The organism is Variovorax davisae, assembly GCF_030316845.1.
Taxonomy (GTDB): Bacteria; Pseudomonadota; Gammaproteobacteria; order Burkholderiales; family Burkholderiaceae_C; genus Variovorax; species Variovorax davisae.
Genome location: NZ_JASZYS010000003.1, coordinates 279,177 through 336,283, shown reverse-complemented (window position 1 = coordinate 336,283; position 57,107 = coordinate 279,177). Strand labels below are relative to the sequence as shown.

The 57,107-nt window shown below is 62.3% G+C and carries 49 protein-coding genes and 2 pseudogenes (1 of these 51 only partly in view); 26 read left to right on the top strand and 25 right to left on the bottom strand.

Annotation, left to right across the window (positions count from 1 at the left end):
• Positions 1-1,069, bottom strand: partial view of a cation:proton antiporter domain-containing protein gene (locus QTI33_RS09050; RefSeq protein WP_286505450.1) — the 5' portion only. The gene continues 245 nt to the left of window position 1, outside the view; only the first 1,069 of its 1,314 coding nucleotides appear in the window; its start codon is at positions 1,067-1,069; its stop codon lies beyond the left edge, outside the window.
• A 139-nt stretch (positions 1,070-1,208) separates the two neighbouring features.
• On the bottom strand, positions 1,209-1,388 hold the full coding sequence (locus QTI33_RS09045) for a DUF3606 domain-containing protein (protein ID WP_286505449.1): 180 nt from the start codon (positions 1,386-1,388) through the stop codon (positions 1,209-1,211).
• 145 nt (positions 1,389-1,533) lie between these two features.
• Between QTI33_RS09045 and QTI33_RS09040 the strand changes: the two genes are divergently transcribed.
• From QTI33_RS09040 to QTI33_RS09025, 5 genes are all read left to right on the top strand, one after another.
• Positions 1,534-2,148 (top strand): ATP-dependent DNA ligase, encoded by a 615-nt coding sequence (locus tag QTI33_RS09040; protein WP_286505448.1) that lies wholly within the window; start codon positions 1,534-1,536, stop codon positions 2,146-2,148.
• An 820-nt stretch (positions 2,149-2,968) separates the two neighbouring features.
• The gene (locus QTI33_RS09035) at positions 2,969-3,190 is read left to right on the top strand and encodes a hypothetical protein (RefSeq protein ID WP_286505447.1); all 222 of its coding nucleotides are present in this window, start codon (positions 2,969-2,971) and stop codon (positions 3,188-3,190) included.
• Positions 3,191-3,524: 334 nt separating this feature from the next.
• The gene (locus QTI33_RS35125; protein WP_353506317.1) at positions 3,525-3,728 is read left to right on the top strand and encodes a DUF3606 domain-containing protein; all 204 of its coding nucleotides are present in this window, start codon (positions 3,525-3,527) and stop codon (positions 3,726-3,728) included.
• Positions 3,729-3,751: 23 nt separating this feature from the next.
• Positions 3,752-4,204, top strand: a complete 453-nt coding sequence (locus QTI33_RS09030) for a response regulator (protein WP_286505445.1) — start codon at positions 3,752-3,754, stop codon at positions 4,202-4,204.
• Positions 4,205-4,234: 30 nt separating this feature from the next.
• Entirely contained in the window at positions 4,235-5,209 is a 975-nt protein-coding gene (locus QTI33_RS09025; RefSeq protein WP_286505444.1) for a hypothetical protein, read from the top strand.
• Between the two features lie 178 nt (positions 5,210-5,387).
• Here the strand turns inward: QTI33_RS09025 and QTI33_RS09020 are convergent, their stop codons facing one another.
• A complete protein-coding gene (locus QTI33_RS09020) occupies positions 5,388-5,693 on the bottom strand; it encodes a hypothetical protein (protein WP_286505443.1) in 306 nt (101 codons plus the stop codon).
• A 180-nt stretch (positions 5,694-5,873) separates the two neighbouring features.
• Positions 5,874-6,215, bottom strand: a complete 342-nt coding sequence (locus QTI33_RS09015) for a PRC-barrel domain-containing protein (protein ID WP_286505442.1) — start codon at positions 6,213-6,215, stop codon at positions 5,874-5,876.
• Positions 6,216-6,564: 349 nt separating this feature from the next.
• On the opposite strand from QTI33_RS09015, the gene QTI33_RS09010 reads away from it, so the two are divergent.
• From QTI33_RS09010 to QTI33_RS35120, 4 genes are all read left to right on the top strand, one after another.
• Entirely contained in the window at positions 6,565-9,006 is a 2,442-nt protein-coding gene (locus tag QTI33_RS09010) for a catalase (RefSeq protein WP_286505441.1), read from the top strand.
• Between the two features lie 140 nt (positions 9,007-9,146).
• Positions 9,147-9,536, top strand: a complete 390-nt coding sequence (locus QTI33_RS09005) for a hypothetical protein (protein WP_286505439.1) — start codon at positions 9,147-9,149, stop codon at positions 9,534-9,536.
• Positions 9,517-9,960, top strand: coding sequence for a hypothetical protein (locus QTI33_RS09000; RefSeq protein ID WP_286505438.1), 444 nt, complete (start codon positions 9,517-9,519; stop codon positions 9,958-9,960). The genes QTI33_RS09005 and QTI33_RS09000 overlap by 20 nt, the downstream gene beginning before the upstream one ends.
• Positions 9,961-10,005: 45 nt before the next feature.
• Positions 10,006-10,323: a DUF2934 domain-containing protein gene (locus QTI33_RS35120; protein ID WP_353506329.1), complete on the top strand. Its 318-nt coding sequence runs from the start codon at positions 10,006-10,008 to the stop codon at positions 10,321-10,323.
• Between the two features lie 37 nt (positions 10,324-10,360).
• Here QTI33_RS35120 and QTI33_RS08995 read toward each other — a convergent pair whose 3' ends face one another.
• The 3 genes from QTI33_RS08995 to QTI33_RS08985 form a co-directional block, all read right to left on the bottom strand.
• Positions 10,361-10,954, bottom strand: coding sequence for an alpha-ketoglutarate-dependent dioxygenase AlkB (locus tag QTI33_RS08995; RefSeq protein ID WP_286505437.1), 594 nt, complete (start codon positions 10,952-10,954; stop codon positions 10,361-10,363).
• Positions 10,955-11,045: 91 nt separating this feature from the next.
• Positions 11,046-12,542 (bottom strand): superoxide dismutase family protein, encoded by a 1,497-nt coding sequence (locus QTI33_RS08990; protein WP_286505436.1) that lies wholly within the window; start codon positions 12,540-12,542, stop codon positions 11,046-11,048.
• 15 nt (positions 12,543-12,557) lie between these two features.
• Entirely contained in the window at positions 12,558-13,805 is a 1,248-nt protein-coding gene (locus tag QTI33_RS08985; RefSeq protein WP_286505435.1) for a PQQ-dependent sugar dehydrogenase, read from the bottom strand.
• A gap of 262 nt (positions 13,806-14,067) precedes the next feature.
• Between QTI33_RS08985 and QTI33_RS08980 the strand changes: the two are divergent.
• Both QTI33_RS08980 and QTI33_RS08975 read left to right on the top strand, forming a co-directional pair.
• Positions 14,068-15,857 (top strand): annotated as a pseudogene (locus QTI33_RS08980) (thiamine pyrophosphate-requiring protein).
• A 219-nt stretch (positions 15,858-16,076) separates the two neighbouring features.
• Complete coding sequence (locus QTI33_RS08975) at positions 16,077-16,514, top strand: DUF3597 domain-containing protein (protein ID WP_286505434.1); 438 nt, start codon at positions 16,077-16,079, stop codon at positions 16,512-16,514.
• Positions 16,515-16,596: 82 nt separating this feature from the next.
• Here QTI33_RS08975 and QTI33_RS08970 read toward each other — a convergent pair whose 3' ends face one another.
• The 3 genes from QTI33_RS08970 to QTI33_RS08960 form a co-directional block, all read right to left on the bottom strand.
• Positions 16,597-18,435 carry a RecQ family ATP-dependent DNA helicase gene (locus QTI33_RS08970; protein ID WP_286505433.1) on the bottom strand — a complete coding sequence of 613 codons (1,839 nt, stop codon included), beginning with the start codon at positions 18,433-18,435 and terminating at the stop codon, positions 16,597-16,599.
• A complete protein-coding gene (locus QTI33_RS08965; protein WP_286505432.1) occupies positions 18,404-18,796 on the bottom strand; it encodes a hypothetical protein in 393 nt (130 codons plus the stop codon). Before QTI33_RS08965 ends, QTI33_RS08970 begins: the two co-directional genes overlap by 32 nt.
• A 209-nt stretch (positions 18,797-19,005) precedes the next feature.
• Positions 19,006-19,692, bottom strand: coding sequence for an exodeoxyribonuclease III (locus QTI33_RS08960; RefSeq protein WP_353506316.1), 687 nt, complete (start codon positions 19,690-19,692; stop codon positions 19,006-19,008).
• 665 nt (positions 19,693-20,357) lie between these two features.
• Between QTI33_RS08960 and QTI33_RS08955 the strand changes: the two genes are divergently transcribed.
• Positions 20,358-20,621 carry a hypothetical protein gene (locus QTI33_RS08955; RefSeq protein WP_286505431.1) on the top strand — a complete coding sequence of 88 codons (264 nt, stop codon included), beginning with the start codon at positions 20,358-20,360 and terminating at the stop codon, positions 20,619-20,621.
• A gap of 33 nt (positions 20,622-20,654) precedes the next feature.
• Entirely contained in the window at positions 20,655-21,320 is a 666-nt protein-coding gene (locus QTI33_RS08950) for an HAD family hydrolase (protein ID WP_286505430.1), read from the top strand.
• Between the two features lie 869 nt (positions 21,321-22,189).
• On the opposite strand, the gene QTI33_RS08945 is transcribed toward QTI33_RS08950, so the two are convergent.
• From QTI33_RS08945 to QTI33_RS08925, 5 genes and pseudogenes are all read right to left on the bottom strand, one after another.
• Positions 22,190-22,939, bottom strand: a complete 750-nt coding sequence (locus QTI33_RS08945; protein ID WP_286505429.1) for an alpha/beta hydrolase family protein — start codon at positions 22,937-22,939, stop codon at positions 22,190-22,192.
• Positions 22,940-23,116: 177 nt separating this feature from the next.
• A complete protein-coding gene (locus QTI33_RS08940; protein ID WP_286505427.1) occupies positions 23,117-23,359 on the bottom strand; it encodes a DUF3606 domain-containing protein in 243 nt (80 codons plus the stop codon).
• A gap of 1,944 nt (positions 23,360-25,303) precedes the next feature.
• A complete protein-coding gene (locus tag QTI33_RS08935; RefSeq protein WP_286505426.1) occupies positions 25,304-26,098 on the bottom strand; it encodes an autotransporter family protein in 795 nt (264 codons plus the stop codon).
• Between the two features lie 310 nt (positions 26,099-26,408).
• Positions 26,409-27,194 (bottom strand): annotated as a pseudogene (locus QTI33_RS08930) (autotransporter outer membrane beta-barrel domain-containing protein); the annotation flags it as partial.
• Positions 27,195-28,579: 1,385 nt separating this feature from the next.
• On the bottom strand, positions 28,580-29,161 hold the full coding sequence (locus tag QTI33_RS08925; RefSeq protein ID WP_286505425.1) for a hypothetical protein: 582 nt from the start codon (positions 29,159-29,161) through the stop codon (positions 28,580-28,582).
• Between the two features lie 277 nt (positions 29,162-29,438).
• Between QTI33_RS08925 and QTI33_RS08920 the strand changes: the two genes are divergently transcribed.
• From QTI33_RS08920 to QTI33_RS08910, 3 genes are read left to right on the top strand one after another with little or no spacing between them, the layout of a single operon-like run.
• On the top strand, positions 29,439-30,395 hold the full coding sequence (locus tag QTI33_RS08920; RefSeq protein ID WP_286505424.1) for a DUF1254 domain-containing protein: 957 nt from the start codon (positions 29,439-29,441) through the stop codon (positions 30,393-30,395).
• Positions 30,396-30,425: 30 nt separating this feature from the next.
• Complete coding sequence (locus QTI33_RS08915) at positions 30,426-30,827, top strand: DUF1214 domain-containing protein (RefSeq protein ID WP_286505423.1); 402 nt, start codon at positions 30,426-30,428, stop codon at positions 30,825-30,827.
• 4 nt (positions 30,828-30,831) lie between these two features.
• A complete protein-coding gene (locus tag QTI33_RS08910; protein WP_286505422.1) occupies positions 30,832-33,171 on the top strand; it encodes an arylsulfatase in 2,340 nt (779 codons plus the stop codon).
• Positions 33,172-33,647: 476 nt separating this feature from the next.
• Here QTI33_RS08910 and QTI33_RS08905 read toward each other — a convergent pair whose 3' ends face one another.
• The 4 genes from QTI33_RS08905 to QTI33_RS35110 form a co-directional block, all read right to left on the bottom strand.
• Positions 33,648-34,373, bottom strand: coding sequence for a hypothetical protein (locus QTI33_RS08905; RefSeq protein WP_286505421.1), 726 nt, complete (start codon positions 34,371-34,373; stop codon positions 33,648-33,650).
• 698 nt (positions 34,374-35,071) lie between these two features.
• Positions 35,072-36,031 carry an IS5 family transposase gene (locus tag QTI33_RS08900; RefSeq protein WP_286505420.1) on the bottom strand — a complete coding sequence of 320 codons (960 nt, stop codon included), beginning with the start codon at positions 36,029-36,031 and terminating at the stop codon, positions 35,072-35,074.
• 58 nt (positions 36,032-36,089) lie between these two features.
• On the bottom strand, positions 36,090-36,422 hold the full coding sequence (ligD, locus tag QTI33_RS35115) for a non-homologous end-joining DNA ligase LigD (protein WP_353506315.1): 333 nt from the start codon (positions 36,420-36,422) through the stop codon (positions 36,090-36,092).
• Between the two features lie 49 nt (positions 36,423-36,471).
• Complete coding sequence (locus tag QTI33_RS35110; protein WP_353506328.1) at positions 36,472-36,549, bottom strand: hypothetical protein; 78 nt, start codon at positions 36,547-36,549, stop codon at positions 36,472-36,474.
• A gap of 407 nt (positions 36,550-36,956) precedes the next feature.
• Between QTI33_RS35110 and QTI33_RS08895 the strand changes: the two genes are divergently transcribed.
• From QTI33_RS08895 to QTI33_RS08870, 6 genes are all read left to right on the top strand, one after another.
• On the top strand, positions 36,957-37,697 hold the full coding sequence (locus QTI33_RS08895) for a mechanosensitive ion channel family protein (RefSeq protein ID WP_286505419.1): 741 nt from the start codon (positions 36,957-36,959) through the stop codon (positions 37,695-37,697).
• 237 nt (positions 37,698-37,934) lie between these two features.
• Entirely contained in the window at positions 37,935-38,831 is an 897-nt protein-coding gene (locus QTI33_RS08890; protein WP_286505418.1) for an ion transporter, read from the top strand.
• 2,515 nt (positions 38,832-41,346) lie between these two features.
• On the top strand, positions 41,347-44,577 hold the full coding sequence (locus tag QTI33_RS08885; RefSeq protein ID WP_286505417.1) for an autotransporter family protein: 3,231 nt from the start codon (positions 41,347-41,349) through the stop codon (positions 44,575-44,577).
• Positions 44,578-44,864: 287 nt separating this feature from the next.
• Positions 44,865-45,674 carry a hypothetical protein gene (locus QTI33_RS08880; protein WP_286505416.1) on the top strand — a complete coding sequence of 270 codons (810 nt, stop codon included), beginning with the start codon at positions 44,865-44,867 and terminating at the stop codon, positions 45,672-45,674.
• A 258-nt stretch (positions 45,675-45,932) separates the two neighbouring features.
• Positions 45,933-46,178 (top strand): hypothetical protein, encoded by a 246-nt coding sequence (locus tag QTI33_RS08875; protein WP_286505415.1) that lies wholly within the window; start codon positions 45,933-45,935, stop codon positions 46,176-46,178.
• An 801-nt stretch (positions 46,179-46,979) separates the two neighbouring features.
• Positions 46,980-47,579 (top strand): hypothetical protein, encoded by a 600-nt coding sequence (locus tag QTI33_RS08870; RefSeq protein WP_286505414.1) that lies wholly within the window; start codon positions 46,980-46,982, stop codon positions 47,577-47,579.
• A gap of 687 nt (positions 47,580-48,266) precedes the next feature.
• Here the strand turns inward: QTI33_RS08870 and QTI33_RS08865 are convergent.
• The 3 genes from QTI33_RS08865 to QTI33_RS08860 all read right to left on the bottom strand — a co-directional run bounded on the left by QTI33_RS08865 (position 48,267) and on the right by QTI33_RS08860 (position 50,197).
• Positions 48,267-48,533, bottom strand: coding sequence for a response regulator (locus QTI33_RS08865; RefSeq protein WP_353506314.1), 267 nt, complete (start codon positions 48,531-48,533; stop codon positions 48,267-48,269).
• 127 nt (positions 48,534-48,660) lie between these two features.
• On the bottom strand, positions 48,661-48,858 hold the full coding sequence (locus QTI33_RS35105; protein ID WP_353506313.1) for a DUF3606 domain-containing protein: 198 nt from the start codon (positions 48,856-48,858) through the stop codon (positions 48,661-48,663).
• An 844-nt stretch (positions 48,859-49,702) separates the two neighbouring features.
• Positions 49,703-50,197: a hypothetical protein gene (locus QTI33_RS08860; protein WP_286505413.1), complete on the bottom strand. Its 495-nt coding sequence runs from the start codon at positions 50,195-50,197 to the stop codon at positions 49,703-49,705.
• Between the two features lie 260 nt (positions 50,198-50,457).
• Between QTI33_RS08860 and QTI33_RS08855 the strand changes: the two genes are divergently transcribed.
• Positions 50,458-50,727 carry a GlsB/YeaQ/YmgE family stress response membrane protein gene (locus QTI33_RS08855; protein WP_286505412.1) on the top strand — a complete coding sequence of 90 codons (270 nt, stop codon included), beginning with the start codon at positions 50,458-50,460 and terminating at the stop codon, positions 50,725-50,727.
• Positions 50,728-51,513: 786 nt separating this feature from the next.
• Here the strand turns inward: QTI33_RS08855 and QTI33_RS08850 are convergent.
• The gene (locus tag QTI33_RS08850; RefSeq protein WP_286505411.1) at positions 51,514-52,887 is read right to left on the bottom strand and encodes an MFS transporter; all 1,374 of its coding nucleotides are present in this window, start codon (positions 52,885-52,887) and stop codon (positions 51,514-51,516) included.
• A gap of 128 nt (positions 52,888-53,015) precedes the next feature.
• Positions 53,016-53,234 carry a hypothetical protein gene (locus QTI33_RS08845; RefSeq protein WP_286505410.1) on the bottom strand — a complete coding sequence of 73 codons (219 nt, stop codon included), beginning with the start codon at positions 53,232-53,234 and terminating at the stop codon, positions 53,016-53,018.
• A 504-nt stretch (positions 53,235-53,738) separates the two neighbouring features.
• Here QTI33_RS08845 and QTI33_RS08840 point away from each other — a divergent pair.
• Positions 53,739-54,053 carry a hypothetical protein gene (locus QTI33_RS08840; protein WP_286505409.1) on the top strand — a complete coding sequence of 105 codons (315 nt, stop codon included), beginning with the start codon at positions 53,739-53,741 and terminating at the stop codon, positions 54,051-54,053.
• A 24-nt stretch (positions 54,054-54,077) separates the two neighbouring features.
• On the opposite strand, the gene QTI33_RS08835 is transcribed toward QTI33_RS08840, so the two are convergent.
• Positions 54,078-54,353 (bottom strand): hypothetical protein, encoded by a 276-nt coding sequence (locus tag QTI33_RS08835; protein ID WP_286505407.1) that lies wholly within the window; start codon positions 54,351-54,353, stop codon positions 54,078-54,080.
• A gap of 909 nt (positions 54,354-55,262) precedes the next feature.
• Here QTI33_RS08835 and QTI33_RS08830 point away from each other — a divergent pair.
• Both QTI33_RS08830 and QTI33_RS08825 read left to right on the top strand, forming a co-directional pair.
• A complete protein-coding gene (locus tag QTI33_RS08830; protein WP_286505406.1) occupies positions 55,263-55,460 on the top strand; it encodes a CsbD family protein in 198 nt (65 codons plus the stop codon).
• Positions 55,461-55,963: 503 nt separating this feature from the next.
• Positions 55,964-56,524 (top strand): hypothetical protein, encoded by a 561-nt coding sequence (locus QTI33_RS08825; RefSeq protein ID WP_286505405.1) that lies wholly within the window; start codon positions 55,964-55,966, stop codon positions 56,522-56,524.
• Positions 56,525-57,107: the final 583 nt, after the last annotated feature.

Genomic DNA, 57,107 nt, shown 5'->3' with positions numbered 1-57,107 from the left:
CGAGATAAACGGCGACAGGCCTTGCCACGGCGAGCAGCAACGCGGCGAGGAGCAGGTTGCGTCCCGTGAACATGGCCGGACGCAGGAGGAAGCCGATCACCAGCATGGCGCCGAGCTCCACGAATTTCTCAAGCTCCTTTGCGAAGTCGAGGACCTCGCGCGTGATCGCTCCGGCGGTCTCGGCTCGGGCCTTGACCTCGGCGTTTGTCAAGGGAGCTTTGACACGCCGGTTGGCGTCCATCGCGTCCTCCACTTGCGCCACCGCTGCCGCTTGTACATTGCGCATTCCCAGACCCGCGAAGAACACAGCAAGGAAGCCATAGACCGATGCATGCAACGCGACGCCATAGGTGAGCGCAATCAGGCCGAGCGCCAGAAAGCTTTCCATGCCAAGCGCCTGCCGCTTGCTCGTCTGCAGGTAGAGCGTCAGCCGCGTGAAGGCCGCGCCGCAGGTCCATCCGAGCGCCATGCCGCCCGCGATGGCCCACACGACGTCGAGCGCGAGCCAGCGCAATCCAGCGGCACCCAGCGTGTGCGTACCGAGCAGGCCGAGCGCTAGTAGCACCAATGGGAAGGCTGCGCCGTCATTGAGTCCTCCCTCAGCGGTGAGGGCGAAGCGCAGCTCGTCTGCATCGTTCTCATGACGCACCTGCACGTCGGATGCGAGCACCGGGTCGGTGGGCGCGAGGATCGCCGCCAGCAGCAACGCACCGGCCAGGCTCCAGTGAAGAGCTAATCCAGCGGCGGTCATCATGGCAACCGTGAGCACCATGCCCATCGTGGCCAGCGACGCCGGCAGCAGCCAACTCGACAGCTGCCGGCGAATCCGCAGCCGCAAGCCGACCGCGAACAGGGACACCAGAACTGCGCCCTCGGTGACGTGCTCGATGAAGTGGGCGTCCGACGCCAGGTCTAGCTGAAGCAGGCCCAGGCCGCCCGGGCCCACGGCCAGCCCGATGAGCAGATAGAGCGCTGCCGCACTGACGGGAAGCGCCCGTAGCAAGGTGCCCGACAGCGCCATGAGGATCAGCAACGCTCCGATGAGCAGGTCCCATGTTGCCGCCGACATGTCGAGCCTAGCGTCAGTTGCGGGTCGCCGCCATCAGGAACCAGTGGCGGTGCGGGTGGCTGGCGCCATCACGGTCGCGGATCACTATGTCGATCGCCGGCAAACTCGAGTGTTGGATAGTGGGCCTCCCTATCGACCGTCATTTTCTTTCGAAGAGATACTCGCGCACCTTCTCCGCGGAGTTGCCCACGGCGGCTACGGCCGCCCTCAGGGTCTGTTCGTCTACTCCGAAGGCCTCGGTCCAGCTGCGGACCTCGTGCGGCTCATTCAGGGCGATCAGCTTTCGATCGAGGCCGGTCTTCTTCGGGTCATCTGCCATGGCAATCTCCTTCGCTTGTCGAGCACGCTGCTCCTCGAGAGCCAGCTCCAGGAGAGTCTCGGTCCAGTGCTTAGGCAAGGTCATAGCCCATTTTGCGCGTTCTTCTGACAGCCAATGCCTCACCGGCATGGAACTGTCCCATCCCATGGACCTCGCCCATTACCCGCCAATGCTTCTCGACCACCGGCCCTTGCCCTTAACCGCGCCGGGCTGGCTCTTCGAGATCCAGTACGACGGCTACCGCCTCACTGCGATGTTCGGAGACGGCGAGTGCAGGTTGCGCACGCGGGGGGGTGCCAACGCGACAAGCTGGTTCCCCGAGGTTGCGAACAGCTTGGCCGCGATCCGTGGCGGGCCTTACGTGACCGATGGTGAGGTCTGCGTGTTCGACGAGATCGGCCGCTCCGACTTCGACCGTTTGCAGATTCGCGCCCGCCGACGCCGCTGGTTTAAGGGCTGCGATCCCGTTGGATACGCCATCTTTGACCTCTTGGTCGACCATGGAATCGACGTCACTCACTACACGCTCTTGCAGCGCAAGGCGCTCCTCGGCGAACTGCTGGACCCGCACCCTGATAACGTCCTGGTCGTTGGTTACTTCAGCGATGACATCCCGCGCATCTTCAACGACGCCGTGCTGGGGCTGAAGCTAGAGGGCCTGGTGGCCAAGCGCGACGACAGCATCTACGTGCCTGGCACACGCAGCCGGCACTGGGTGAAGGTGAGACGGGAGGGCGCTGTGCCGGCGCAGCGGTTCTAGCGGTAGCGAATAGCGCCCCGACGTTGGCCCCCACGTGCAGGGCTTTCTTGAATCCGTTCCGCTAGGGGCCCCTAGTGTTCACCCGTCGTTCGGAGTCCCTGCTCGTCTGCCCGTCGGGTTCCCGTCTCTTGAGCTGCTGGCGCCTTCGGCTCTCAAAGTTCGGCTGCTCACTTCGGAAGCTTCTCGCCAACTGGCCAGAGACCACAGAAACGGCTTAGGTGGGCCTTACGCCCTAGCGGCCGATCTCCGGCTGGCCAGGGCCGCCAGCCGGCGCAGCGCTTGGCGCGCGGCAGCCACTTTTGGCGTGTTCCCGCCCCGCGCTTCGAGCTCGTCTAGGGCCTGGTTGACTAGGGCGGCGTCTTCCCGCGCCGGTGCAGTCCGGGCGGGTGGCGGCGGAAGTTCATCAACGGGCAGCACCTCAATGTCCGGTGGCGCTTCCTCCTGCCGAAACCCGGGCTTGGTGTAGCCGCTATTCGAAGTCTTCGTTAGCGCGGTGCTGCGTCGGAAGAACCGGAACTTGGCACCCACGGGCAGGTCCGCAAAGGTCATGGATCGAATCTTAGTCCCGATAGCCGAAAACCCGCTGAAGTCCGAAATCACAACGGACCCGAAGGGTCCGTTGTGATTTCCTCACTCCCGGGCAGGAAGGCTGATTGTGCAGTTGCCGTCGCGGTCCGTAGTGTGGACGATTTTCGCTGGGCTGGGGGCGGTTTGCAACCATTCGGCCCTGGCACGGACGCGTCAGGGTTCGCAATGGCAAGCGGGAGCTTCAGCTTGCTCAGCGTCTGCCTATTCGCCGGCTCGGCCCTAAAGCCGCGCCATGCTAGTGAGCCTCGGCCACGAGGTCGACACCTTGGCGGGAGGATCTGCTCGCGGCCGAGAAGCATGTGCGTGCACAACTCGAGGCGCGCATGCGCTGCGCAACGAATTCCTGGCCGTGATGTCGCACGAGTTCAAGAAAGTGAATTTCAGCGCATTGCTGACTTTGCGCGACGAGGGCCTTTATCTCCCACTTAAGTCAAGAACTCCAACAGCCAACTGACGCCCGAAGCATTGCTCCAAGCAATAAAAGACGCAAAGAAGAATAAGTGACCCTGCGCCGCGGGCTAACGATACGTGATGAGGAAAGCGCCGACAGCAGGAGGGACTTGAGCTAGTGCGCGCATATGTCAGCGACCACCGTACCCACGAGGGGCTTGCGAGCAGCCAGCCTGCCATCTATTCAAACCGCTCTTCGTCACGTCCTCACCCTCGCGGTGAGCTAAAGAAACGCTACCGACCATTTCCACAGGTTCTCACCCTGTCAGCGCTTTCTTAGCTCCAGTCGACATTTTGTCCCGCGCCAGAGGGGCCCCTCGGCTTTAAGACTTTAGAGGATGCACCATTATCGAGTTCCGGCCGACCCCACTGTCATTGTTTTGAAAGAGCCTTGGCAGCTTGAATACTGGCGTCGAAAGATGGGCGTTACAGAGACAGATCTAAGGTTGGCGATGCGAGCGGTCGGCGAAAATCCGGTTGAGGTTCGTCGGTACTTGGACCGGCCGTTGTCTGAGCCTCATAGGGGAGAGCGATGGGAATAAGAGGCAATGCTGAGGGCGAAAAAATGCCGCTCGCCGTCTTCTTGGTCGAAGACAACGAGAAAATCCGTGATCATCTAATCCCCGCGTTGGCGGATCTTGGCGATGCAAATGTCTTGGCAATTGCTCAGTCTGAAGGGGAAGCTGTCCAGTGGCTCGCAGGACACAAAGGGGAGTGGGACCTGGCGGTGGTGGATCTTTTCCTGGCTGAAGGCTCTGGGATTGAGGTCGTACGGTGGTGCCAAGGGCGCGAGACCCATCAGCGCGTCGCTGTCCTAACCAATTATTCCACTGAGAGTGTGCGCAAATTATGCTTCGATGCCGGCGCGGATGCGTTTTTCGATAAGTCGACACAACTCGACGAGTTTTTCGAATTCTGCCTACAGGCAAATCGGCCTCCCTTGACCGAAGCGGCAATAGATGGGCGCCTACCTGAAAAAAAGAGCGCCGCCGACCGCGAAGGTGGCAGCCGATGTTGACATTGTCCGCTTCACATAGGAGGCGAGGCAATGACAGACTACCGCGAAAACCTCGAGCATTCGATTGGAGGCTCTTCCCGAGTTCTTCCTGAGACCGCCCCCAGCGGCGTCTCATGGGGCGCCATCCTGGCGGGGGCGTCCGGCGCCGCGTCCCTGTCGCTCATTCTCATCCTCTTGGGCTCCGGCCTTGGGCTGTCATCGATCAGCCCATGGGCTTCGCAGGGCGCGAGCGCCAAGGCGATCGGGGTCGCAACCATCGTCTGGATCACCTTCACCCAGCTTGCTGCATCGGGCATGGGTGGCTATTTGGCGGGGCGCCTTCGGACGAAATGGTCCGGTGTGCATACGGACGAGGTGTACTTCCGCGATACCGCCCATGGTTTCCTGGCTTGGGGGGTGGCGACGCTGGCGACCGCAGCGCTGCTCAGTTCGGTGGTCGGCTCCATCGTCGGCGCCGGTGCGCAAGCAGGCGCTTCTGCGATCGGCGGTGCCGCAACGGCCGCCGGCGCTGCAGGCGCGGCCGGGGCCGCTGGCTCAGCCTCCAGTTCGGGCGCTTCACCCAACCCCTTGAACTATTTCGTCGACACTCTCTTCCGGAAGGATGCGACGGCAGCTACGTCGAAGGCGCCGGCCGAGGGGAGTAGCGCAGCGAGCGATGGGGCGGCCCAGGACCGCGGCAATGCAGCGTCCTCGGCCGAAGTGACACGAATCTTCTTGAACAGTATCCGCAGCGGTTCCCTTCCTGCTGAAGATTCGAAGTACGTTGCTCAGGTGGTCGCCCAGCGTACCGGCTTGGCCCCGCAAGACGCCGAGAAGCGCGTGAATGAAACGTATGCCAAAGCACAAGCGGTCCTTAATGAGGCTGAAGCCAAAGCGAAAGCCGCGGCCGATGCGGCCCGAAAAGCCTCAGCGTACGCGTCTTTGTGGCTCTTCATTTCACTGCTGATCGGCGCTTTCGTGGCTTCCTTGGCCGCGACTTATGGCGGACGTCGCCGCGATCGTTGACCGGCCAAACCTGGAGATTCAGATATGCGCTCACTTCTACTTCTGCTGCTCGGGGTGCCCATTCCAATCATCATTCTCATCGCGCTTTTCATGCGGTAGGGGGACGTCTCAGCTCGCTCTTGTTCCCCGCGGGGGCGAGCCCGAAAGATGGCGAGGTGCCGAAACGGACTATCCCCATCTAATGAAGACGGCGCAGGTTTTCGCGCCTGAGATCAGCTTCAAGTTTCTCGATCTCCTTGATCTGCGCTCGAATTTCCTCGAGGAGGTCTTGAGCGACTTCTTCATCCGTAGGTGATCGAGGGGTCTTAGGGCTGACGGGCGGCTCGATCTTTCGTGACGCGTCGCACATACGTTTCTCGGGGGCAGAGCCGCTGATATCGTCATGGCTGCTCCCGCCGGACAGAGGTGCGCTTGGCGGCGCGCCTGCTTTCGGCCGTGGCCGCATCTCTCGTGCGAGCACAGTCTTCTTCGGTTCTTGTGCCATGCCAGTCTCCGGAGGAGGGGGCCAACCCTTCGTTTTCGCGCTAGAGCAAGACAAACGGCACCCGAGGTGCCGCTTGCTGCCTGCAGTCAAAACGCATGCCGCTGTGCCGTTCGGCTGGTCGTTGGCTGCCCCGGTTGGGGTTTGCAAACGTCCGGGGATGGACGCGCATGCCCATCGTATTCAAAGGCCGTAGTATTTGTCCACACCCGTACGATAGGCGTCGTCGTAATCAGGCACGGAGTCGCTTCCGTAGCGCGGTGCGCCTTCGAGTTGGGCCTTATCCAGCGGCACGACATACCCATCCTGGGATGTGTCGTACTTCAGCATGTTCCAGGGAATGGGGTAGCGGTCTGTGCCCATGCCCAAAAATCCGCCGACCTCCAACACTGCGTAGCGCACTTGGCCCGAGACCTTATCGATCATCAAATCATCGATCGTGCCGAGCTTTTCACCCCCGGCGTTGTAGACCGAGGTCCCTTCGACCCGCTCTGAGGAGATGACGTTGTCAGTAGAGATAGCCATTGGAAGCTTCCTTGTACAGCCGGCACCGCTGGGGGGCGACGACCTCGAATGCAAAGCCCAGCCAACAGGTATCGCCCCACGGCTCTCGCGCCAAGATCAGCGGGCCGGCACACTCCCTGTAGGTGTGCGCCCGGCATCTCGCTGACGAAGCCATTGCTTGCTGCACTGCCGCAATTAGGGGCGGGGGCTGCGACGCAACCACGCGGTGCTAATTCCCCCATCCTTGGCCCTCTTTTCTGCTGACCGTTTTGCAGATTTGTGAGCACTGCTGGTTTGGTTTTTCTGAGGCGCGCTCCTACAAACTGGGAGGAAGAATCGGCCTACTGTGGTGGTTTTAGTCGAGACAACCATGGCCAAGAAATCCCCCCCGCCCCCTCCCTTTAACCTCTCTGTCGCAGAACTAGACGCGGCCCATGCCGCCGCCCGCAACACTGACAGTGCCCCCGCGACACCGCCGCCGCCGGGCGCTGGCAAGGACGATGCGCCCACGCAAAAAGCGATCGACACTGGCGCCACGGCAGCGGGGATGCCATTCAATCCCAACAAGCCTTTCGAATACGGCGAGGCCAACGCGCAAGCGGCGCCCGTCGGCGCAACCGTGGCCCCACCATCGCGGATGCCCAGCGCTAGCACGCTGTCCGAGCAGAACGTCTCGAACAAAACAGGGACGGCGGCCCTCGAAGGCGTCAACGCCACGATCGACACGCTCGACCGCGTCCGGGTCGATTCGGCTGGGCAGGTGCTGACGACCAACCAGGGCGTGGCGATCGCCGACAACCAAAACTCATTGAAGGCCGGCCCGCGCGGCCCGGCGCTGCTCGAGGACTTCATCCTGCGCGAGAAGATCACGCACTTCGACCACGAGCGGATCCCCGAACGCATCGTGCACGCCCGCGGCTCCGGCGCGCACGGATTTTTTGAGTGCTACGAACCGCTTACGAAACTCACCAAGGCCGCGCCCTTCAAGGAAGCCGGGAAAGTCACGCCGGTGTTCGTGCGCTTTTCCACCGTCGCGGGCGAGCGCGGCTCCAAGGACACGGCGCGCGACGTGCGCGGCTTCGCCGTCAAGTTCTACACCGACGAAGGCAACTGGGACCTGGTGGGCAACAACATGCCCGTGTTCTTCATCCAGGACGCGATCAAGTTTCCGGACCTGGTCCACGCGGTCAAGCCCGAGCCGCACCATCAGATGCCGCAGGCGGCGAGCGCCCACGACACTTTCTGGGATTTCGTCTCGTTGATGCCGGAGTCGACCCACATGCTGATGTGGCTGATGTCAGACCGCGCGATTCCGCGCAGCTACCGGATGATGCAAGGCTTCGGCGTCCACACGTTCAGAATGGTCAACGACGCGGGAGAGTCCGTCCTCGTCAAGTTCCATTGGCAGCCCAAGCTCGGCACGCATTCCCAGGTGTGGGAGGAGGCCGTGAAGATCTCGGGTGCCGATCCGGACTTTCACCGACGCGACCTGTGGGAGGCGATCGAGGCCGGCGAATACCCCGAATGGGAACTGGGCCTGCAGGTCTTTACGGAGCAGCAGGCAGAGCAGTTCAGCTTCGACATCCTGGATGCGACCAAGATTGTTCCCGAAGAGCTGGTCCCGGTGCAGGTAGTCGGCCGCATGGTGCTGAACCGCAATCCCGACAACTTCTTCGCCGAGACCGAGCAAGTGGCGTTCTGCACGGCCCATATCGTGCCGGGACTCGACTTCACCAACGACCCTCTGCTGGCAGGGCGCATCCACTCATACGTCGACACGCAGATCAGCCGGCTCGGCGGCCCCAACTTCCACGAACTGCCGATCAACGCGCCGGTCGCCCAAGTCCACAATAATCAGCGCGACGGCATGCACCGCCAGGCGATCCACCGCGGCCGGGTCGCCTATGAACCCAACTCGCTGGCCGGCGGCTGTCCGTTCCAGGCCGGCGCGGCCCAGGGCTTCACCAGCGTGGCGCGGCGCATCGATGCCCAGGAAAGCGCCGACAAGGTCCGCATCAAGCCCGAGAAGTTCGCTGACCACTACACCCAGGCGCGCCTGTTCTTCGAGAGCCAGTCCGAAGCCGAGAAGGCACACATCGGCAACGCCTTCCGCTTCGAACTCTCCAAGGTCACCGTTCCGGCCATTCGAGAGCGCATGGTCGCCAGCCTGATCAACGCTTCACCCGACCTGGCGGCGCGACTGGCGCAGGACCTGGGAATGGAGTTGCCGACCCCCCTGCCCAAGGCCCTTGAGAATCCTATGGCCCCAGAGGTTGAGAGCTCCCCCGCGTTGTCGCTCCTGGCCCGACCCGGGGATGGCGGCATTCGCACCCGCAAGGTTGCGGTGCTCGTCGCGCAGGGCGTCGAAGGAGCATCGCTCGGGAAAGTGGTCTCTGCACTGGTGGCCGCCGGTGCCGTGCCCCGCCTCATCGGCGCGCGTCTTGGGACCTATGTGGGCCTCGGCGGCGAGAAATTCGCGGCCGATGCGACCATGGAGAACGCGCCCGGTTTCCTGTTCGATGCCCTGGTGCTCCCGGATGGCGCAGGGGCGGTGGAGGCGCTGGATGCGGATGCCCATACGCTCGAGTTCGTGCGCGCCCAGTACTGGCACTGCAAGACCATCCTTTCCTTCGGCGCCTCGCAGGCGTTGCTATCCGAAGCGCAGATTCCGATGACGCTGCCTGACGGCTCCGCGGACCCGGGACTGATTCTGGCCGACGTCGCAGATGCCGACGCCGCGATCATCGACTTCATCGGCGCGATCGGAGGGCCTAGGCACTTCGGACGCGAGAATGATCCGCCCAAGCCTTGACGGTGCTCCGGGCGGACCTGGCTTCGAATTCGGTTCTGGGTGCAGCGGCCCGCCGATGCGCACGTCAATGAATTAGTTGTCCGATCGCCAGTTGCTGATGGGGGAAATGGCGCAATCCTGCCTGCACTCGCCGGCTTCGAATGATCCACCCCTTCTTCAAGACCGCTCTCAAGCATCCGGACCTGGTGGTGCGGCACCTGGCCAACTATATGGCCCTGCTTCGATGCGAAGCGAAGGATGCAGGCAAAGGCCTGCTCATTCAGATCAGCGCTGGCGTCGTGGCCGTGATCTCCCTCCTTCTCGCGCTGGGATTGACGGGCGTCGCAGTCATGCTCGGCTTCCTCTACGGCCGCTTTCACTGGGTGTTGGCGCTGGTCCCTGCGCTCGCGTGGCTGTGTGCCCTCACAAGCGGTTTCATGGCCGTCCGGTCCAGGGTCCCGCAGGATGTCAAGGATGTGCGGGAGGAGGTTGAACTCGACCTCAGGGCCCTGCGCCTCGCAAAGGATTTCAATGAAGCACGTTCCGTCTGAATCTCTGAGTCCGAAGGAGAAGCTCGCGCTCTCCCGGGCGGAATTGTTGGCCGCCATGGGCGATCCGGGCGGAGGGCGGTTGGACGGCTCGATCGATCAACCTTTGCCCGAACCTGTCCGGCCTTTATCAGCACGCGGCGGTGCAGCTTTTGTGAGCCGCTGGTGGCGCCGCCACCCTGTGAGTTCCGCGCTGGAGTTGCTAGAACCTGGCTTAGAGCGCTACGCCCGGCGAAACCCGGCGCGCTTGGTGGGGTATGGCGCAGGCTTCGGCAGCCTGCTGGTTGTGCTTCGGCCCTGGCGCTTGCTGTCGCTCGGGGCGGCCGTCGCCCTGGTGTTCAAGGCGAGCAACATTGCCGGTGAGGTAGCTTCCGCCATTCGAACGCCTGCCGAACCGCGGGTCAATCCACGCGGGGGTGACGCGTAGTCCGCGCCGGCAGCGCGCAATCCCACGTTGAAGGAGGTTCCTGATATGCCAAAGGATTTGGCCCCGGACGCTGCGACACCATCATCCGACGTGTCGTCAAGCACACAGCCGGAGGGTGAAACGCCCTCTTCGCCCCTTCCTTCAGGCACGCTACCCACGGAAGCAGAACTGCGTGAGACAGATCTGAACCTCGATGCAGTGGCTCCCAGCCACGAAGACGAGGCGAGGCACGGTCGAATCCGTGAAGAAGCTTACGCTGCGTACAAGCGTCGGGGTGAGCTGCCAGGCCATGAAGTCGAGGATTGGCTGGAGGCCGAGCAGGCCGTTGACGCAGAACTTGGCCGGCAACGATCAGCTGAGTGAGGCGCGGACGCGCTGAAGGCATCGATCAGTTCGGCGATCAGGTGGGAGTTCTGGGCGTTCTCATCGTGATGGAGTAGCGAAGTGCCGGCGAGGCCAACACCGCATGCTGCCAGTTCCACCGCGCAGGGCCGGAGATGCGGTAGATGGAGCGTGGCGCAATTCGAAGTCTCAGGCGGCCGCCGAGTGGATCTGAACGCAGCGATCGAGGGGGATAGCGCCGGAACTCCAGCAGCCCCTCTTCACCCAACGAGATGCCGACGATGTCCTCGAACTCGGGAACGTCGCGGTGCCAGCCCAAAGGCGTGCCGGGCCGATACTCTGCCACTAGGACATGGGTGATCGCCGCGGCCTCGACGTCCAGCCACGCAGCGGCGCGCGCTCGGAGGGGCATCAGTTCCTCAGGCAGCGAGGGGGAAGGCCTCAAGCGGTTGGCGTCGAAGTCGTAGTGGCCTCCGAAACTGATGCCTCGTCGCCGCGCAAGAAACTGCTTGTACTGCATCGGCGCCAGGGGCAACCCTTGGAGAAACTCGATCAAGGAGGATTCCTCGTCCCTTCCGAGAAATTCTTCTTGGTAGACCCAGCCCTCGGGGACCGCGTCGGCGCTGCCGCTGTCGAACAGTTCGGTTTGCATGAGGATGCCAGCGGTGGCGAAGCCAGGGGAGGCTATCGTAAATCCATGTTGGATCGGCCGTCCTCTTCGTGAGATTTCACGATCATGGATTTCAGGGACCCGGCGCGATCGTGACCACATCGAATGGCAGCAGGGGAGGCGGTGTCTTTTGCTTGTCGAGCTGGCCGTTCACCACCATCAATCCACCAGGAATCGCCGCGGCGGTGGTCGGATAGTGAAGTCGCGGATCCGTGAGGCGCTGTTCGATTCGGCCGGTACTCCAGGTCGGGTCGAGCCGCACGCGGGCTATTTCGTTGCTCGCGTTGCGCACGACGTAGAGCGAGGTGGGGTCGAGCAGCACAAGGCCGTCTCCATTCTTCAGGTCCGCCCCTTCGATGCGCACCTCTGCCACCGCTCGCGTCTGCGTGTCGATGCGCCACAGCTGGCCCGTCACCATTTGGATCGTCAGCAGATAGCGTCCGTCTTCGGACGCCACGATGCCGTTCATGTTGACCTCGTTGGGCACGTAGCGTACGGCGGTGTTCGAGAGATCCAGCCAGGGCTCCAATGGGGCCGCCCCGCCCGGTGCGTTGCGCACCCTGTAGATGACGGGATTGAACGAGTCGGTGATGTACACGTAGCCGCGGCTGAGAACCACATCATTGAGAAAACTCAACCTGGACGCGGGCGCCTTCCAGACCGCAAGCGTTCCTCCCCCTGCGCCGTCCACCAACGCCAGGGTGCCGCTCGGGCCGCCGGCGACCCAGAGCCGTCCCTGTTCGTCCACCTTCATCCCGAATGCGCCCTGGCGACCCGGCGAGCCGCCGGCCTGGAACAGTTCGGCCTTCTCGGCGCCCTTGGGGATCCGGAAGATGTCGCCCGTTGCGCTGGAGCCGACATAGGCGGCCCCGCTGCGTGCATCCAGCGCGATGCCTTCGGGGAAGACCTGCGAGCCCTCGAGCGTCGTGCGCGCTTTGACCAGTCCCGGGGCGGATGGGCCGAGCACGCCGCACAAGAGCCGAGCGCCAGAATTACCTGCGGGGTCGCTCACGTAGTCATCCGGGTCCGCGTGGACGACGATGGTACGGCCCATGACCGACGCGCGCCCCGGAGCGACTGTCAGCTCCTGACTGATGAAGCGCAGGCTGGCCTTGCCATCAGGGCCGACCTGGAGGCTTCGAATGTCCCCTCCATGGACCTCGGCCATCGGCTGGCCGGGCTGACCGTGGTTGTGCGAGACACCCGGGTCGAAATGTCCCCCGGCGGCGCCGAAGGAGACGATCTGCCCGGTCGCCGGGTCCGGTCCGGGTGCGCAGGCGCCGTTCGCGTGGACATGCAAGCCATGCGACCCGGGTGTGAGACCTTGGGCTTCGACGAAGATCTCGACGCCCGCCTGAACCGTGGTGAGGGTGGCTTTGCCGGCAGGGTTGCCCGTGGGCGTGACCAAGGCGGCAACCGCGACAGGTCCCGTAGGTGTGGATGCGGAGGGCATCGCCGGTGCGGGGAGGGGTGGCGTGCTGCTCGCGCATGCCGCAAGCCCGAGGCAGGCGGAAGCCACGATGCCGAGTAGCGGCGAAGTGCGCAGGGCGGTCGATGGATGGTCGGTCATGAGGGTTGCCCTGCTTCAACGGCCCGGATAGGTGATTCGGTAAATGACACCGTTCTGGTCTTCGGCCACCAGAAGCGCACCGTCGGCGGCCACCGCGAGGCCGGAGAGACGGCCGAACTGCGCAGGGCGCCCCGCCTTCATCTGCTCCGCGGTCGGACCTGCGCCCGGCTGCATCAGCTGCGCGGGCGGGGTGGCCATCAGCCAGCCAGTAGCGAAGTCTTCGATGCCCAATGGCTTGCCGCCCGCATCGAAGCGAACGCGGACCACCTTGAATCCGCTCGGCTGCCCTCGGTTCCAGGAGCCGCGCATCGCCACGAAGGCGCTGTTTCGATAATCCGGCGGAAACTGCCTGCCCTGGTAGAACACCAGGCCAATCGGTGCGGAATGGGCCGTGTAGCTCAGCACGGGCGCCTCGGTGGTGGGACAGAAATCGGCCTTGGTGCTGTTCTCCGGATCGTTCTGCTGCTTGGCGTCCACCTGCCGGTCGCCCCAGCAGAAAGGCCAGCCGTAGTGCTTGTTGGGGAGGATGGCGTTGAGCTCTTCGGGCGGGATGTCGTCGCCGCGGTCGTCCGACCCATGGTCGAAGCCGTAGAGCTGCCCGCCGACGGGGTTGAAGGCGAAGCCCAAGGTGTTGCGCAGGCCCCGTGCGTAGACCGTGCGTGCGGAGCCGTCCGGGCGCATGCGCAGCACGGTGGCAGCCTCGGGATTGGTCTCGACGCAGTTGTTGCACTGGGAGCCGACGGTCACGTACAGCATGTCGTCGGCCCCGAAGGCCAGCGTGCGATAGGGATGCTGCGAGCCGTCGGGCAGGTCGTCTACCAGCACCCGGGGAGAGCTCAGGCTGCCGTCGGCCGCGATGTCTGCAACCAGGACTTTCTTGTCCGTCGCCATGAAGAGCTGCTGGCCGCGCCGGGCCAGGCCGTGCACATTCTTGACGTTCTGGGCCACGATCTTCTGGAAATCCGCCACCCCGTCTCCATTGCCGTCGCGCAGCAACAGGACGTCACCCTGTTTGGGGCGGCTCAGGTAGATGTCGCCGTTGGGCCCGACGTTCATCCAGCGGGCATGTTGCAGATTTTTGGCGAACACGTTGACCTTGAAGCCCGGCGGCAATTGCAGACGGGCGAGCAGCGCCTCGTCGAACTTGACTGGCGTCGGTTCCAGGGCGACCGTCGACACCGGGTTCGGACCGTCGCCGGGAGGCAGCTGGGCCAAGGCGGGCAGCCCCGAACTGAGCGCGATGAGGAGGATGTGTTTTTTCATGACGGTGTGGGTTGACGCTGGCGACGGTATGCGACTCGGCCGCCCGCCGTTTGTGAGCGCTTCATCACTCCCGGTGTAGGCGCGCTCATCGGCGGCGCTTGACGCTGCTCCGCGTCAATGCTGTCCCAAGCTGCTCGGCTCGACCGCTCCTGTCTTCAGGGGCTCGAGGCGCGGCGCGGCGCGGCCCGTCGGTGTTGGCTGCCAGAACGGCGCGGTGGCGTCCCACCGACGTCGCCGTGCCGCTTTGCAACATGGATGGTTCATGACCAAGCAAACAGTGAGCGATTTTTTCTGGGAACGCCTGCACCAATGGGGCGTTCGACGGGTGTTTGGCTATCCGGGAGACGGCATCAACGGCTTGCTGGGCGCACTCGACCGCTGTGGCGACCGCTTCGAATTCGTGCAGGTGCGTCACGAGGAGATGGCTGCCTTCATGGCCAGCGCCCATGCCAAGTTCACCGGTGAGCTCGGTGTTTGCCTCGCCACCTCGGGGCCGGGCGCTTCCCACCTGCTCACCGGCCTCTACGACGCCCGGCTCGACCATATGCCGGTGCTAGCGATCGCCGGCCAACAGGCCCGCACGGCCCTGGGAGCGCACTACCAACAAGAGATCGATCTGCCGGCGATGTTCAAGGATGTGGCTGGCGACTTCGTCGCCACCGCAACCGTGCCCGCCCAAGTCCGTCACCTCGTGGACCGCGCAGTCCGCATCGCACTCGGGCGACGCCGCGTCACTGCGCTCATCTTCCCCAATGACTTGCAGGACCTGCCGATGGAGCAACCCGAGCGGGCGCACGGGTCGGTGTTTTCGGGCGTCGGATGGTCGGCGCCGCGTGTGGTTCCCGCGCCGCTCGACCTGGAGCGTGCCGCGCGCGTGCTCAACGAGGGCAGCCGCGTCGCGCTGCTGGTAGGCGCAGGTGCGAAGCATGCCACCGACGAAGTGATTGCCGTGGCCGACCGGCTAGGTGCGGGCGCGGCGAAGGCATTGCTGGGCAAACAGGTTCTGCCGGACGATTCGCCCTGGGTCACAGGGGCGATCGGCCTGCTCGGAACCGAGCCCAGCTACGAGCTGATGTCGCGCTGCGACACCTTGCTGATGCTGGGGTCGGGATTTCCATATTCGGAGTTCCTGCCAGCCGAAGGGCAGGCGCGCGGGGTGCAGGTCGACATCGATCCCGGCATGTTGTCGATCCGCTACCCGATGGAGGTGAACCTCGAGGGCGATGTCAAGGCGACGCTCGAGGCGTTGCTGCCCATGCTCGTGCAGAAGGAGGACCGCGGCTGGCGCGAGGAGATCCGAAGCTGGAACGTCGACTGGTCCGACAAGCTGGCCCAGCGCGCCGACGCGCCGGCCAACCCCGTCAATCCGCAGCGGGTCTTCACGGAGTTGTCGCCGCGCCTGCCAGATGGGGTCATCATCACGAGCGATTCGGGGTCTTGCGCGAACTGGTACGCACGCGACCTGCGGATCCGTCGCGGCATGATGTGTTCGTTGTCGGGCGGCCTTGCGTCTATGGGAGCGGCGGTCCCTTATGCCATCGCAGCCAAGTTCGCCTACCCCGAGCGTCCGGTGGTCGAGGTGGTCGGCGACGGGGCGATGCAGATGAGCAACATGGCCGAACTGATCACGATCGCCAAATACTGGCAGCGCTGGTCTGATCCGCGCTGCATCGTGATGGTTTTGAACACCAGGATCTGAACCAGGTCACCTGGGAGCAGCGCGTGATGGAAGGCAATCCGAAATTCGAAGCCAGCCAAGCCCTGCCCGCCGTGCCATATCACCGCTTCGCCGAGATGATCGGTCTGGAGGGCATCTATGTCGATCGCCCCGAGGCAGTGGGGCCGGCCTGGGACCAGGCCTGGGCCGCTAGACGTCCTGTGATCCTGGAGGTCAAGACCGACCCTGAGGTGCCGCCACTGCCGCCGCATATCACGCTGACCCAGGCCCGCAATCTGACGGCGTCGCTCGCGAAGGGCGACCCACAGAGCAGCTCGATGGTGAAAGGCGTGCTGCGGCAGGTCCTCGGGCGGCTGCTGCCTCGCAAGGGGTGACGGGTTGGGCATAGACCTTCGACCTCGTCCTGGCGCTCGGGCAGCCTCGACGCATGGGCGAACTGGTGCCATGTACCTGGACCGGCGGGCGGCTGCATCGCCGATTCTGCGCGATGAGAACCAGGGGGAGCGGAATCAACGTCGGCCGCATGGCGGCAACGTCCCACATGCAGCCGACGAAGTCGAGCACACCTTCTTTTCTTTTTCACGGAGAACACCATGAGCATCCTCGGCAATATCTTGAGCAAGATCTTCCCATCCTCCCACGCGGCCAATGCACCAGCGCAGCCGCCCGGTGCTCCCGCCGCCCCTGCTGGATCAGCGGCCGCAGCGGCGCCCGCCGGCAGCATCGCGGAGTCGGCCAACCCCACGGCGGCGCCATCACCCGCTGCGATGAGTGAGGTCGACGTCGGCGCCATGTTGGACGGTCTGGCCGGGAAGTCCAGTGAGAAGCTAAATTGGAAGACCTCCATCGTCGACCTCATGAAGCTGCTGGGCCTCGACAGCTCCGTCGCTGCTCGCAAGGAACTCGCAAAAGAACTCAACTACACCGGCGACACCAACGACTCCGCCTCCATGAACGTCTGGCTGCATCGGCAGGTCATGACCAAGGTTGCTGCCAATGGTGGCAAGGTCCCGGCCGACCTGAAGGATTGAGAGGGCGCTGCGTTCCCGGATCAACGGTGTTGCGGGCGGCGGCGGCTTCAACGCCATCACACCGTGATCCTTGGGGCGGAGCTCAACCCTGTCCCGAAGGAGGGGTACACGACACCTGGGATGCAGCGGCCGCCGGCGACCTCGCCTGAAGTTCGCCCAGGCTGATCTGGACCGCTGGTCCCTCGTGAAGAGTTCGCGATTTGCCGTGAGGCCCACGAACTGGCTGCACGAAGTCCGGATGAAAGGAGCGCTTGCTTCCGTCCGCGAACGCGATGTCGATCGCGATTGCATCGGCCGTCACCACCTGGCCGACGCCGTAGCGTCGAACCTGGACCATGGCGTCGGGAACGAGGCCCGCGAGGGGCTTGTCCATGGGCGCTGCATCGGTCGTGGCTCCCTGCGCCTGAGCCTGGGCGGTGTGCCGGGCGACCCGCCTGCAATTGTCGCAGGTGGTGCAGCGCTGCGCTGGCGTCTCGCCTTCCAGGTGCGCGAGCAGCACTTCCCATCGGCAGCGGCCGGTCTGCGCATAAAACACCATTCGCTCCAGGGACGCCTGGTCCTGCTCGCGTTTTGCGCGGTACAGGTCGAGCATGCCGGCGAGAGCATCGGCGCCGACCTCCGGGCGCCGGATCGACAGCCGACCGTCTGCGGCCCGCCGCACGACCCGCTGTTGCCGCAGCACGTCCAGCGCCACTTGGACCTTGTTGCGGGGCGCATGCAGCTTTTCTTGCAGTGTCGCCAAGGTCCAGCCGTCGGGGTCCGGCGGGCCCGAGCACAGGGCGGCATAGACGTCATCCAATTCTTTGGCATCGGGATAGCGTCCCGCGAGAAAGAACTGCTGGACCGCACGGTCGCGCCGATGAAACAGCAGCAGGCAGGCGGCCGGTTCGCCATCGCGGCCCGCGCGGCCCGACTCCTGGTAGTAGCTGTCTAGCCCGGAGGGGATCTGGTAGTGGAGTACGAAGCGGATGTCAGGCTTGTCGATGCCCATGCCGAAGGCGTTGGTGGCCACCATGACGCGCACTTCGCCCGCCATGAATGCGTCTTGCGCCTGTCGGCGTTCTGCCGCGCCGAGCCGGCCGTGATAGAGCCCCGCGGCCTCCCCGGCTTCCAGCAGCGCTGCGTGCACCGCAGTGGCTGTCTTGACTGTGGCGGCGTAGACGATGCCGCTGCCTGCGGTCGCCTTGACCAGCGCCAGGGTGCGCTCCCGTTTGCGATCGTCGCTTTCCAGCTGCTCGACCGCGTAGTGCAGGTTGGGGCGGTAGCTGCCGGTATCGAGCAGGCCGGCCCGGGGGATTCCCAAGCGCGCCATGATGTCGCGGGCGACCTCGTCGTTGGCGGTGGCCGTGAGCGCTAGCACTGGAGGGTTGCCCAGCGCCCGCACGACGGTGTCGATCTCCAGGAAGGCCGGGCGAAAGTCGTGGCCCCATTGCGAGATGCAATGTGCCTCGTCGACCACAAGCAGCGCGGTGGCGCCGGTCTGCAGCAGGGCGACGAAGGCCTTGTCGCCCAGGCGTTCGGGCGTGGTCAGGACGATCCGTGCCAAGCCGTCTTCGATCGCCGACTGCGCGGCGTCGATCTCGCTCGCCGAACACTGGCTGTTGAGCTGAACGGCGTGGATCCCTCGCTCGCGAAGCTTCTCGCACTGGTCTTTCATAAGGGCGATGAGCGGCGACACCACGACCGTACGGCCTTTCAGCAGCACGGCCGGCAGCTGGTAGCACAGGGATTTGCCGGCGCCCGTCGGCATGACGGCGAGCGTGGGGCGACCCTCGAGAACCCGGGCGATGACTTCCCGCTGCCCCTCGCGCAGCTTGCGCAGGCCGAAGACATCGCGCAGGGCCCGCGCCACCGGGTTCGACGGCTTGCGGCCCGCCGCGCGTCCCTGCTCAGGCTTGGGCTTCGTCGTCGTCTTCGGCATCGTCATCCCCACCGGTGGCGAGTTCGTCCGCCGTCGCGGCCTCCGGATCGTCGATGGAGACCGCCGTGTCGAGCGCGTCCTGCGGAATCGTTCCGATGCGGTCGGGAAGGATGTCAGCATCGGCGTGCGGCTCGCTCGCATCCGCTGGCCCGCGCTCGCCGGTGCCGGCTGCATCGGAGCTGCTTTCGTGCGAGATCGGCAGCGCGCCCTCCGAGCCGTCGTCGGGAAGGGCCGACCGGTTGCGGTCGGCCTGGACGTCGCTGCCGCTGTCACTGGAGTCGCTCGGACCGAGCGCGTCGACGTCGGTGCCTCGCCGGCGTGCCGGCGCGTGTTCGCCTCCGAGAATGCTGCTGTTCGCCATGGCTGTCTTTCGTGGACTGGTAGATCGGCTCACTCTAGGGAGTGCGACCGCGATGCGCGTAGTCCGACCCGCAGCAGGCCGTGTAGGCCGGTCAGCCAGCGATACGTTCGACCCTCGGCTCTCGGCTCACCATGACGAAATGAACGATCGCGAGTCGACGTTGCCAAAGGGCGGATCGGGACAACGATGAAGGACCAGGCATCGGCCGGTCAGCGCTCTATGTCCACCCACGCCGGCGCGTGGTCGCTGGCCCCTTCGATGCCGCGCACCGCCCGGTCGACACCGGCCGCGCGCATGCGCGCGGCCATCGAAGGACTGAGCAGCAGGTGATCGATGCGCATGCCGGCGTCGCGTGGCCAGCGGTTGCGCAGGTAGCTCCAGAACGTGTAGATCGCCTTGTCCGGGGACTGACGATGCAGTGCATCCGTCCAGCCGTCTTCGAGCAGCTGACGATAGGCAGCGCGGGGCCCGGGCTGCAGCAGCGCGTTGTCCAGGAACGACCGGGTGGCGTAGATGTCGGCATCGGTCGGCACCACGTTGTAGTCGCCGGCGAGCACCACCGGATGACCAGCGGACAGCAGCGACGCGGCATGCCGGTTGAAGCGCTCGAACCACTGCAGCTTGTACGCGAACTTGGGCCCGGGCTGCGGGTTGCCGTTCGGCATGTAGCAGCACTCGATCACCATGCCCTCGACAGCGGCCTCCACGTAGCGCGCCTCCCTGTCGGCAGGATCGCCCGGCAGGCTGCGTCGAATCTCGAGTGGCGCGTCGCCCCTGGCCAGAATGGCCACGCCGTTCCACGTCCGCTGACCCACGACCAGGGCTTTGTAGCCGGCGGCGCGCAACTGTTCGCGGGGAAATTCCGAGGCGGCACACTTGAGTTCCTGCAACCACATCGGGCGCTGTGACGTTCGAGCCACGCCAGCAACGGCCCGATCCGCTTGCGCACGTCATTGATGTTGTAGGTCGCGATCCGCATGGTCTCGTCAAGCGCCTGGTCGGCGTGGGTCCTTCGTATTGGCACGGACGTCTAGGCCCCCCGTGGCGGCTAGCCAGGTTTCGTAGTCGATCAACAATAGCCGTCTTCCGGAGGAAGTCGTCTTGCGTGGCTTCGCGCGGGCCGGCGCGGGCGCAGACCTTCCTTCGCCGCCGAGATCGAGATGGCCTTGTCGCGACTTCATCATCGTATAAGGATGACAGTCGCCCGCCGCTGTGTCGTAGGCCGCGGCCGCGAGCCTGCGCGACCGCGCGCCTTGAGCTGCGTTCCACGCGCAAGTGGTTCAAGAGGCTAAGCTCTGTGAGACCGCAGAAGAGATGCCGGTCGATGCAGGAAACCGCGTTCGAAGAATTCCTCACGCCAGCATCGACCGTTCGTCGGGGCAAAGGAAGGCTGCACGCCCCCAACTCGCCGGTGCGTTGGGTCTGACCCCCAAAGCCCGCGTCTCGGGGATTCGGCTGACAAGCGGGACACCGAGGGCCGGGTAGGGTGCTCCTCATGCCAGAGCCGAAGCCCAGCACTGCGAAGCTGGCAGGCCCGCCGCCCCTTCACAGGAGAGTTCGAATGACCGACCGGTACCGCCGACTCACCGTTTTCGTCGACAACCCGAGCGCACACAACTATCTCTGGGTGGTGCTTGAAAGCACGGACGACCCCGCTGTCTGGCTCGACCTTGAGACCGGCGAGGAAACGTATGATTCCTGGATAGAAGCATACGAGGCTGGCAACGAGGCGCTGCTTGCCTACGTGGAGGACAAGAGCGTCGGCCCGGTCACAGCTGCCGCCTTGGACGAGGACGACGATGGGGATCAGGATGACCGATCCTGATCTCAGCCATTTAAATCATCCCGAGGGTAGCGTATGCGCATCACGCTGAAAGCAGTGCTGCTTGATGTCGACGGAACTTTGCTCGACAGTAACGACGCGCATGCACGCAGTTGGGTCGAGGTGCTAAAGCGTCATGGCCATGAATGCACTTTTGCCCAGGTCCGCCCGCTGATAGGGAAGGGCGGCGACAAGTTGCTGCCTGAACTCACTGGCATCGATCGGGATCAACCGGCGTACGCGGAGATCTCGAAGGAGCGCACGACTTTGTTTGTCGAGCGCTATCTTCCGACGCTGAAGCCGACGACGGGCGCCCGCGCGTTGCTCGAACGCCTGCGAGCCGAAGGGTTGCATCTGATTGTGGCGACCTCGGCGGGCGCAGAGCTGGACGCGTTGCTCGAGCGGGCCGGTGTGACGGATCTCATCGAACACGCGGCCACGTCTGAAGGTGCCAGTCGCTCGAAGCCCGACCCGGACATCGTCGACGCGGCGCTCAGAAAGACCGGTGCCAAGGCGCAGCATGTCGTCATGCTCGGCGACACGCCGTACGACATCGAGGCGGCTCGCCGCGCCGACGTGGCCACCCTGATCGTTCGGTGCGGTGGGTGGTGGAAGGACAGTGACTTTTCGAACGCGATCGGCATCTATGACGACCCCGCTGCGCTGCTGTCCAAGTGGCCGGAGCCCTGGCTTTGGCCCTGAGCGACACGAGCTAGAAAGCGTATGGGACGGCGGCGGAACGATACGCCGAGCAGCAGGCGATGCGGTGGGTGCACGCACGATCGGATCGGCATCGGTCGGGCACGGTTCTGAGCAGCGGTCGTCGTGCGGCTGAAGCGGGAATGGCCGCGCTGGCCCGGCTGCCATCGAGGCTGATGACGTGTATAAGGGAGTATCTAACCTACTGGATCGGCATCTTCATTCTCTCTTGGCGCCCTGGGTCCGATGCGCTCGTCGGGCACCAACTTGAAGAGCTCTACGCTTCCGGCATCGAACGCCTCCATCCAACTGAGATAAGACTCTGGACTCGACGCGATGTCGACCCAGATCGATCCATCTTCAACGCTTTCGTGAAGCACCCAGTGAAAGTGGCCAGGTTCCGGCTCATCGACCCAAACTGCGATATGCCTGAGGTGTGTCATGTTCCCGATCCTAGCGCCTGTCGCTGCACCAGAAGAGAAACGTCAAATGCTGAGCCCGGTGCATCCGGCCTGGAGGGGGATTCAACCATATCATGGAATCGCGCGGATCCGCGGGACGGGAGGTTCTCTAGCGTGTTTCGAGATGGCCATTCAGGACGTGGCTTCTTCACTCAGGCGACGGGCGCTGGCGACCGCTGATCGCCTGAATGCCGCACCGTCGCAAGGACAATCCTGCCAGCTCTACGACTACGACGTAAAGGCCACCCTGAGGCTCACTGGACGAAGAGAGTCGCTGATGGAGGGGCACAACCCGAGGTCAGCGGAAGCGCCGAATCACTGCTCGAAAACAACGCGCCTTCTAAAACTTCGCAAGCGCCTTCCTAGCGGCTGCCTAATCGCCTCGGTCTCACAGTATTTCGGTTCCGTTTCTCATGGGTTCGGTCTGCGGGAACCGAGGACCATCTCGGTCATCCAGGCCGTGAGTAGCGCGTCGTAGCTCCGCTGGCTGCGGGGGTCCGACAAGGCATGGTCGGCACCTTCGATCGTCCGGTAAGTCAGCGACCGCACGTTCTGAAACGATCGAACAAAACTGGCAATGCCGGTCGACAAGACAATGTCATCGCATCCAGAAGCTACGACCAGGGCATCGCCGGCAAAGCCCAGACAGGCAGCAAGCGCACGATCCGAGCCAGGCGGCAGCACTTGACTGCGGTAATTGGTCAGCGCTGTGCGATCGAGGCTTTGCTTAGGCTGATCCCAGTTGTCGTCTGGATAGGGCGCGGGCACACGCAGCGCCAACCATCGAACCGCTCGCATGCTGGAAACGATGGCCGCCAGATAGCCTCCGTAGCTTGTGCCGACGAGCCCGATCGATTCAGGGTCGACGCCTGACACACTCGCCAGCACGTCGTAGGCGGCTAGCACATCTTGCAGATTCTGCGCGCGCGTGACCGTTGCGCGAAGGCTGGCCTGCCGGCCGTGGCCGCGCAGATCGAAAGTGAGGCAGACGCATCCCAGCGACGCGATGTCCTCGGCTCGGATCCGGTAGTGCGATTGGTCGGTGTCCCATCCATGGACGAGCAAGACACCCGGCGATTTTTTGGCGGGTGCGATCATGATCCCGTCAACGCGGGCGTTCCCCTCCACGGCAATCGAGAGTTCGTGCTTGGTGTCAGTCATGAGAAGCCTTGACCAGTCGCTCAGGGAACATGCGCGTATGGCGCCACCCGCGGTCGCCCAAGGACGCGTTGCGCGCCGCGGCGTGTCGGCTGACCTTTACCCGATCCTCGCATCACGGAGCGGGGTAGGGCGGCCGGCCCCGCCGGGCCCCGGATAATCCGGGGATTCGACATCACATCAGCTATTGGCGTCAGGGTTCATGGCCTCGTCGACGCGCTCGACATTCGTTGTGCTTCGGGAACCCTTCAAGTGCATCTCGACATCGGTGGCGCGGTTTCCGACAGCCGCAACAGCTTCTTTCAACTGCGCCGCAGTCACATCGAGCTTTTCTGCCCACTCGGTGACGGAGCTGTCTGAATTCAGGTCGATGCTGTCGGGCCCAACGGAGTTGGGAGCGATGGGGAGGTCTTGATCGGACATGGTCACCCTCTGGCGGCTGTTGCTTGGCGAGGAAGATTAGAGCTCGCGGCGCCCGGGTTTTGTAGTCTTTCGTGGATAGAGGAACTCGGCCAAATGCGCACGCGTCCCACGGATCGCGGCAGCTCTGGCGCGCCGCGCGCCGTGGGCAGTTTCGTGCGGTCGACACGTCCATTTACCTTTCAAGTTTTCCAAAACGGCACACTTCAGCCGCACAAAAACAAGCCTCCAGCCACTTCGTCTCCGTCGCTTGTGGCCGTCACCCGCTGCGCATCTGACGCACTCCCCGGCCCGCAACCCCCTCTGTCAGTGAGAGTACTGCCAGTAGATCACTCGGCGCTCCACCCGTCGGCTGGGCCATTTCCACGCGCCGATCGACCTCCTAAGTCCGGGCGTCATCGCGTCTGCCTGGGCGGGAGGGCCACTGGCTGGCCAGTGATCCGTGCTCTTCGACGTAGACCTGATGAACTCGGCGCCGAGCGGGAAATCTGGGCAGCGTAATACACCCACGCCACCAACAATGGTGGCCTCTCGCAAAAAAAAGCAGATTTGCCGTCTTTAGACTGAAAGGACTTTTATGGACCGCTAGATTTTTTCCGTAGTCGCGTGCTCAGCATTGCTCACTTCGGCAGTACTATCACTTGCGCAGACCCCCGTACCTGCTGCACCTGAACCTGCTGTCGGTGGCCAAGCGAGTACGAAGACGCCTGCGGGCGTGCCCAACCCCACACAAAAGCCCGATGGCGCTAGCCTCCCGCGAAATGGTGCGATCCGAGGCACGTACGTATGGAGAACAAGAATAGCGTTTACACGAACGTGCCCAAGGGCGGTCACCTTCAGACGACGCCTAGAGACCAAGTGGGCCTAACATGAAAGGCGAGTATGCCGAGCTATAAGGAGGTCAGACTTCACCTGGCCAAAGACGGTCACGCAGCCGTCGCTGTAATCTGGGTATATAGCAATTCTGCAATCATTGGTGCCATTGAGCGCGAGTCGTCTTTGCCGCCCTTGCGGAGCGAGAGGACTTTTGCGACTACGGCTCAAGCCCTTGAAGCAGCGCGTTCCCTGTGGCTAAGTTCTCTGACGCCCCAGCCCGCCGTAGGGGCCAAAGTTTTTCGCAGTTTCGGCAGGGGTTAGACCTTCCGGGAACTCAAGTCGGGTTTAGCCGGCTCTCCCGTGATGGGCTGCATCCCGTCGTCAGGCGCGCGCACAAATGCCGGTGTAGGTCCTGGGGTTGGCATGGATGGCTGATCTGCCTTCATGCGGGATATCCCGCAGCGGGACGGACATGTGCGGGCTCTCCACGGCCACGCAGGAGTCGGACGGGACACAACTCAAGGGGGAGAAGCCCAAGCTTGGATTGCCGATACCCGGACCGCGGCGCGAGCGGACCGCCGGCATGGGGAGGAACAGTCCCCGGCATCGGGGATCCGCTTAGGTGCTCAAAAGCGGACTCCTAACTCCCCTACCAGCGCCGGTGACCGTTCCTCTTCCAAACTTTAAACGGTAAAAGACAAGACACCATAAGAGGTCGGAGATACTTCGTGACAGCCATGACTGACGCGCCGGGACGCATCAACCTAGATTTTTCAAATTCCCTGGTCCCGCATGTAATGAAAAGTGCCAACTCCAATCAAAAGGAGCACAATGGCAACAAGCACCCAGCGTAGCGCGCTTCGCACAACGCTATTCTTGCTTCTGACTTTTCGATTGAGCTTCATGTGATTTCAAAGTACACCACCGACTGTACGCTGAAGGACAACATGATCAATAGAGAAAAGACGCGCCCGCTGAAATCGGAGCTTGGAAAGTTGGGGCACGGGATCTAGCCCCGCGCGAAGGCAAGATCGAGTTCGCGTGAACCAATCACGCGGGCTGCTCTGCTCATGCATCAAGCAGCTTGTAACATACCCATTGCAAATTGAGCGCGACGAATGCCATTCGCCTTTACCACGTGTACTTCACGCCGAGCCGTCCCGTGAAAGCGTGGTAGGACTGACTGCCGAACTCCCAGCCCACGTTGCCCCACCCGCTCCAGCCCTTGCGACGCTGGACATCCACACCTAATTTGATCTCATAGCGGTCCTGAGGATAGAGATCCCGCATCAGCAAGCCATTGAACGCCAACTGGTCGTTCACCGCGTCATGCCACCAGTTGAGCGTGAGATAGGGCTGCGTCCGATTTCCTTTCTCGTCGATCCAAGTGCGGTGCACCCGCACGCCGAGGCGGCTAATCCACCCGCTGCCTCGGAAATCGCCGATCTGCGTCCCGTTGGTCTCAACGATGCCATCCTGGCTTCCCCGCACCCAGATAACTTGCGCCTGCGGCTCCACGACCCAGTCGAGCGACTTGCTCGGCAGCCATGCGTAGCCGGTTTCGGCGGACAGGGCGAGCACGCGAGAGTCGTAGCTGACCGATGGCAGCGCCTGGCCGTCGACATGATTGCTGAACCATCCGTACTGGCCCCACAGGTCGGTGTACCAGCCCAGTCGACTTTCATCGTTCTGGTACCACGTTCCATACAGGCCCACGCTCACGCCCTGGGTATCGCTGTCGGCGCGGTACGGATTGCCGGCGGCCAGCCCATCGCTGGAGCCCCATCCGTAGCTCATCATTGCGCCCGCGTGCAGACGGTCGTCGGCCCCGAACATGCTCCATTGGGCAACCTCGGCGCCCCCGTGCACAAGCCAAGTTCGGCTCGAAACGTCGAAGTTGCCGTCCCGGCTGGTTGAAATCAACATCGCGGCCGACCACACGGATCCACACCGAGTTGCGTTTCGGGTTGTCGTCCTGAAAGGTCTGCTGCTCGGTCCACTGAGCCTCGCCCAGACGGTCGTGAAGGCTATGGACCAGGAATCCCGCCGAGTTACGCTCGTTCGCCAGATACGCGCCGACTTCTGGACGGTAGAGCGGCGCTGGCGGGAGCGGAGCGGGGGGTGGAACCGGCGGGTTGACGTCCGGGTTGGGCGGAGGAGGGACGGGCGGGTCATTGCGCTGCGAGCGCAAGTACCAGGCATTGGGATTGGAGCCCGCGAAGCCGCCCCGAAAAAGCTGGTACTCATAGGCGCCTGCCAACGCTCTTCCATTGAGAGCGAAGGAGGTCGCCTGCGTGGTGCCCCCGTTGACCGTATCGATCACCAGGATTCCGTTCGCGAGCGTGAGCGCCCCTGGGCCACCCGCGTTGGTGACGCGCACCGACGACGCGCCAGATGCCGTGCCGCCGTTGATGATGAGCTTGTCCGAGGCGGAGTTGTCCGAGCCGAGGAAGGTGTTGAGGCCGATCACGCCGCCATTGCCTGAATAGTTCTGCGCGGTCAGCGTCTTGAACGCGCCGCCGGCCGGCGGCGTGAAGGCCACAAGGCCTGCATTGGCGAGTTGTCGGGTCAGCAAGGAGCTGGCGGTCACGTTCCAAGTGCTGGTGGCGTCGACCGAAGCATTGGTGGCATTGAAGGCCGCGCCCGTCCAACGCGAGCCAGTCGCGAGGCCGATGTCCAGGATGCTCGCGGGCGCACCCCTGGCGTCGCCGCTGAGCACGCTGTTGCCCGACGCGTTCAGCCTCACGACGGTGGCTTGAGGATAGAAGGTCCCCTGGTCGAAGGCGGCCACGAGATATTGCGCTCCCGACACCGTTGCGCCATTGGAAACCGTGACGTCGAGTGGACCTTGCGCCCCGATGGCGATCTCCTGGGCGCTGCTCAGTCCGCCGCCCGAGATCCGAACCGTGTTGGTAAAGCCCGGAGTGCCATTCAGCGAATACAGGCCAGTGGTGTTCGGCCCGGTCGCCTGCACGGTCGTGTTCGACAGGTCGATCGTGCCCGGCCCGAAGTTGATGAACATCCCGACGCCGCCACCGGATGTCGTCACGCGCGAATCCCGTGCGGTGATCTGCCCCGAATCGATCCGGAAGCCGTACGAGCCCGCGCCGGTGGTGTGGACCGTATTGTTCGTCAGGTCGATAGACCCGTTCGATGCATGTGCCCCCGCAGCGGGTTGCTGGCCCGCCAGCGGGGAGACTGGCACATTGACCGTCGTGTTGCTGCTGACGATGCTCCCTCCCTGCGTCGCCAGGAGTCCGGCAGCGGACGAGAAGCCGGTGACGCCCGTGAAGATCGGAGTGCCGGTCGGATTCCAGATCCCTACGGTGTTGAAGGCCGGGTTCGCGGCACTCGTGACGGTGATCGTATTCACTCCCGACAGCGTCACGACGCTGCCAGCCCCCTGCGCCCATGCCCCTGCGCCGACGTAGGGACCCTGCACGCGAATGTCCTGGAGCGCCACGGTGCCGCCGGCGGTGGCCAACACGCCTGTGCTTGATGCCCCAGCCGCGCTGGCACTGTTAAGGTTGATCGTGAGGCCTGGACCGATGGCGCCGGGAAGAATGACCGCTCCGGCCGAAGTCACGCCGACTGCCTGCAGGCCTGACAGGTTCAGCACAGAATTCGCTGGCAGAGAGACCGCACTGCCGAGGCCACGCACATAGATTCCGAAAGCCCCGAATCCGTCGGGACGCCCTGCGTTGAGGTCCACTAGGTTTGTCGCGGTGACGATGCCGCCGTTGTTGGCGCCGATGCCGACGGCGTTCGTGCCGGCGACGCCGATGGAATTTCCGCTGCGCAGGGTGATCGTGGCGCCAGGGTTTGCCAGGATGCCATGCCCGCTGCCGGTCCCAGTGTTGTTGACGGTAAGGCCGGTGATATCTGCGGTGGCATTCGAAATCACGAGCGCGCTGCCAACGCCGGTCGTCGAGACCGTCACGCCGCCATTCGGAATTCCGATGCTGCCGCCTGTCGCTCCCAGCGCGGTGCCGTTCACGGTCTGGACGGTAATCGGTCCGGCTGTCGCATCAAGCGTCAGCGCGCCTCCCGAGACGTTGGTGGCAGCCGTACTCAGGGGAGCGGTGATCGTCGTGTTGCCGACCACCGTCGTGCTCGTGCCTGCCGGAACGTTGGCCGGCAGGGGAGGTGGGGGGACATTGCCGGGGCCCACGATCGTCTGGGCTTGCGTCGAGGTGGCGAGAGGCAACAGGGCACCGGCCACGATGCTCGCGAGACAGGACATCTGCAAGCGCCCGCCTCGGGCGGGCTCGGGCACCGGCAGATATGCGTGGCCTGTGGCGGAAGGCTTCCGTATCCAGGAATGCGAGCGACGATTGTCGAGACGAGGCGGCATAGCCGCGTTCCCATGTGAAGGCGGAACGGATTGTTGGCGCGCCATGACAGTCGCTACTGACTGACCACGGGAATCGGCAATACAACGTCCGGACTCGCCAGCGATCGGGCGAAAGCCGAATCCGCGTTCAGGTAGTCGTTCATCACCGTGCGCAGGATCTCCGTCGTGTCCCCGAGCAGCGAGGCCTTGCCGCCTTCGTTGGTGTAGTAAATGGTGGCGAACCCACGCTCCGTGTCGTACAACGCGACGAGGCGGTGTCGCTGAGCCTGTGGATCGCTCATCTGTCCCAGAATATAGGGGCGATCGTCGATGCGCAGGGGCAGCATCGTGGGGGCCGTCGAGGCTGGGCCGGGGGGTGAGGCATTCGCCTCCCGCCGGCGGCTGGGCAGTTTGTCCTTCACCCATTCCGGCACGACCTCGCCGCCATGGCGCAGGTTTAATGACAGCGCATGCCGAAACGCCGGCGTATGCGCATAGACATCGTCAAACAGGGGGCACTGCGTGGCCTGTTGACACTGGGCCGATTGGTAAGCGCCAGGCGGGGTGTCCCTCACATCGTGAGCGGAAGAACTCTCTGTCAAAAACGCAAAGGTGAATAGCAAGAGCGCTGCGGTGCACGGGGACATCATGTTCATCTGCCTCCAGCGTCTTTTTAGTCAGCGGCGGAAGGGCCAGTTCAGCGGCGCAACAAACCAACGCCCATCTCAAGATGGCAAGAGCCTCGTCTCGGGGGCCGACGGTGCCCAAGACGCCATTGGGTTCCGACTGAAGGTGTTTAGCAATTGGCCCTTGAGGCACGCCAGTCTGCACTAAGGTGCAGAGGGCCATCCCAAGCACGACCTACAAGGTGCCAAGGCACTGGCTTTCCTCGGGCGACCCGGGTATTCTGGCGCGCCGAAGCGGAGGACACCCATGTCTGACGAGAGCATGCTGACGTTTGTTCGAGGCTGCCCGACGGGCGAGGCCATTGCCGCCGCCTATGACGCGGCGGATTTGCACCGCGCGATCGAGGTCTACAAATTCTTCTACCCCACCGTATCGGGAATGGCGATTGTGCGCGGCAATGCCCAGATCGGCGTGGTCGCCAACAGGGTGTTCGGTATCCTGGATTGCGCGCCTGAACAACTGGTGTTCACTGCCAACTCTGACACGCCCTACGGGCCCCTGATGCTCGATCTTTCGGTCGGGCCGCTGGTGGTGGAGCTTCAACCGGGGCCGTTGATCGTCTGCTCCATGGACGTCAACCAGCGGTGGGTTGCCGACATGGGCCTGCCGGGGCCCGACGCCGGCAAGGGCGGCAAACACCTCCTGGTCCCGCCTGGCTTCGACGGCGAATTGCCGACGAATGGCTACTACGTCCATCATGCCAGCAGCAATCGGCAGGTGGTGGGCGCCCGATCATTGCCGGTGAATGGGGACGTGCAGGATGCCAAGGAGCGGTTGAAGACAATCAAGGTCTATCCGCTCGATCCGGCGGCGCCCTGGGAAGTGCCCCAGTGGCTGGACGTGACGGGCCAGGTCCAGGACACCACGCCGGTGGCGTGGGAGGCCAACATCCGATTCTGGGAACAGTTGAGCCAAGCCGTGGAGGAGGAACCCTTGTTCACCGGCTACCACAACGAATACGGGTTGCTGGCATCGCTCGGCATTGCCAAGGGCCAGCCTTTCGCCCCGGATGACCGGATGCGGCGCATCCTGGAAGCGGCCGCGGTGCAGGCCAATGCCCAGATGCGTGTCATGTCCTTTGCCGATCGGCGCGCCGACCGCATCGTCTGGCCCGGGCGCCAGTGGCAGTGGGCGAGCCTGCGCTTCGAGGACGGCGACTTCAACACCGCCGACCGGCTGGACGTGGACGCACGCACAAAATAGTTTTACCAGGCCATCGGCGCATCGCCGGCCATGTTTCGGCGCGATCCACAAGCCGGGTCGCTGTACTGGCTGGGCTTGAAGGACGGCTCAGGCGCCTACCTGGACGGCGCGAAGAGCTACCGTCTTTCCGTGCCGCTGCCCGTCCCGGACAAGCTGTTCTGGTCTGTCACTGTCTACGACAGCGATACGCGCTCGCAGATCCAGACCGACCAGAAAAAGGCCGCCCTTCGTTCAATGTTCGAGGTCAAGGATGCGACTGGCGCCTCGGTAGACCTGTGCTTCGGGCCGGCGGCGCCGGCTGGTTCGGAGCATCGTTGGATCAAGACGATGCCCGGAAGGGGTTGGTTTGCTTACTTCCGGATCTACGGCCCGACGCAGGCGGCCTTCGACGGCGCCTGGAAGCCCGGCGACTTCGAAGAGCTGCAAGACTGAAACCGTGCTGTTCAAGGAGGTAAAGATGCCCCGCTCCTTTCAAGGATCGATCAAGCTCGACGTGCGCGAGTCGAAGGCCGACTGGGACGCCTTCCTTGACGCCAGAGCGCCGAAGGATGCGCCCAACGTCCTCGTCATCCTCTATGACGACACGGGCCAGGCCGCTTGGTCGCCCTATGGCGGCCGCATCCAGATGCCGACCATGGACCGGCTCGCCAAGGACGGCCTCACCTATTCCCAGTGGCACACAACGGCGGTGTGCTCGCCGACCCGATCGTGCTTCCTGACCGGGCGAAACCATCACCAAAACGCCTTCGGCACCATCTCTGAGGCGGCGACAGGTTTTCCTGGCTACAGCGGCCACATCCCGCTAGAGAATGGAACCATCGCCACTATCCTGCGCGATGCCGGCTGGAGCACCTTCTGGATCGGTAAGAACCACAACGTGCCGGTCGATGCCTTCGGCATGAGCGCCTCGAAGAAGCGCTGGCCATTGGGGCTCGGCTACGACCGCTTCTACGGCTTCATCGGCGGCGAGACCAACCAGTGGTATCCGGAGCTGATAGAGGACAACCACTTTGTCGACCAACCGGCCCAGCCCGAGGAGGGCTACCATTTTTCCAAGGACATCGCCGACAAGGCAATCTCATTCATCCGCGACTCCAAACAGGGCGACCCCGCCAAGCCCTGGTACATGTGGTACTGCCCGGGCGCCAACCATGCGCCACACCATGCGCCTCAGGAATACATCGACAAGTACAAGGGCAAGTTCGACGACGGCTACGAGGCCTATCGGGAATGGGTGCTCGCGCGCATGGTCGAGCGCGGCATCATGCCGGCGGCCACCGAACTCACGCCGATCAACCCGATGCCGCCGGAGATCGCCGCCGAGGGCGATATGGTGCGGCCGTGGGCGAGCCTGAGCGACGACGAGAAGCGTCTCTTCAGCCGCATGGCCGAGGTCTATGCGGCCTTCTCGGAATACACGGACGTCCAGATCGGAAGGGTCATCGACTACCTCGAGGAGTCGGGCCAACTCGACAACACGCTGATTTTCTACTGCGCGGACAACGGCGCGTCGGGCGGGGGCAGTCCCAGCGGCTCGGTCAACGAGAACCTGTTCTTCAACGGCTTTCCGGACGACGTGAAGCGCAACCTGGACCAACTCGACCGCCTGGGGAGCCCCGACACCTACAACCACTATCCGACCGGCTGGGCGGTGGCCTTCTCGACGCCGTACCGCATGTTCAAGCGCTACGCCTCCTATGCCGGCGGCACTTGCGATCCGCTAGTCGTCCACTGGCCAAAGGGCATCAAGGCGCGCGGCGAGGTGAGGAACCAGTACCACCACTGTACGGACATCGTGCCGACAATCCTCGAATGCTGCGGCGTGCCGATGCCTGAGGCCATCGACGGCATCAAGCAGACGCCGCTCGCCGGCGTCTCGATGGCCTACACCTTCGACGATGCGGCTGCGCCTACGCGCAAGAAGACGCAGTACTACGAGATGTGCGGCACCCGCGGCATCTGGCACGAGGGATGGAAGGCATCCTCCCTTCATGCGCCGCTACCATCGGACCAGGGGCGTTTCGACCAGGATGCGTGGCAGTTGTTCAACACCGACGTGGACCGGGCGGAAGCTCACGACTTGGCAGGCGAGCAGCCAGAAAAACTTAAGGACATGATCGAGCTCTGGATGTCTGAGGCCCAGAAGAACAACGTTCTTCCTTTGATCGACTTGGGGGTGCGCGCGATGCATGAGGCGGAGTACCACGCGCCACAGCGCGACCGCTATGTCTACTACCCGGACACGACCGAGGTGCCCGAGGCCTCGGCCGCGCGCACCCTGGGCGTGTCCTTCAAGATGCTGGCCGAGGTTGAGTTCACTGGCGCAAGCCGGGGCGTGATCGTAGCGCAGGGCTCTCGATTCGGCGGCTGGTCATTGTTTGTGAAGAACGGGCGCCTGTTCTACGTCTACAACTTCCTGGGCATCCCGCCCGAGCAGCGTCTAGTCTGCGAGGTGCCGAAGCTGGGCCAGCACATCGTCGGCGTGTCATTCGCAAGGGACGAAATCAGCGAGTTGGGCGAGACCCTGGGCCGGATGAGCCTCCACGTGGACGAACAGGTGGTGGCGGAAGCGCCGTTTCGCACCCAGACCGGCCGCTATTCGCTTTGTGGCGAGGGGCTATGCGTTGGCTACGACGGCGGCGACGCGGTCAGCAGCGCATACGGCTCGCAGTTCCGGTTCGAGTCCGGGCGTGTCGTCAAGGTCGTATTCGACATCGGCAGTGACTCGTATCTGAATCTGGAACGCCGCATGGCGGCCGCCCTTGCTAGGGATTGAGCGTCTATGGATTCCAGCGGCATCTGCTCTGCTTAAGGTCGAACTTATCTGAGTAGGGGGTGGATGTGTTCCCCTCTTCCGATTCCGTGGATCATCATATGGATAACGGAGAGGCAGAGCATCGTCATCAGTAGCGGCCCAAGCCTACGAAGCTCGGAACGCAACTTCGGCAATACGGCAAAAGCGCAGCTAGCAGAATGATCAAAGCCGACCCGGGAAATACCATCCATCTTACCGATTCCGATGTGAAGGTCTCCGGGACTCCAGTTCTTAACTTGCCAATGGTTCCTTCACCACATTGCCTCAGTGTGGTCGGCGGGAACTCGATAGTGATGCATTTGGCAAAGTCTTATGACGCCGCTGCGCTTTGGCAATTGCGCGTGGGGACAGATGAAAGGTGACGGATTTGCCGGTGGTCTCCATCCAGCATGGTGAGAGCATGATGACGCAACCGACGTCTGTCACTCTCGAGGTCATCACAGTGGGAACTGCAAAATCAGGCCGAAGAAGACTTGAAACTTCGGCTGCCCATTGCCTTCGTGCGCAGCTGTCCACTGAGGCTCCGCGAAGAGGTTGTAAGTCACGCCTTGGCCCTTCCAGACCTTGCCGGCGCCAATGCCGATCGGGATCGCGTAGTCACCGTTCTGCAGGTTGAAGTTCCACGTCGCCGTGCTGCGCAGGTACCACCCCTTCGGCAAGTTGTAGATCACGAACGGCTGCATCGAGGCGTTGTGCTGCGACGGCCGGTCGCTGTCGCCTGCGAAGGACTTCTGCCAAGTGAGCAGGCCGCCGAGCAGCCCCCATTTCTGGGGCGCGATCACGACACTGGCGAAGCCGCCTTGCCATTTGCCGGTGCCGGTCTCGTCGCGGCTCGCGGTCGGAATCGTCAACTGCGGGCCGATACCCAGTTCGACGCTGCCTTCCTTGAAGAGGAAGAGGTCGAACAGATTGAGATCGCCCACGCCGGTGTGCCTGCCGCCTGTGAGGTCGGAGTCGGGGGAGGTGACGACCGGGAACGTCGCCCGTAGCAACTGCGGCGCGCCGAACAGCTTGTGTGGCAGGGTGCCGCGCAGTAGGAAGGCGTTGCCGTCCGCATCGTCGAGGCCGTAGTAGCGGCCGTATATTGATTCTGGAGGTTCAGGCCAGAGTTGGCGAGAGAGGGTTGTTGGCTGACCGAAAGCCGCACTGCACGTGCAGCCCAAGAAAGCAGTTGCGACGAAGTGCGTTTCAAGGGAATCCCCTTTCTGCGCACCGGGTGCGCAAGCGTCTCTCTGCGATCGAAGAAGAAGCTCAGAGGCACGAACCGCTGGAAGATCGCACACCGCCGCGCCTCGCCATGTAGGACGGCGTCCTCGCAATTGACGCTTGTTTATTGCCGGCGGGCAGACCGGCCAAAAACCCAGGGAAGGGCCGGTGCACACAGAGCCCGCGCACTGCCGAGGCTAGCCATTCGTAGAAGCGCTGGGTGTTGCCGCGTACGTATGCATGCGCAGAGCGGGACATCTTTGCGTGCGAATCCCCGTGAGGAGAGGAAAGCGATCAGCCGCTGTAGGCGGGTTCATCATTTTTATGAGGCTTAAACTGATTTACGGATCTTGAGCTTGGGTCCGCGTCTGTCCGCGGCAGGAAGTCAAAAGGCTGCGACGTTTGGCACCGAGCGCCGAGGACTATAAGCCCGAGCATCGCCTGCGCTACGACGAGGAGCTTCATCGCCCTGGAAGGAGGCCGTTTTTGCCAGTAACCGGCCCCAAGATCGAGGGTCTGAAACGCTAGGGAGGCTCTGATCAGCCCCTGATTTCAGGCATGGCGCACGCAAGTTTGGGCCTTTGGAGCTTGAAATCGATGTTGAGTTGGCGCTGGCCGCCCCTGTTGGCGCGCGATAGGGCCGATGTAGACGCACCTATGCCCGCAGGGCATCCAGTAGTGGTCGGCGCACGATGAAGAGGTTGGTCAAGGCGGCTGCCACGAACAGGCGATTGCCGTTCTTGGCCAGCCCCCGGTAGCGCACCTTGGCAAAGCCAAAGATGCGCTTGATGATCCCGATGACGTGCTCCACCCGGGCTCGCACCTTTGAGCGGCGACGATTGATCTCGCGCTGCATCTGGCTCAGGTACTTGTACGCACGGCCGCGATGCTGCGTGAAGTCTTGTGCCCAGGGGGCATGCTGCTCGAGCACCTTGCTCTGGCCCGCATAGGCCGCGTCGCCCCACACGGCCGTCTCCTTGCCGTGGAGAAGCTCAGGGAGTACCTTGCTATCGTGCACGTTGCCCGAGGTGGCGACCACCCGGTGAATGAGCTTGTTACGGGCGTCGACCGCCACATGGGCCTTCATGCCGAAGTACCACTGGTTGCCCTTCTTGGACTGCTTCATCTCCGGGTCGCGCGCGCCCGAAGCATTCCTGGTGGAACTGGGCGCTGCGATGAGCGTCGCATCCACGATGGTGCCCGTACTCAGCCTGAAGCCCTGCGCTTGCAGATGAGCGCCCACCTGCTCGAAGATCTGGCGTCCCAGATCGTGGCGCTCCAGCAGGTGACGAAACTTCAGCGCCGTCGTCTCGTCGGGCACACGCTCGTGGCCCAGGTCGATGCCCACGAACTCGCGCATGGAGTTGGACTCATAAAGCGACTCCTCCACGGCCGGATCACTCAGGTTGAACCAGTGCTGCAGAAAGTGGATGCGCAGCATGCGCTCCAGGCCCACCGGGTGGCGACCGCGACCAGCCTTGGGGTAGTGCGGCTCGATCAACGCGCACAACTGCGCCCACGGCACAACGCGATCCATCTCGGCCAGAAAGGCCGCACGCTTGGTCGTCTTGCCGTATTGATCGAACCCGCCGCGCGCCAAGCTGATCTGCTTCATCCGCCGTCTCCTGTTGCCTGGGATGACAACGCTGCAACTCAGAGCGCGGTGGACTTGATCAGAGATTCCCTAGGTGCTCGCGCGCTGTCGCGATGGTCCAGTAATCCGCTCTTGAGCTTTGCGACACTCCGAGCCCGGGCCTGGACCTAGCCGAGAAAGCAGACGCTGTGGTGCGCCATGGCCATTGCGCAAATAGTCGACAAACAGCTTGCCACCCGGTTGGCCCGCTCTTGGCCACGAATTTGGCGGGGATTGCCCTAGCCATGGCTGCACCACGGCTCTGCGAGAACCCCTTGACCGTATCGTAGTCGTGTCGGCAGCCGACGTGCAGGCCTTTGCCGCCGCTTGTCTTCAACCAGGCCTGAAGCCCAATTGGCCGCAGCGTGCGCACGAGTACGGCGGCTTCCTGGACGTGCTCCCAGCTGATGCCTTCGCCTGGACTAGTCGAAGATCACCCGGTGGGGCTTGTCGATGCTCCTTGCAGTGGAGTTCCACGTGTGGAACTCGATGACGTTCATCTGCGCAGCAGATGCAAGGGCACGGGCTGAACCGATTTCGAGAAGCGCACCAGACCCGGCCACAGACCGAGATCAACGTCTTTGACGCTTGGGAGGCTGATTTTCTCGTCGTGCTGCTGGAACAACAGTTCGACGCGACGCCGGTGGGACCGCGGACCAGGGAACAAGGCATTGCCATGAGGTGGGGCCGCGCGTTCGGAACGGTTACCGACTCGGGAACGCGGATTTCGCCCCCACCCAGTAGCGCGAATGGGTGATGAGTCGCGGATGGGCTTGACGGAGGAAGTAGACGGACCTGGCGATGAAGCTGCCACTCGCAACCTCCTACTAGCTTTAAGGAGTTTTGTCCTACTTTCTGCCCCTCGAGCGCATGCGTTGATCTGCAGTTCCAACTATCGGAGATGAACATGACAGCTATAACCGATTGGAGCGACGCAGCGATGGCTTCTCTCGCGGGGGCATTAGCCCTTTTCTTCGCAGCGATACCTCGCGTCCTGGGATTCGCAGTCATCATCGTTCTGGGTTGGATCGTAGCTTCTTTGCTCGAGAAATTGATTCGAGGACTGCTGCATGCTGTGAAGTTCGAAATGCTTGCGCGCGAGGCTGGCTTCGCGGGTTTTGTCCAACGGATGGGAATGCAAACAGACTCGTCGGGCTTCTTGGCGTTGATCTCAAAGTGGTTTATCCGCCTCATTGTCATGGTTGTGGCTTTCGATGCGCTGGGGCTTCCGGCGGTCTCTAGCGTTCTCCGGCAACTGCTGCTTTGGCTGCCAAACTTGGTGGTTGCACTTGTTGTCTTGGTAATAGGAGGCTTGCTTGCCAACGCAGCCTCATCGCTTGTGCGCGGCGCGACATCTGAAGCCGGATTTGACAACCCCGATACGCTTGCCAAAGTCGCCTCCATCGCCATCTGGTGCTTTGCGATTGTTATTGCTGTCAATCAAATCGGGATAGCAGAAACTTTGGTAAACACGCTTTTCATGGTCGTCGTGGGGTCGGCTGGCTTAGCAGCAGCTATTGCCTTTGGTTGGGGTGGGCATGGCGTTGCCGAAGAAATCGTGCGGAAATGGTACCGTCGCGGCGAGGACGCGGGGCCGAAAATTGCCACCGCTGCGGACCAAGCGAGCTCTTCCATACGCTCTGAATAATGAATTATTGGTACTTTTCATGCCAGGCTTTCCAGATGGATTGTCCGCTGCGGGAGGGAAGGCGAAGCACTACTTCAATTCAAATGCTCCCGCCTTACAGACCTCTGGTAAATTGATTAGATGTACTCCCCGGGGGGGTGATGCAGCGAGCCGCTGCGCGAACGCTGGCTTTATAAAAAACAGAGGTTCAATGTCCTTCCCCACGTATATATTTGGCGGCCAGCTTAGGGAGCGGTCATGAGCTTGCCGGCCGCTACAGAAAACAAATTTGGCAGGCCGCTAAGTGGTTGGCGCAGGTCTCTTTTTGTCACGATTTTCGAAGCCGATACCTCCGCCGGGCGATTTTTTGATTTACTTCTGATCGGGTTGGTAATCGCAAGTGTGGCAGTTGTGATATTGGACAGTGTGGAAGCCATTCATGACCGCTGGGGCTTTTCATTTTTAGTTCTCGAATGGATTTTTACATTCCTATTCACGATTGAATACGTAGGGCGCCTCGCCAGCGTGCGTCGGCCCTTGCGATATTCAATGAGCTTTTATGGAATCGTAGACCTGCTTGCGCTTCTGCCATCTTTTTTAATTGTTCTCGCCCCCCAGTACGCCTACCTTATTGACGTTCGTATCCTGCGGCTACTCCGTGTTTTTCGAATTTTCAAGCTATCTCGCTATTCCTTAGAGTACATTGCGTTAACTTCAGCGGTTGCCGCAAGTCGCCGAAAAATCACGGTTTTCGTTGCCTTCGTGTCTTTAGTCGTATTGATAATGGGCACTTTGATGTATGTAGTCGAGGGCCCCAACAACGGCTATACCAGCATACCAGTGGCCGTCTACTGGGCGATTTCTACCATGTCAACTGTTGGATTTGGAGATCTTGTTCCGAAGACCGATGTGGGTCGGGCCATTGCTTCGATAATGATGCTCCTTGGGTGGGGTGTCTTGGCCGTGCCCACCGGTATAGTGACTGCAGAGTTAGCGAGAAGGGGCGCTGGCGATACCGCCCCCTTGTCGCCCTTCAAGGCTTCCTCGCATCCTGCTTTGCCGATACCAAAGCGGCTTTCGCCAGCCAAGCGGCGTGCGCTTCTAAATGGGATGTCGAAAAGGCCGTACGGACGTGTGCCGGGTTTGGAGAAGTAGTGCATTGCCCATGAAAAAGGAAGTAGCTTTTCTCGCGTTCCGACTGTGGAGTCACCAATGAATCAAACCTTGGTCGGTAACATGAGCTCCATGGGCGCGTCTGTCACTGATGCCACAAGCGTGAGTTCGAAGACACGACCGCGCAGGAACGGCTTGTGTTCGGCGTGCGCCACGGCTTGTAAAGACGAAGAGCTGTGTAATTTCATTTGGTCTCGCATCCGGGGCAAGTCAGCCATCGAAAATCGGCGCCGGGCAGGGTGCGCTCGCAGCAGCCCTTGGCCATTCCTGCCACCGACAACCGCCTGCAAGAGGAGCCCCAAGGTCAAGGCCCATTACCGGCAGATCGGACAAGCGACTGTTGCCCTATGGAGATCACGTCGAGAAGCTGGATGCGGGCATCGCACAGGCCGGACGTCGCGTGCTGGATCACGCACCTCTTCGATGGACACCGACCGGATGCAGAAGTGGGCATGTTTGGCGTGGACGAGGCCAAGTCAAGTGAATGTAAGAACCGAGCCGCAAGCCCCTGAATCCAAACTCACGAAGAATGTCTTGCTCCCGGCAAGGAAGACGGCAACGGTTGTGCGGACGAGCGTGGGTCGCATCCGACTCCCTTCTGGACAGTTTGCAACCATTTTCTGGTGCGTCGCAAACGCGTTGGTGAGGTGATGAACTGATGGTATGCCGTCCGCTCCGCGGTTAGAGACACTTCGAGTTTTTGCATGGCAATGGGACTGCGCTTCCAGATTGCGTCTACGACGAATTGCCCGGATTTCGTCTGAGGTATGTCAGGTTTAGCGTGTATATCTGTGGCACCGAAGCCGCGAAGAAATGAGACTCGGGCGACTGCTTCAGAAACGTCAATCTGTTCACCAAGCGCGCGGCAGGCCAACGAAACGGTGATCCTGCAAAGATTTCGCTCCGCGGTCAGTGCATGCGAGATAAGCTCAAGCAACGCCACCTTCCGCACTGCAATGTCATGGGCCGCACTGATGCCAAGGGGACAAAATCCCTCGATATGCAGATGGCGTCCCCCCTCACCGAGCAAGACGATTTCTGCTCGCGCTATCGCACGCGCTTGGACGCGAAAGTAAACGGGGTTACCCCATTGAACGGGGCCACCGTCTTCCGATGTAACGATAAGGCGAGTCATTATGTTGTAGCAGAGGTTATTGATACAAGAGACCTCGGCCTTGTTCCGCCGTACTCCCATCGATCGGTGAAGTGCTTGGAGTTCCTGCGATCGTTAAAGCGCCAAACAACTGCGATCCGCTGCAATCGGCCGAATGCCCTCTGCATCGCTATGAAGAATGTCATCGGATTAGGAGCGAGTTCAGGCGAAGCTGCCCGTCAGCGCATCTCGCAATGTGGGGACATGAACTTCCAGGTAGCGAACGGGTCTCGATCGGCGGAGCGCTTCTCGCGTGCAGACCCGCCATTGACGTGCGCTGTCGGCCGACTCTTGTATTTCAAGGGGGGTGCGCGCCCGCGCCGCACAGCATTGTATCCACCACCGCCGCTTCCGTGATACGAGAGAGTTGAACGCCGACCGCTATTGGCCAGTCGGGAGATGGTTCGTGCTTCAAACTTTCATCGAAAATCTTCGAGCTGACGTAGTTAACCCTGTCTAGCACTGGGGGACAGCAGCTGCAAGGCGACTGCTCGCGTGTCTGCCGAACTTTTTTGCCTTCCGATTCAGTGATTCGTCCGCTCGGGGACCGAACATCAGTGGCGAGGCCGGTGGCGTCCACCGGCATGCCGGGAATTCCACCTCGAGGGCGCCCCTTCAGCGAAAACTTCAATCGGGCTCCGGCAGCGTGGAAACAAGGGCGGCTTGCGGGAAGGCAGCTGCCCTTAGCAGCGTTGCAGATAGAAGTGTCCCGAAGCTTGTACATGCGTGCGAAGCGTGGTTGGCAGCCGACACGTTCACAAGTGTTCGGGCGTCGTGAGGATGGCCGACCCTGGGATCTGAGTCTGCCATCGCAAATAGCTTCGTGCAAAGAAACCAATTGGTTATTTCCGTTAATCAACTGCGCTGTACGCAGTATTTCCTGCCGTGCGAATCGAACCGCCCGTTCCAATCGAGCCACGCACGCCATTGAGCGCGTTCGCAATCGCGCCGTGGGCGCCATAGCTGCATGCCAGTTTCATCGACGTATGCGGCAGCCCGCTCTCGATAGACGTCCCGTTCAGCATCATCTGACTACCGGGCTGTTTAGACCGCGCCTAAACTGGACATTCGGATGGGTCCCCAAGCTCGAGCATAGAGCGGGCAGGGCGCAGCAACTTTGACCTGCTTGACCGAATGGCGGTCGTAGTAGGTGCGCAAGGTTTGATTTTGTTGGCTCGCGGCCCACAACTGTAAAAGGCCAAAAGGGCGTATCAAAGTTGTGGACCAATTTGCGTTCATGTGGTGAGCTTTCCATAACCTCGAGGCATGCGGGCGGCCGAGTCGCTGGCCATAAGCCGGCCTTCGGCGTCGGCGTCCACCGCGCGGTTATTTGACGCTTCGCGAATGAAGCTCGCAGAATGCTCTACGGAGGCGATGGGCATTCAGGAGAAGGAGAAGTCGATGATCGAGGTACGGCATCTCGTTCGCGTAGCGACGCTTTCTGCGCTAGGTCTGGGGTTCTACTTCCGATCGGTCCAAGCGCAGCCCTGCGCGATCGTGTCGGGCCATATCACCCTTGCTTCCGGCGCTTGCGCCGTGGCGCCCGCAACGGCGCTGAGCGCTTCGAATACCAGTGCGGCTGTCTCCGCCACGAACCTCGGCACTGTGATAGACCTCACGCCCGGCGCCACAGTCAGCACGGCGACCACCAGGCACGGCGTCGACATGATCAACGGCGGTAAGGTCCTGCTCGGGTCGAACACCCCTGTTTCGGTCAATGCCAGCACCACCGGCCTGCTTGGCATCAGCATCAACAACAGCGTTATCTCAGGCAGCCTAGGCACGGGCATCCCGGTCATCCTGAACAACGTGACGGCGGGGACAAACGTGTCGGGCTACGGCCTGCGAGCCATTCAGAATTCGTCGGTCACCCTTGGACTCGATCTGACGTCCAACTTTTCCAAGAGTGCATACGGCGTGCGCGCAGACACCGGCAGCACGGTCAACCTGATCAACGCCAGCCGCCTCGTGCTGAGCGGTCCGGACGCAGCGCCGGGCGGAGCGGCGTTGATCGCCGTGGATCCAGGCAGCGTCATCGACGCCCGGGATGGCACCATCATCTCCAACACGGGCCATGACGTGACCGGGATCTACATGTCCGACGGGGGACTTGTGCGGGTCGGCCCCTCGACGGCGCCGTTGAGCATCAGCAACGTGGCCCCAGTGAACGGCGGATCGGCAGGCGTCGTCATCGACAACACCGTCGTTCCCGCCGGCACTATAGACGGCGTAGCTATCAATTTCTCCGGCATCGCCGGAACCGGCATCACTGCCACCCGGGGCGCGCAGGTCACGGTGAGCGGCGCACGCGTCCAGGGCGCTGGCATGGGAGTCGTCGCAGACACGCTGTCGAAGGTCACCATCACGGGTTCGAGCATCTCCGTCTCCGATTCGAACGGCGGAATCGTCAGGATCATCGAGAACAGCGGGGCGTCGTTTCAGACAACTTTCTTGCGCCAGGGGGCTGGCTTGTTCGCGCTTGGAGGCACTCTCGACGCCAACGACCTCTCGATCGCTGTGCCGGCCAATGGCGCCTATGGCGTGCACACCTCCACATCTGTCTATTCGCCGGCAACCGCTGGCACGCTGACATTCACCAACGGCACGATTTCAACCTCCGGGCTTGCATCGCACGGCGCCGTGGCGACCGGAAGTCCCTTCGTCGCCGAGGCGCCGGCGCTGCAGCTGCAGAACGCAACCGTCACCACCGCGGGCAGTGGCGCCCATGCGCTGGCGGCCTTCACCGGAGGCACCATCAACGCGGCAGGCAGCGCGATACGAGCCGAAGGTCCGGGAAGCTATGGCCTGTTCTCCGGTACCACGAGCGCCACTCGGCAAAACAGGGTCTCGATCGCAGGCGGAAGCCTGTCGAGCACCCAATCGACCGCGGTCCAGGTGGCAGGCTCGCAATTGAACCTATCCCTTTCCACCGGTGTGCAGGTAGCCGGCGGTAACGGCACGCTCTTCCAGGTTACCGGCGCGGGGGGCCGCACCGGCACGCTCAATCTCGTGGCCGACGCGGCAACGCTGACGGGGGCCGCGCTGACCGACGCTGGCAGCGCCTCGAACATGACGCTGCAGAACAATGCACGGTGGAACGTGACGGGCTCGTCGAACGTAACCCGCCTGGTCAACGACCCGAGCATGATCGTCTTCAGCGCGCCGCGCGGTCTCGCGAGCCTTCAGTCGAGCTACAAGACGCTGACGGCTGTCAACTACGTGGGCGCAGGTGGCACGATGAGCCTCAACACTTACCTCGGCGCCGATGGTTCACCGTCCGACCGCCTGGTCATCGACGGCGGAACAGCGACCGGGCTGACGGGCCTGCACGTCGCCTCGGCGGGCGGCCCAGGCGCCGTGACGCTGGGCAACGGCATCCAGGTGGTCGATACGATCAATGGCGGCAGTACGGCGCCGGGTGCTTTCGTTCTCAGCAACCGGGTGGTCGAGGGTCCGTACGAGTATCAGTTGTCCCGCAGCAGCATCGACGTAAGCAACCCGCAGGGATGGTACCTGCGCTCTCAGCGCGCGATCTTTCCGCCGCCGACGGTCCCGCCGCCGACCGTTGGACCGCCGAGCCCCGAGGTGATACCGCCACTGATTGCGGCTCCGCTATACCGCCCCGAGGTCGCCGCCTACCTTGCCAACCAGCGCCAAGCCGGCAGCATGTTCGTGCATAGCTTGAACGATCGGCTCGGAGAGCCTCAGGCTGCCGGGCCTCAGAGTCCTGATCCATTCGGCGACGCACGTCGCTCCGGCTGGCTGCGCCTCGTGGGCAGGAGCGGAGACACGGCCAGTCGGGACGGAAATTTTTCTGCGGATACCAACAGCACCTTGCTCCAAGGCGGGGGCTACATCTCTCGCTGGTCGGTCGGCGGAGACCAGGGCCGCCTGTACCTGGGTGGCATGCTGGGCTACGGCAGCGCTCGCAACGACGCGACGGCCGAGGGTAACGTTGCCCAGGCCAGAGGCGAAGCGGACGGCTGGAGTGTCGGCGCTTACGGCACGTGGTTCGAGAACCACGAGAACAAGCTGGGCTGGTATGCCGACGTCTGGGGCAACTACGGGTGGTTCAAGAACAGCGTGAAAGGCGATGGCTTACCCGAGGTGCGCTACAACTCGACGGCTCTGACCCTGTCGGGCGAAACGGGCTATGCCATGCGCATCCAGCCGGGCAGCGATTGGATCCTTGAGCCGCAGGCGCAACTCGTCTATGTCAACTACACCGAGCACGACATCACCGAGGCCAACGGAACCCGTATCGGCGGCAACGACGGCAGCGGTTGGGTCTCCCGACTGGGGCTGCGCGCCTACCGCAGCTGGAGCAGTGATTCGGGAAAGCGGATGCAGCCCTACCTGACACTGAACTGGTGGCACGACGGGGTCGGCAACGCTCTGGCGTTCAATCAGGTGACGCTGAAAGATCTGTATCCAAAGAACCGCTACGAGGTGAAGGTCGGAGCGAATACTCAACTCGGCCAGGGCTGGACCGCCTGGGGAAGCCTGGGCTACCAGTGGGGCAGCCAAAACTACAGTGACACGGCGGTGCGGCTGGGTGCCAGGTACACCTGGTAGTGGATTGACGTGAGGGTGTGGCCTGCCGGTGTGGACCGCATACCAACCACGGCTGGTTGGTCGGAAGTTAGCCGACCGCATCCGGTTAACCAAATTCCCCACTCCGCCTGACATCAATACCCCATGTCCTATCGGAGTTCCCTGAAGCCCTATGAGCCCCGTGGGCTGTATGTTGTGCACCCTTGGTGCAACTTGGCCTGCCTGCTTGGGCGATTCACGAGAGCTCTGCTGAAGAGGAAAATCCGTAGGGGGCGCCCGCGCCGCCCTTGACCTGAAGGAGGCCTCAAATGGGATTGACGATCGTGACCCTGAATGATCTCTCTCAGCTGCCCGACAGCGAGCTCGTCGCCTGCTTTGCAGGCATCCGCTCCGCCATCCGCGAAGCCAAGAGAACTCACGCGGACGCACAGGCCTTGGCTCGAAGGCAGAGCAGCCGCTTGGGCCCACGCCCGCGGCCCGAAATGCCTATCGAAGAGTTAGGGCTGCGCCTTTCCATCTCCAGCGCGCTCAAGGAGATCGGCATCTACTACCTCGAGGACTTTTCGGAGGCGCGTGAAGACGAAGTGCTGGAGCATGAGGCGATAGGCGTCAGAACGACGGCACGGATTCGGGATGTCCTTCAGCAGGCTAGCTTGAGCTTTCGGGATCCGCAGGACGCCGAGAAGAGGACAGGGGCAATGCTCCACAACTGGACGTCATCGTCCGCTTCAGAGCGACGGACGAAACCGGAGACGTACGTTCGGAGGAAGGTTTCTGACGAAGCGATCCGATATGTCCGTGGCCAACCGCAAACGCCCTGCGTCGAAGCTTTGGCGAAGATTTTCCTAGGGGCGCACTACGAGTTGCCTTTTCTTCTCAATCAGTGCCGGGTCATAGTCGAAGCGACGCTTCCAGGGTTGACGATGTCCCTCGTACGGGAACTTGCAGAGTGCGGCCAACAGGAATGGTTAAGGGAGATCGCAGAAGAAATGCGCCGAGACTTCCCGACAATTTGGACAGCGGGGTTAGCGTCGAAGGCCGAACAGAGCCCGACGTTCTCGACGGCCAAAAGTCGGACAAGAGGCGCCGCTATCTGTTTTTCGCAACCGTTGCATTGACCGACAGGCCGTGGGCCACGACCGGCTTGAGCGAGGCAGCAGACGCGGTTTCCTCCTCAATTTTGATGAGAGTTCAACCGCAGCGATGCAGGTCCGGACGAACCGGAGCGGCCACGCTAGCTCATGTGGCAGGATGCGGGCAACACCGCGAGCGGCGAACTGCGGACGGTCGAGCGTGAATCCCTAGGCGCGTGCGCACTGACCACGAGGCAGGCAACAATCGGCCCTCAGCAAAGATTCACCGTTGACCTCTTTCCCATGGACTCTCTCGTTGAGCTACTGTTTGTGCTGACCGACAAGGCGCTGGTCTCGCTTCTTTCGTTCGGAAAGTGGCGCGGCGAGGCGCTGAACGCCAATGAGGCACGGCTTCACGCGGCGGCGGGTTCGCTGTCGTTCGTCCTCGGTGGTCGGCGCGTGGTTACCCGCGCCGGGCTTGCTCTCATCGGCATGGCCTTCTACGGGCTGCTTGCCGGAGCCCTCGTCTACTGGATGATGCGCGGCTAGGTCAGAATGCAGGCCAATACCGGACCTTCCCATCGACCTCCAATCGAACATCGCTTGCCTGAATGACCGAGCGCTCATCAGGGTTCAACTACCCGCGTCGCTCCCTTTCGGTCGGTCGAACTGGACCAACTAACAGGGATGCTGACCAGGCTCCGGAACGCCATTGCGCCGGCCTGCCTGCTGCTCGGCGTCACTTGGGTGGCGGATGGCAGAATTTCGGCTGATGCCGTCGTTGCCCACATCGCCCAAACGGAGCACTCCAAGCAGATATCTGCCACTGTCAGGAACTCCCAGACTCAGCACGAAGTCTCCGTGCGCACGGGTGGAAGTTCTCGTGCCCTCTAAGCCCGCTGGCAAAGGCTCGGCGGTCAATGGCGGTGGTTCCTCATTTTCGCGCTCGCAACCTGCTACTGCAATGACCTTTATCGCGAGGCTGAACGCCTGAGTACCCGCCGCCTCCGCTGGCACGCCACGAACACCTGAACGCATGCGGTAGGAAGGCGCCGATATACAAGCTCGTTCCTTCCTGTAAGTTAGAGGGAACTCGAGTCAAGGCGACCATCCATGTCCACGCTTTGTGAACACTGCAGGCAAAGCAACCGTACAGCTGCGATGTTTTGTATCGGGTGCGCGCGGAAGCTGCCCGGATTCGTGCCATCCGGTCCCTCCGCGCTTGAGGCGATGAAGGCGTTGTCGCCACGAATGCGCAGTGCATCCATCGGAGAGTCGGAATCTAGTCATGGGGAACCCTTACTGCCCTCCGAGACCAAGGCGTTCTGGTTGCAACTCGGAGCGCTGGGCATGGTCATGTCGATCGGCTTCATGGTCTGGTTTCTGCACGCCATGGGCAAGCCTTCCGCCCCTCCGCGCAAGTTGATGCAGTCGGCTGAAGCGACGGCCCCAAAGGTTGTAACCAAAGAGGTCGTGGCGGCCGCCCCACAGCGCTCATCGCCGCCTCCCCTTGCGGCAGCAGACCCCACCCCGGAGCCCAGAGCTGCAGCCGCTTCGCTGCCCGGTGCCCCGGCCGGCAAGGCGCCGGTCGTCAAATCCCCGGCGCCAACCAGCATCGCTTCGCCTCGCGATTTGAACTCCGATCGCCAAGTTCAGGCTGTGAAAGATTTCTATCGCGCTCTGTCCGCTGCGGATGGCAGGACGGCGGCAGCGTTTGTCGTCCCTGCCAAGCGTGGCCTCGGCCCATACAACGAGGCCAATATCTCAAGGTTCTATGGCTCATTCGATCGGCCGCTCCTCGTTCGGTCGATCCGCTCCATAGATGCTAGCGTGATCGAGGCAAAGTACAGCTATCGAGTTTCTAGGACAACGTGCGAAGGGACTGCGTTCGTTGAAACCGAGCGAGTTGGCCGGGAGACCTTGATACGGCGCATTCGCGCCAATTGCTAAGACGGCATCACGGCGTGACACGATCTCGCATCACTCGCTACGCCAGCTGGATGATGGCGCGCCGCCGCGCTCCAGCAGGCGCTGTTTTTGAAGCTGCGGACCGGACAGCCCGGTAACTGCACGTCGAGCAACAGGCAAGCCACCTCGCGAGCGGGCGGGTTACTGAGGAACTCATCAGCCGACGCGTAACCGGCAGCGGCCCAGCCCTCCGTCGAGCGGGCGCAGCAGACCGCCGCATCGTCTCGATGACGCACACAAGCGCGCCCCGCTGTCCGCGGGCGCGGCGTCGTCGCCCACCAGGAGGGCGCCTGGCCGTTTGCCGGCAGGTCTGCTGCGAGCGCGAAGTTCGAAGTGGCCGCCTTGTCCGAGGCTTGCGACCCAAGCGCTGCGGGCAACTCGCGAATGCGCTGGGCGGCGCGACCTTCAACGTCTGGAGACGTGCAGCTGTACGAGGCGTTGCGCTCGGGTTGCGGGGTCGGTGCAGGACGCAAGCTAGCGAATCGCGGCAAAGGATCTCGAGTGGATCTTCGAGCCCTTCTGGTAGTCTGCCATTGCCTCGCCTCCTATGTGAGCGGACAACGTCGACGTCGGCTGTCACCTTCACGGGGCGGGGGCTCTTTGTTTCAAGTAGGCGCCCACCTATTTACGGCTTCGGGGCGAGGGAGGCCGACTTAGCTTCAGGTCGTTTTAGGCAGAATTGAAAAACTCGTCGAGCTGTGTTGACTTATCGAAGAACGCATCCGCTCCGGCATCGAGGCACGTCTTTCGCACACTCTCCGTGGAGTAATTGGTTAGGACAGCGACGCGCTGATGGGTCTCGCGCCCCTGGCACCACCGCACGACCTCAATCCCAGAGCCTTCTGCCAGGAAAAGATCTACCACCGCCAGATCCCATTCCCCTTTGTGGCCTGCGAGCCAATGGACAGCTTCACCTTGAGACTGAGCAATTGCCAATACATTTGCATCGCCCAGATCCGCCAGCGCAGGGATTAGATGATCACGGATTTCTCGTTGTCTTCGACCAAGAACACGGTGAGGGGTAGAACACCCCTTCCCAGTTTTTCGTCCTCGGCATTGACTCTTATTCCCATCGCTCCCCCCAATGAAGCTCGGCCGGGCGGTCCAAATACCGTCGAACCTCGACCGAGTTTTTGCCAGCTGCTCGCATTGCCAACCTGAGATCTGTCTCGGTGACACCCATCTTGCGACACCAGTATTCAAGCTGCCAAGGCTCTTTCAAGACAATGACGGTTTGTTCGGAAACTCGATAATGGTGCATCCTGCAAGTCTGAGCCCGATGTGAACGTTGGGCGCGGGACGGCACGTCGACCGGAAGAAAGCGCTGACAATGTGTACTCTCCAACTGAAAAAGTCGGCAACGTGCCTTTGCCCCTTACCGCACTCCCGAATAGGACTTGACCGATAAGTGCTAGAGCCTGCCTCTGTCAGGGACCCGCCTACCCACAAGCACCCTGCGAGCATGGTTGCTGGTCGCCTAAAATACGCCTTGGTCTTATCTGCGCTGCTTGCTCTCGGCAACTCGGCTGCCGCAGAGCAAGGAGGGTACATTGACGGCAGGACGTGACGAAGAGGCGGGTTTGAGCAGGCGGCGGATAATTGAAGGAGGCCTCGCACTGGATACCCGCGACGTGGACCCCAAAGCTAGCGATGCCGGCGCTCTTCGGGACGTCCCCTCCGGGCGCATCGGGGTTCTCCGCCGAGCGCCCTGGGTGGGTGGATGCCGACACGCGTCGCCGCCGGGAGGAAGACGAAAAGTTTCAGCAAGCACTGCGACCGCAGTCCGGCACCTCGCAGAGCGGCGAGGGCTGAATTTCGTCTTGGACGACATGCTTTATGGATCTCCTCAAAACGACCTGACGAAAGAGGTGATCGAGGAGATGAATAAGGTTGGCTATTGATCGCCGGACATCTTCCGCGCAACTTTTGTCGGCCCCTCGTCGTCCTGTTGTCGCGCCTTTCACCAAGTCGAGATTAAGAGTGCATCGGCAGCCTCATGGTATTTCTGATTCAACAGAGCCAGAATAAGGACGTCGCGAAGCATCCAAAGCTCAATCCTATTGGCTTCGCGGCGCTAGCAGCCGAATGGTCGGCTACCCAGGCCGCTACAGCCGCTTGGCTATTGATAGCGCCTTCGGCAGTTCGCTCATCAACGCGTCACCACGAACCATCTCATTCACGGCCAAATCCAGCCGTGCTGCGGCTTGACGGGGAGACCGGGGGCTCTTGCTCACCGGCTGCGGCGTGTGAGCAAATACCAGCGCGGCCGACAGCACCGCCCCACCGATCGCTGCCATCTTCACCGCGCGAACCGGGTCCTCGTTGATGTACTCGGTCGCGCTAGCCTTGGCAGTTTCAAGCTGCGACTTTACGTCGCTCACTTTGCGTCCAGCCGCATCCACGGCGGCTTGGGCGTACGCTTTGGTTGCGTCTACGGCCTTCTCACCGGCCTGCTGCAGCTGGCCCGCGGCATTGGAGCCGGATTGCCGTGTCTGATCGGGGACGTCGGCTCCACCCTTGACACCGTTTGCGGCGTCGGACGCTGCGTTCTTCGCATCTCGTCCCGCATTGGGGGCACTTGTGTTCGATGAGTAGTCCATAGGTTTACTTCCTGAAAGCGGGCAACGGCGTTGCACGGAAATTGATATTTCGCTATTTCGTGGGAGCGACTGTCGCCATGTACCCTGTTGCGCTGTAGGTGGGGGTGCCTAGGGACAAATGCGAGCGCAAGGATTCTTGAGGAACTGCCTTGCAACGGCCTTTCCCGTGCAGGTTGCTGCCTACGGATTCTCAAAGGCATGTCCTATAGATGAGAGGATGAGGAGACTTGACGCTCGCTGTTTTTCAACAGGAGGACGTCATGAATCTAATGATTTGGCTTGTGATCGGAGGTCTCATCGGATGGGTAGCCAGCATGATTATGAAAACCAATGCTCAGCAAGGCATGATCTTGAATGTCGTCGTCGGGATTGTGGGTTCAATCTTGGGCGGATGGTTGGTGGGCCCGCTTCTGGGGGCAGGAACGATCAACCAGAATGATTTCAGCCTGCGAGGACTACTGGCGTCCCTAATAGGCGCGGTGATCCTTCTGGCGATCGTCAACCTGGTTCGACGAGGCGCAGTACGCTAAGGTCGGCGCGAGCAAGGAGGGGGCCTTCATGCTTGGCTCTGGTTCCGAGCCGCCGATTTAGGTCCCCTCGCTCGCCAGGTTTGGGGGATGCCAAGGCATCGAGGTGGTGTCCATCGACAAACTCGCAGTCACCATCGAGATCAGAGGTGCGGCCGGGTACCTGCGACGGGCAGAGTCGATGCTTATGATGTGAATGTCGCGCTGCTAAATGGGCGCCCTGTACTGCTGCAACGGGCGAGCTGGACCCAACTGGACCGAGTTAAGCTTCGCGCGTGCCTTAGTTACCTTTCTCGCTAGTGGGAGGCCGCCCTTCCGTGACGCCCTTCAAGTCAGCTCAGATGGAATGGACTCCCCACCCGAACGCCTCACCAACCACGTGAACCCAAAGGGGAGTCCATCCGACTGCCGGCTGCGTTTTCCTGAACTAACCCCTGACAAACCTCAGTCGACTGGCCCTTTTCTCCAGACGCGGACATCGCTTTGAGTCGTTCCGTTCTACTGTATGGAGGCTACCCGAAGTCGTCGCAATCGATGAACGGTTGAGTTTGTTTTTCACGACCAGTAGCGGAACCGGCATATGGCGGGTGGGCCCTTCAGCGAGTGTGAGGCATTGCGTGGTGGGCCACGCGGACGCGCGCCGCGTCATCTTCATCGAGCTGAAGCGCGCAGCGTCCCCGAGATAGCGGATAGCTCGATGTCGTTTGCCTTGGCCGTTTAAATTAGCACACACAGATGGCCGATCGCGTTGGCGCAGTCCACGGCGTCCGGGAGCAACCATCGCAGTCCTCATGCCTGCCGACTTGGGCCGCCGCGTCGACTGTCCCGTCGCCATTTGGAAATCCTGGCGAACGAGAATACCCCGCCCAGTACGCCTCCCAGCGACGAGAGGTGATTGACCGTGCGCAGCGCCTCCAGCGCAAGCTCCTGGACCACCACCCGCTCGCTGATCTCGTCGCCTTCACGGACGCGGGAAAGTGCGTGCATGACGTACATGCCCATCACGGCAGACAGGGCGAACAAGAACTCCCAATGCGCAAAGCTCAGCAGCGCCACTTCGTTTGTGCGCGCCGGTGACAGCCAGCGCATCACGACCGTGAGTTCGCTGTAGGTGAAATACTGTGCGATCGCGCCACCGGCGATGGGTGCGATGCCCCCGGCAACTGCGGCCACCAAGCCGATCACAGCCAAGTAGGACGTCCCTCGGTGCTGCGGCGCCAACTTGAGCCCGAGGTTCCCTGTGGCGAGACCAATTCCACCAGAGGCGAAGCCCATCACGACGTGCAGCAGGTACAGCAGGAACAGTTCGAAACGAGCGGAATGACCAAGATCGGCGAATACGAGGCCGAGGGTACCTACAAAGTACGCCGGCAACGCCACCGCCAAGATGGCCTTGTTCGAAAGTCGATCGGAGAGCTCGCCCCAGAGGAAAAGCGCGGCCGCGTTAGCCAGTTGGCTTGTGACCCATAGGGCGGTGACTGTGCTCAGGCTGTAGCCTAGCTGCTGCAGCAGATAGACGGTGATGAAAGGCGCGACCAGGTTGCTCGCCAAGTTCCAACTCCCAAGGACGAACAGAAGGCTACGGAAGTTTGGGTCCCGCAGCGGCTCGTCCAGCATTTTTCGCAGCGGGATCTTTCGCGCCCCTGAATGCATCACCGGCTCAGGCGTGCGCGCTAGGAAGAGCGTGCTGATCATTCCCGCGATGCCCGCACCAGCAAATGCCATCGCGAAGGCGTAGTTGCTTACCTGGAATGGAGGATGGTCCACCAGGAAGCCCGCCACCAAAGTGCTGGCGCAGGCCATCAAGCTGGCTGCCAGTAGGCGCCGCCCGAAGAACTTCCCCAGACTCGCCACGGGCAATAGCTGGTGAAACCAAGAGTTGACGGCGCAGGCAACGACAGCACCCAGCAACCCGATCAACAGCTGAGAAACGACGAGCAAGGGCAACCGCACACCTTGCGGAGCGAACGGCAAAAACGCAAGGAAGAAGATGATGATGCGAGCCGTGGTGGGCGCCGTCACACTGATCTTCTTGCGTTGCCGCAGCCGCTCCACCAAGAAGATGGTGGGAAGCTGCGCTGCTTGCACCGCAAAGGGTATGGCGGCGAGCAAACCGATCGTCAGCGGGCCAGCACCCAAGCTGAGTGCGAACGCAACGAGCACAACGCCGCCGGACAAAGCCGCGTGTGACGCTACCCCAGCCCGCGTCCCAGACCAGCGAGCGCTTGCCGGCCTCCAACTCTTCGGGCGAGACGGAATGTTGAGGGCGGAGCGAGAGCATTCGGTGTCGGCTAGGCGACGTGGTTTTGCGACTCTGCAATGGCTGCAACGGCAGCAGCCAGTAATACTTCGCCGCCATGAACGAGGAAGCTCGCTCCTTGGCCGGAGCCTGCCAGCTTGGGCATCATCAGCACGTTCACGCTGTAGCCTGCCACGGTGACGCTCATCCCGGTCTTGACCACCTCATTCCGAGCGTCCCGCAAGATTTTCAGCGCCGTTACTTCAGTCATCTCTGGATTCTGTTGGTTTGCACACGCATTGGGTTGTCGCCTGGCGAAGGACCTCGCGCCAACAGTGTGAGCATTTGTGGGGATTTGCTGCTCACTGAGAGGCACGACTCGGTGCCATTCGCGCGCGAGGGCGGTCGGCGGGGCCGTGCAGGTCAACCTAGATCAACGACTTGCGTCTCACACCGGATGTCGGATGTGGGGCGGCGCGCGAATATGGGAGCAAACCTTTCACGTCGTAACGGTTACGACAGTCGCCCGTCGATCACGTGTTGCTACGACCGTTACTTACCCCCCCAGCAGGGGCCTCCTTTGAGATAAATCCGCCCCTTTCCCCTGGAAACGCGTGCGAAGTCATGCACGGTTCATGCGGGTGGCGTAGCCTGCAAAGAACCGGTCTGCGGGCGCTGGTAGAGGATGCTTCAGCGCCATCATCCTAGTTGGTTTCCTCGATGCCGGCGGTCCGTTCCTCTATTTTTCCCTCTGTCATTCCTGCAGGGAGTTGAAATGGCCATCGACCTTTTGAGAGAGATTGCGTCTTCACCGCTGCCGAAGTCTTTCCGGTCGCCTGACGAAATCGACCAGATCAGGCTTCTTCGCGCCGCCGGCTTGGTGATTGCATTTGTGCCCGCTCGGACCGGCCCCGACTCGCTAGCTGGACCTGAACACACCGCTCAAGTGCTGGCCGTGACCGACAAGGGCAGGCAGGAACTCGAATCCAGCCGCTATCCGGACGAGGAAAGGGGGAGCAGTCAATCGAATGGCAACTGGGCGCAGCGGCTGCGATCGGCCGCCGATCGTGTCCGCCAAGCGCTTCAATAGGCAGCCCCGCCCTGAAGTCTCGCCTTATTTCTTCATGGGCTCGCCAGCTGTGCCGCTCTTCGTCATGGAAGCGCCATCCTTTTTCATGAGGTCGGCGCACATGGCGTCCTTCTTCATCTGAACATCGTTCGTTTTCGCGCCGGCCGGCGACATGGCCATGTGCTCCTTGCACTGCTGCATGGTCATGACTATGGTCGTACCGCTGGTTGAGCCGTCCTTTTTCATCGCGTCTTGGGCGAAGGCGCTGCCGATAGCCAGCCCCATGCCTAGGCCCAAAAGGGCTGTCGTAAAAAGTTTCATGTTTGTCTCCTGATATTTAAAAAAATCAGATTCTCGCCAGAGATTCAGGCCGCAATCGGAGCCCCGCCTGCAAAGCTGTAGGCAGCGACCCACTGCGCTGACGCTTTTAAGTGCCGCATGCGCAAGTGAGAGCAAGAGCCCTGTACCTTGCGAAAAATGACGGCGACGCCCTTCATTTCGAAGACCAATGGAAGCAAAGCCGCGGCGAGCACATCTACCGCGGATCTCTTTTTGGGGAATCGATCCCCAGGCCTCACTTGGCGGGGCCGCGGGGGGCTTCGGCCGGTGCTATCGAACCGACGCCCCCTCTTAAAGCTCGCGGAAGGCGGTGTCCCCGGGCTTTCGAGCGCATCGAACAGATATTCGGGTTTCGCTGCGTCGTGGTGCCAGGAAGGGCAAGCCCTTCTCATCCACCACTTTGCGGGAACAGTCGGATCGCATCGCTCAGGTCCAGACCCAGGCTAGTGAGCACTTCGACAGGTTTTTCTTTGAGCTCGGGGTTCGATCCGCGACCGGACCTCCGCCGACTTCAGCTTTCTCAGTTCGACATTCGCCTGCATGGTGTTTCCTGAATGGGTAGTTACGCGGAAGCCATCCCAGCCCATCAATTTCGCGAGTGATGAGTAAAAGGAGCAAGGCAATGTAGCCACAAGCAACCCATCGCGGGAGACTAACCTTGCCTCGGCAGCGGTTGCCTTTTATTTGAGCAGGCCACTGCAAAAGGGCTCAAACGCCGACCCCGACCAGATCAATGCATCGGCCAAGGAGAAATATGCTCACCTTATCCACAGAATCGGTGTGCAACCGTAGGCCGAAGGACGCCTCAGATTGAGAAAGCGTCCCACAAATGCGCTGTTTGGCAAGCGCAAATTGCTAGAGTGGCAATCCGCCACGCAACCTAGGATCAGCATGAACAAAGACCAAGTCAAGGGTACTGCAGAGAAGGCCAAGGGCAGCGTCAAGGAGACAGTCGGCAAGGTCGTTGGCAGCGACAAGATGGAAGCCGAAGGAGCGGCCGACAAGGCCGCTGGGTCGGTCCAAAAGAAAGTTGGCGATGTGAAGGAAGCTGCCAAAGACGCGGGCAAGACCCTGACGAAAAAGCCGTGAGGTTTTCGACAGCGAGTTGGCGCTGTTGCTCGAGGACGTGAGCTTCGACCTTCACGGGCTTGGCCGCGGCATTCGACGGCCCGTGCCCCTCTTCTGTTGCCGGTCGGGCTTTCGGTGCGGCGCATCGAGTTCGTCACCCCTGCGGGCACCAATCCCTGAAGCACGCGACCCAGCAGGGCCGCCGAAGACCAACACCTGCTCCTCCGACGCCGGCGCCGGCGTCGGTGGGGTCGTTTCGCTCCAGATGGTCACTGACGCCATCGCGAACCCTCTCGGCTTCACTGTCACGGCGGTGTGGCTGATCTGCCCTTCGCTCCGCCTCTCTCCGACGCATAGCGGCATCCCTGCGCGTGCGCTCGTCCTCGTCCTCACCCGGTCCCTTCGCTTCGCTCTCGGGCTGCGGCTTCCGCTCCGCTCCTTCCTACAGCGCTTGACTGTCGCTGGCCATGCGTCGAGGCGGCTCCGAAGAGCAGATTTTTTCAACCCACACCAGAAGGCCAGTCATGAGCGGAGCGACCACACGAATCACCAACACTCTTTTCACCGCGGCCGTTCCTTCCGCACCTCCCGAGGCTCACCAGAGCAGCGGGGGGGGCGGGGGCAAGAAAGCTGTCGAAACTCCCGCTGCTTTGCTATGCGCTGGTGCCGAGCAACGAACCAGGCGCCGAATCGTTTTGATCAAGGCAGGGGAGCGCGGCTACTACGTGACCGGCTTTGACGGGCAGGCGATGGAACTGGCCGAGGCGCGGATTCTGGTCGACCGCCTCAATGTGGGGAGGGGGCGTGACAGAGGCCCAGCATCAGGCCATGGTCGCCGGCTCGGCCTTGGCTTTCATGTTCCCGCTGCTGACCCAGACCACCCGTTGAACGGGGGCACCCTGCGGACGGTAGATGCCTCGATGGCGAACGCAGAGCAAGGCGGTGCGATGAACGCGCAGACGCGGGGGCCGGCGATGCCCGAGGGCATGGAGGCGATTTCCAAGGAGCAGTTTTTCGCAATGCTGAGCGCCGATCCGCGCGACATCATGCCGAGCAACCGCGCGCCGGACTACACGTCTGGGTGACGAAGGGGCGGGAAGTCTGGGGCTGGCCCACACTCGGCTGGAAGTTCCCGTGCAATTCGCGGTTCTGAGCAGCGCTATCGCCAAAATCACCCGGGAAGCTGCATGACTCGCATCGAGCTCGACGGCGACACGTGGCCGATCCTGGCCGAAGGTGCCACTCGCGACGGAAGACCTACTGCCATCTTGCCAGCACCACGCGCTGCAGCCGCCAGCAGCGCAATGGCGCGGTACCTCTGCAAATGGGCGACTGGATCGATCAAGCCTCGATCCGAGGCCGCTGCGGCGCAGCAGGAGGAGCATCGGAGGCCTTCGACCGCATGACTTTCCAGGCTGCGCGAGAGCGCGCCGAGGCACTGTGGGAGGTTCCAGGGTTGCAAGCGAAGCGCTCGGGGCTTTTTCCCGTGGCGCGATGGGCCTGACGCCCGACGCCGTGAAGGCGTCGCTCGAAGGGAGGCGGCAGGGCTGCGTTCGGTGCGTCGGCACTGGGAGCCATCTGCGCGATTTCAATCGCCAATATACGAAGAAGTTCCAGCGGGCGTGCGGCGCGAGAATCGGCGCGCAGCGAAGGCCTCATGACCCGCAA

Bases quoted from the DNA above. Each gene is read 5' to 3' on its own strand.
- QTI33_RS09045 (WP_286505449.1), bottom strand. From the start codon at position 1,388: ATGGCAGATGACCCGAAGAAGACCGGCCTCGATCGAAAGCTGATCGCC.
- QTI33_RS09040 (WP_286505448.1), top strand. From the start codon at position 1,534: ATGGACCTCGCCCATTACCCGCCAATGCTTCTCGACCACCGGCCCTTG.
- QTI33_RS09035 (WP_286505447.1), top strand. From the start codon at position 2,969: ATGCTAGTGAGCCTCGGCCACGAGGTCGACACCTTGGCGGGAGGATCT.
- QTI33_RS35125 (WP_353506317.1), top strand. From the start codon at position 3,525: ATGCACCATTATCGAGTTCCGGCCGACCCCACTGTCATTGTTTTGAAA.
- QTI33_RS09030 (WP_286505445.1), top strand. From the start codon at position 3,752: ATGCCGCTCGCCGTCTTCTTGGTCGAAGACAACGAGAAAATCCGTGAT.
- QTI33_RS09025 (WP_286505444.1), top strand. From the start codon at position 4,235: ATGACAGACTACCGCGAAAACCTCGAGCATTCGATTGGAGGCTCTTCC.
- QTI33_RS09020 (WP_286505443.1), bottom strand. From the start codon at position 5,693: ATGGCACAAGAACCGAAGAAGACTGTGCTCGCACGAGAGATGCGGCCA.
- QTI33_RS09015 (WP_286505442.1), bottom strand. From the start codon at position 6,215: ATGGCTATCTCTACTGACAACGTCATCTCCTCAGAGCGGGTCGAAGGG.
- QTI33_RS09010 (WP_286505441.1), top strand. From the start codon at position 6,565: ATGGCCAAGAAATCCCCCCCGCCCCCTCCCTTTAACCTCTCTGTCGCA.
- QTI33_RS09005 (WP_286505439.1), top strand. From the start codon at position 9,147: ATGATCCACCCCTTCTTCAAGACCGCTCTCAAGCATCCGGACCTGGTG.
- QTI33_RS09000 (WP_286505438.1), top strand. From the start codon at position 9,517: ATGAAGCACGTTCCGTCTGAATCTCTGAGTCCGAAGGAGAAGCTCGCG.
- QTI33_RS35120 (WP_353506329.1), top strand. From the start codon at position 10,006: ATGCCAAAGGATTTGGCCCCGGACGCTGCGACACCATCATCCGACGTG.
- QTI33_RS08995 (WP_286505437.1), bottom strand. From the start codon at position 10,954: ATGCAAACCGAACTGTTCGACAGCGGCAGCGCCGACGCGGTCCCCGAG.
- QTI33_RS08990 (WP_286505436.1), bottom strand. From the start codon at position 12,542: ATGACCGACCATCCATCGACCGCCCTGCGCACTTCGCCGCTACTCGGC.
- QTI33_RS08985 (WP_286505435.1), bottom strand. From the start codon at position 13,805: ATGAAAAAACACATCCTCCTCATCGCGCTCAGTTCGGGGCTGCCCGCC.
- QTI33_RS08975 (WP_286505434.1), top strand. From the start codon at position 16,077: ATGAGCATCCTCGGCAATATCTTGAGCAAGATCTTCCCATCCTCCCAC.
- QTI33_RS08970 (WP_286505433.1), bottom strand. From the start codon at position 18,435: ATGCCGAAGACGACGACGAAGCCCAAGCCTGAGCAGGGACGCGCGGCG.
- QTI33_RS08965 (WP_286505432.1), bottom strand. From the start codon at position 18,796: ATGGCGAACAGCAGCATTCTCGGAGGCGAACACGCGCCGGCACGCCGG.
- QTI33_RS08960 (WP_353506316.1), bottom strand. From the start codon at position 19,692: ATGTGGTTGCAGGAACTCAAGTGTGCCGCCTCGGAATTTCCCCGCGAA.
- QTI33_RS08955 (WP_286505431.1), top strand. From the start codon at position 20,358: ATGACCGACCGGTACCGCCGACTCACCGTTTTCGTCGACAACCCGAGC.
- QTI33_RS08950 (WP_286505430.1), top strand. From the start codon at position 20,655: ATGCGCATCACGCTGAAAGCAGTGCTGCTTGATGTCGACGGAACTTTG.
- QTI33_RS08945 (WP_286505429.1), bottom strand. From the start codon at position 22,939: ATGACTGACACCAAGCACGAACTCTCGATTGCCGTGGAGGGGAACGCC.
- QTI33_RS08940 (WP_286505427.1), bottom strand. From the start codon at position 23,359: ATGTCCGATCAAGACCTCCCCATCGCTCCCAACTCCGTTGGGCCCGAC.
- QTI33_RS08935 (WP_286505426.1), bottom strand. From the start codon at position 26,098: ATGTTGATTTCAACCAGCCGGGACGGCAACTTCGACGTTTCGAGCCGA.
- QTI33_RS08925 (WP_286505425.1), bottom strand. From the start codon at position 29,161: ATGAACATGATGTCCCCGTGCACCGCAGCGCTCTTGCTATTCACCTTT.
- QTI33_RS08920 (WP_286505424.1), top strand. From the start codon at position 29,439: ATGTCTGACGAGAGCATGCTGACGTTTGTTCGAGGCTGCCCGACGGGC.
- QTI33_RS08915 (WP_286505423.1), top strand. From the start codon at position 30,426: ATGTTTCGGCGCGATCCACAAGCCGGGTCGCTGTACTGGCTGGGCTTG.
- QTI33_RS08900 (WP_286505420.1), bottom strand. From the start codon at position 36,031: ATGAAGCAGATCAGCTTGGCGCGCGGCGGGTTCGATCAATACGGCAAG.
- QTI33_RS35110 (WP_353506328.1), bottom strand. From the start codon at position 36,549: ATGAACGTCATCGAGTTCCACACGTGGAACTCCACTGCAAGGAGCATC.
- QTI33_RS08895 (WP_286505419.1), top strand. From the start codon at position 36,957: ATGACAGCTATAACCGATTGGAGCGACGCAGCGATGGCTTCTCTCGCG.
- QTI33_RS08890 (WP_286505418.1), top strand. From the start codon at position 37,935: ATGAGCTTGCCGGCCGCTACAGAAAACAAATTTGGCAGGCCGCTAAGT.
- QTI33_RS08885 (WP_286505417.1), top strand. From the start codon at position 41,347: ATGAAGCTCGCAGAATGCTCTACGGAGGCGATGGGCATTCAGGAGAAG.
- QTI33_RS08880 (WP_286505416.1), top strand. From the start codon at position 44,865: ATGGGATTGACGATCGTGACCCTGAATGATCTCTCTCAGCTGCCCGAC.
- QTI33_RS08875 (WP_286505415.1), top strand. From the start codon at position 45,933: ATGGACTCTCTCGTTGAGCTACTGTTTGTGCTGACCGACAAGGCGCTG.
- QTI33_RS08870 (WP_286505414.1), top strand. From the start codon at position 46,980: ATGGTCATGTCGATCGGCTTCATGGTCTGGTTTCTGCACGCCATGGGC.
- QTI33_RS35105 (WP_353506313.1), bottom strand. From the start codon at position 48,858: ATGCACCATTATCGAGTTTCCGAACAAACCGTCATTGTCTTGAAAGAG.
- QTI33_RS08860 (WP_286505413.1), bottom strand. From the start codon at position 50,197: ATGGACTACTCATCGAACACAAGTGCCCCCAATGCGGGACGAGATGCG.
- QTI33_RS08855 (WP_286505412.1), top strand. From the start codon at position 50,458: ATGAATCTAATGATTTGGCTTGTGATCGGAGGTCTCATCGGATGGGTA.
- QTI33_RS08845 (WP_286505410.1), bottom strand. From the start codon at position 53,234: ATGACTGAAGTAACGGCGCTGAAAATCTTGCGGGACGCTCGGAATGAG.
- QTI33_RS08840 (WP_286505409.1), top strand. From the start codon at position 53,739: ATGGCCATCGACCTTTTGAGAGAGATTGCGTCTTCACCGCTGCCGAAG.
- QTI33_RS08835 (WP_286505407.1), bottom strand. From the start codon at position 54,353: ATGAAACTTTTTACGACAGCCCTTTTGGGCCTAGGCATGGGGCTGGCT.
- QTI33_RS08830 (WP_286505406.1), top strand. From the start codon at position 55,263: ATGAACAAAGACCAAGTCAAGGGTACTGCAGAGAAGGCCAAGGGCAGC.
- QTI33_RS08825 (WP_286505405.1), top strand. From the start codon at position 55,964: ATGAGCGGAGCGACCACACGAATCACCAACACTCTTTTCACCGCGGCC.